At 70.7% G+C, this 55,960-nt stretch carries 51 protein-coding genes, 2 tRNA genes and 2 pseudogenes (2 of these 55 cut by a window edge); 31 read left to right on the top strand and 24 right to left on the bottom strand.

Annotated features, from left to right (window positions below):
- On the top strand, window positions 1-125 hold the end of the coding sequence (locus ACWD3E_RS14325; protein WP_451387842.1) for an FAD-binding oxidoreductase. The gene continues 1,480 nt to the left of window position 1, outside the view; the window shows 125 of its 1,605 coding nt (coding positions 1,481-1,605); its start codon lies beyond the left edge, outside the window; its stop codon occupies window positions 123-125.
- A 445-nt stretch (window positions 126-570) separates the two neighbouring features.
- Window positions 571-2,109 carry an FAD-binding oxidoreductase gene (locus ACWD3E_RS14320; protein ID WP_451387841.1) on the top strand — a complete coding sequence of 513 codons (1,539 nt, stop codon included), beginning with the start codon at window positions 571-573 and terminating at the stop codon, window positions 2,107-2,109.
- A 77-nt stretch (window positions 2,110-2,186) separates the two neighbouring features.
- Here the strand turns inward: ACWD3E_RS14320 and ACWD3E_RS14315 are convergent, their stop codons facing one another.
- The 3 genes from ACWD3E_RS14315 to ACWD3E_RS14305 form a co-directional block, all read right to left on the bottom strand.
- The gene (locus ACWD3E_RS14315; RefSeq protein WP_451387840.1) at window positions 2,187-2,900 is read right to left on the bottom strand and encodes a hypothetical protein; all 714 of its coding nucleotides are present in this window, start codon (window positions 2,898-2,900) and stop codon (window positions 2,187-2,189) included.
- Between the two features lie 61 nt (window positions 2,901-2,961).
- Window positions 2,962-3,471 (bottom strand): SigE family RNA polymerase sigma factor, encoded by a 510-nt coding sequence (locus tag ACWD3E_RS14310; RefSeq protein WP_451387839.1) that lies wholly within the window; start codon window positions 3,469-3,471, stop codon window positions 2,962-2,964.
- Window positions 3,472-3,741: 270 nt separating this feature from the next.
- On the bottom strand, window positions 3,742-4,437 hold the full coding sequence (locus ACWD3E_RS14305) for a type 1 glutamine amidotransferase domain-containing protein (RefSeq protein ID WP_451387838.1): 696 nt from the start codon (window positions 4,435-4,437) through the stop codon (window positions 3,742-3,744).
- Window positions 4,438-4,622: 185 nt separating this feature from the next.
- Here ACWD3E_RS14305 and ACWD3E_RS14300 point away from each other — a divergent pair.
- The 3 genes and pseudogenes from ACWD3E_RS14300 to ACWD3E_RS14290 form a co-directional block, all read left to right on the top strand.
- Window positions 4,623-4,739, top strand: a pseudogene (locus tag ACWD3E_RS14300) (tyrosine-type recombinase/integrase); the annotation flags it as partial.
- A gap of 404 nt (window positions 4,740-5,143) precedes the next feature.
- On the top strand, window positions 5,144-5,650 hold the full coding sequence (locus ACWD3E_RS14295; RefSeq protein WP_451387837.1) for an RICIN domain-containing protein: 507 nt from the start codon (window positions 5,144-5,146) through the stop codon (window positions 5,648-5,650).
- 40 nt (window positions 5,651-5,690) lie between these two features.
- Window positions 5,691-5,930 (top strand): annotated as a pseudogene (locus tag ACWD3E_RS14290) (site-specific integrase); the annotation flags it as partial.
- Between the two features lie 81 nt (window positions 5,931-6,011).
- On the opposite strand, the gene ACWD3E_RS14285 reads toward ACWD3E_RS14290, so the two are convergent.
- Window positions 6,012-6,084: transfer RNA gene (locus ACWD3E_RS14285), tRNA-Arg, on the bottom strand.
- Window positions 6,085-6,243: 159 nt separating this feature from the next.
- Here ACWD3E_RS14285 and ACWD3E_RS14280 point away from each other — a divergent pair.
- Window positions 6,244-7,011, top strand: a complete 768-nt coding sequence (locus ACWD3E_RS14280) for a thioesterase II family protein (protein WP_451387836.1) — start codon at window positions 6,244-6,246, stop codon at window positions 7,009-7,011.
- 27 nt (window positions 7,012-7,038) lie between these two features.
- Here ACWD3E_RS14280 and ACWD3E_RS14275 read toward each other — a convergent pair whose 3' ends face one another.
- Entirely contained in the window at window positions 7,039-8,325 is a 1,287-nt protein-coding gene (locus ACWD3E_RS14275) for a M6 family metalloprotease domain-containing protein (RefSeq protein ID WP_451387835.1), read from the bottom strand.
- 419 nt (window positions 8,326-8,744) lie between these two features.
- On the opposite strand from ACWD3E_RS14275, the gene ACWD3E_RS14270 reads away from it, so the two are divergent.
- Both ACWD3E_RS14270 and ACWD3E_RS14265 read left to right on the top strand, forming a co-directional pair.
- Entirely contained in the window at window positions 8,745-9,389 is a 645-nt protein-coding gene (locus ACWD3E_RS14270; RefSeq protein ID WP_451387834.1) for a TetR/AcrR family transcriptional regulator, read from the top strand.
- Between the two features lie 110 nt (window positions 9,390-9,499).
- On the top strand, window positions 9,500-11,035 hold the full coding sequence (locus tag ACWD3E_RS14265) for an MFS transporter (RefSeq protein ID WP_451387833.1): 1,536 nt from the start codon (window positions 9,500-9,502) through the stop codon (window positions 11,033-11,035).
- 26 nt (window positions 11,036-11,061) lie between these two features.
- Here the strand turns inward: ACWD3E_RS14265 and ACWD3E_RS14260 are convergent, their stop codons facing one another.
- Window positions 11,062-11,577: a MarR family winged helix-turn-helix transcriptional regulator gene (locus ACWD3E_RS14260; protein WP_451387832.1), complete on the bottom strand. Its 516-nt coding sequence runs from the start codon at window positions 11,575-11,577 to the stop codon at window positions 11,062-11,064.
- A 127-nt stretch (window positions 11,578-11,704) separates the two neighbouring features.
- On the opposite strand from ACWD3E_RS14260, the gene ACWD3E_RS14255 reads away from it, so the two are divergent.
- Window positions 11,705-12,496 carry a dioxygenase family protein gene (locus ACWD3E_RS14255; RefSeq protein WP_451350760.1) on the top strand — a complete coding sequence of 264 codons (792 nt, stop codon included), beginning with the start codon at window positions 11,705-11,707 and terminating at the stop codon, window positions 12,494-12,496.
- A 12-nt stretch (window positions 12,497-12,508) separates the two neighbouring features.
- Here ACWD3E_RS14255 and ACWD3E_RS14250 read toward each other — a convergent pair whose 3' ends face one another.
- A complete protein-coding gene (locus tag ACWD3E_RS14250; protein ID WP_451387831.1) occupies window positions 12,509-13,027 on the bottom strand; it encodes an N-acetyltransferase family protein in 519 nt (172 codons plus the stop codon).
- Window positions 13,028-13,228: 201 nt separating this feature from the next.
- Here ACWD3E_RS14250 and ACWD3E_RS14245 point away from each other — a divergent pair, with 201 nt between their 5' ends.
- Together ACWD3E_RS14245 and ACWD3E_RS14240 are read left to right on the top strand one after the other, a co-directional pair.
- Complete coding sequence (locus tag ACWD3E_RS14245; protein ID WP_451387830.1) at window positions 13,229-14,227, top strand: sigma-70 family RNA polymerase sigma factor; 999 nt, start codon at window positions 13,229-13,231, stop codon at window positions 14,225-14,227.
- Window positions 14,228-14,681: 454 nt separating this feature from the next.
- Window positions 14,682-15,374, top strand: a complete 693-nt coding sequence (locus ACWD3E_RS14240; RefSeq protein WP_451388146.1) for a TetR/AcrR family transcriptional regulator — start codon at window positions 14,682-14,684, stop codon at window positions 15,372-15,374.
- Between the two features lie 2 nt (window positions 15,375-15,376).
- Here the strand turns inward: ACWD3E_RS14240 and ACWD3E_RS14235 are convergent, their stop codons facing one another.
- Window positions 15,377-16,342, bottom strand: coding sequence for a helix-turn-helix transcriptional regulator (locus ACWD3E_RS14235; RefSeq protein ID WP_451387829.1), 966 nt, complete (start codon window positions 16,340-16,342; stop codon window positions 15,377-15,379).
- Window positions 16,343-16,404: 62 nt separating this feature from the next.
- Between ACWD3E_RS14235 and ACWD3E_RS14230 the strand changes: the two genes are divergently transcribed.
- From ACWD3E_RS14230 to ACWD3E_RS14215, 4 genes are all read left to right on the top strand, one after another.
- Window positions 16,405-17,934, top strand: a complete 1,530-nt coding sequence (locus tag ACWD3E_RS14230; RefSeq protein WP_451387828.1) for an MFS transporter — start codon at window positions 16,405-16,407, stop codon at window positions 17,932-17,934.
- A gap of 221 nt (window positions 17,935-18,155) precedes the next feature.
- Window positions 18,156-18,917, top strand: a complete 762-nt coding sequence (locus ACWD3E_RS14225; RefSeq protein WP_451387827.1) for a DeoR/GlpR family DNA-binding transcription regulator — start codon at window positions 18,156-18,158, stop codon at window positions 18,915-18,917.
- A complete protein-coding gene (gene pfkB / locus ACWD3E_RS14220; protein ID WP_451387826.1) occupies window positions 18,914-19,861 on the top strand; it encodes a 1-phosphofructokinase in 948 nt (315 codons plus the stop codon). Before ACWD3E_RS14225 ends, pfkB begins: the two co-directional genes overlap by 4 nt.
- Before the next feature lie 139 nt (window positions 19,862-20,000).
- Window positions 20,001-22,106 (top strand): PTS fructose transporter subunit IIABC, encoded by a 2,106-nt coding sequence (locus ACWD3E_RS14215; protein ID WP_451387825.1) that lies wholly within the window; start codon window positions 20,001-20,003, stop codon window positions 22,104-22,106.
- A 14-nt stretch (window positions 22,107-22,120) separates the two neighbouring features.
- On the opposite strand, the gene ACWD3E_RS14210 is transcribed toward ACWD3E_RS14215, so the two are convergent.
- The 4 genes from ACWD3E_RS14210 to ACWD3E_RS14195 form a co-directional block, all read right to left on the bottom strand.
- Window positions 22,121-22,867, bottom strand: a complete 747-nt coding sequence (locus ACWD3E_RS14210) for a DUF6227 family protein (protein ID WP_451387824.1) — start codon at window positions 22,865-22,867, stop codon at window positions 22,121-22,123.
- Window positions 22,868-23,024: 157 nt separating this feature from the next.
- Window positions 23,025-24,242: a L,D-transpeptidase gene (locus tag ACWD3E_RS14205; protein WP_451387823.1), complete on the bottom strand. Its 1,218-nt coding sequence runs from the start codon at window positions 24,240-24,242 to the stop codon at window positions 23,025-23,027.
- A gap of 165 nt (window positions 24,243-24,407) precedes the next feature.
- Window positions 24,408-25,460, bottom strand: coding sequence for a P1 family peptidase (locus tag ACWD3E_RS14200; protein ID WP_451387822.1), 1,053 nt, complete (start codon window positions 25,458-25,460; stop codon window positions 24,408-24,410).
- Window positions 25,461-25,501: 41 nt separating this feature from the next.
- On the bottom strand, window positions 25,502-26,740 hold the full coding sequence (locus ACWD3E_RS14195; RefSeq protein ID WP_451387821.1) for a low temperature requirement protein A: 1,239 nt from the start codon (window positions 26,738-26,740) through the stop codon (window positions 25,502-25,504).
- A 116-nt stretch (window positions 26,741-26,856) separates the two neighbouring features.
- Here ACWD3E_RS14195 and ACWD3E_RS14190 point away from each other — a divergent pair, with 116 nt between their 5' ends.
- A complete protein-coding gene (locus tag ACWD3E_RS14190) occupies window positions 26,857-27,033 on the top strand; it encodes a hypothetical protein (protein ID WP_451387820.1) in 177 nt (58 codons plus the stop codon).
- A 28-nt stretch (window positions 27,034-27,061) separates the two neighbouring features.
- Here the strand turns inward: ACWD3E_RS14190 and mscL are convergent, their stop codons facing one another.
- The 6 genes from mscL to ACWD3E_RS14160 all read right to left on the bottom strand — a co-directional run bounded on the left by mscL (window position 27,062) and on the right by ACWD3E_RS14160 (window position 32,866).
- A complete protein-coding gene (mscL, locus tag ACWD3E_RS14185) occupies window positions 27,062-27,538 on the bottom strand; it encodes a large conductance mechanosensitive channel protein MscL (protein ID WP_451387819.1) in 477 nt (158 codons plus the stop codon).
- Between the two features lie 138 nt (window positions 27,539-27,676).
- Window positions 27,677-28,294, bottom strand: a complete 618-nt coding sequence (locus ACWD3E_RS14180; protein WP_451387818.1) for a hypothetical protein — start codon at window positions 28,292-28,294, stop codon at window positions 27,677-27,679.
- 160 nt (window positions 28,295-28,454) lie between these two features.
- Window positions 28,455-29,288, bottom strand: a complete 834-nt coding sequence (locus tag ACWD3E_RS14175; RefSeq protein WP_451387817.1) for an S-methyl-5'-thioadenosine phosphorylase — start codon at window positions 29,286-29,288, stop codon at window positions 28,455-28,457.
- Window positions 29,289-29,409: 121 nt separating this feature from the next.
- The gene (locus tag ACWD3E_RS14170) at window positions 29,410-29,718 is read right to left on the bottom strand and encodes an FmdB family zinc ribbon protein (RefSeq protein WP_451387816.1); all 309 of its coding nucleotides are present in this window, start codon (window positions 29,716-29,718) and stop codon (window positions 29,410-29,412) included.
- 67 nt (window positions 29,719-29,785) lie between these two features.
- Entirely contained in the window at window positions 29,786-31,081 is a 1,296-nt protein-coding gene (locus tag ACWD3E_RS14165) for an MFS transporter (protein WP_451387815.1), read from the bottom strand.
- Between the two features lie 255 nt (window positions 31,082-31,336).
- Complete coding sequence (locus ACWD3E_RS14160) at window positions 31,337-32,866, bottom strand: potassium/proton antiporter (protein WP_451388145.1); 1,530 nt, start codon at window positions 32,864-32,866, stop codon at window positions 31,337-31,339.
- A gap of 198 nt (window positions 32,867-33,064) precedes the next feature.
- Here ACWD3E_RS14160 and ACWD3E_RS14155 point away from each other — a divergent pair, with 198 nt between their 5' ends.
- Complete coding sequence (locus ACWD3E_RS14155) at window positions 33,065-35,878, top strand: penicillin acylase family protein (RefSeq protein ID WP_451387814.1); 2,814 nt, start codon at window positions 33,065-33,067, stop codon at window positions 35,876-35,878.
- Window positions 35,879-35,961: 83 nt separating this feature from the next.
- Here the strand turns inward: ACWD3E_RS14155 and ACWD3E_RS14150 are convergent, their stop codons facing one another.
- Window positions 35,962-36,543, bottom strand: coding sequence for a 5-formyltetrahydrofolate cyclo-ligase (locus ACWD3E_RS14150; protein ID WP_451388144.1), 582 nt, complete (start codon window positions 36,541-36,543; stop codon window positions 35,962-35,964).
- A gap of 133 nt (window positions 36,544-36,676) precedes the next feature.
- Between ACWD3E_RS14150 and galU the strand changes: the two genes are divergently transcribed.
- The 7 genes from galU (at window position 36,677) to ACWD3E_RS14115 (ending at window position 42,183) form a co-directional block, all read left to right on the top strand.
- The gene (galU, locus tag ACWD3E_RS14145; protein WP_451387813.1) at window positions 36,677-37,579 is read left to right on the top strand and encodes a UTP--glucose-1-phosphate uridylyltransferase GalU; all 903 of its coding nucleotides are present in this window, start codon (window positions 36,677-36,679) and stop codon (window positions 37,577-37,579) included.
- 5 nt (window positions 37,580-37,584) lie between these two features.
- Window positions 37,585-38,907 carry a molybdotransferase-like divisome protein Glp gene (gene glp, locus ACWD3E_RS14140; protein WP_451387812.1) on the top strand — a complete coding sequence of 441 codons (1,323 nt, stop codon included), beginning with the start codon at window positions 37,585-37,587 and terminating at the stop codon, window positions 38,905-38,907.
- A gap of 124 nt (window positions 38,908-39,031) precedes the next feature.
- Entirely contained in the window at window positions 39,032-39,511 is a 480-nt protein-coding gene (gene moaC / locus ACWD3E_RS14135) for a cyclic pyranopterin monophosphate synthase MoaC (RefSeq protein WP_451387811.1), read from the top strand.
- Window positions 39,508-40,008 carry a MogA/MoaB family molybdenum cofactor biosynthesis protein gene (locus tag ACWD3E_RS14130; RefSeq protein ID WP_451387810.1) on the top strand — a complete coding sequence of 167 codons (501 nt, stop codon included), beginning with the start codon at window positions 39,508-39,510 and terminating at the stop codon, window positions 40,006-40,008. Before moaC ends, ACWD3E_RS14130 begins: the two co-directional genes overlap by 4 nt.
- 20 nt (window positions 40,009-40,028) lie before the next feature.
- Window positions 40,029-40,652 carry a GNAT family N-acetyltransferase gene (locus ACWD3E_RS14125; protein WP_451387809.1) on the top strand — a complete coding sequence of 208 codons (624 nt, stop codon included), beginning with the start codon at window positions 40,029-40,031 and terminating at the stop codon, window positions 40,650-40,652.
- Window positions 40,653-40,849: 197 nt separating this feature from the next.
- Window positions 40,850-42,016: a divisome protein SepX/GlpR gene (gene sepX / locus ACWD3E_RS14120; RefSeq protein ID WP_451387808.1), complete on the top strand. Its 1,167-nt coding sequence runs from the start codon at window positions 40,850-40,852 to the stop codon at window positions 42,014-42,016.
- A gap of 93 nt (window positions 42,017-42,109) precedes the next feature.
- Window positions 42,110-42,183 (top strand) — tRNA-Ala (locus tag ACWD3E_RS14115).
- Window positions 42,184-42,232: 49 nt separating this feature from the next.
- Here the strand turns inward: ACWD3E_RS14115 and ACWD3E_RS14110 are convergent.
- Window positions 42,233-42,709: a GNAT family N-acetyltransferase gene (locus ACWD3E_RS14110; RefSeq protein WP_451387807.1), complete on the bottom strand. Its 477-nt coding sequence runs from the start codon at window positions 42,707-42,709 to the stop codon at window positions 42,233-42,235.
- 18 nt (window positions 42,710-42,727) lie between these two features.
- On the opposite strand from ACWD3E_RS14110, the gene ACWD3E_RS14105 reads away from it, so the two are divergent.
- Window positions 42,728-43,579: an exodeoxyribonuclease III gene (locus ACWD3E_RS14105; protein ID WP_451387806.1), complete on the top strand. Its 852-nt coding sequence runs from the start codon at window positions 42,728-42,730 to the stop codon at window positions 43,577-43,579.
- Between the two features lie 20 nt (window positions 43,580-43,599).
- Here ACWD3E_RS14105 and ACWD3E_RS14100 read toward each other — a convergent pair whose 3' ends face one another.
- Window positions 43,600-44,217: a MerR family transcriptional regulator gene (locus tag ACWD3E_RS14100; protein WP_451350820.1), complete on the bottom strand. Its 618-nt coding sequence runs from the start codon at window positions 44,215-44,217 to the stop codon at window positions 43,600-43,602.
- Between the two features lie 177 nt (window positions 44,218-44,394).
- On the opposite strand from ACWD3E_RS14100, the gene ACWD3E_RS14095 reads away from it, so the two are divergent.
- From ACWD3E_RS14095 to ACWD3E_RS14080, 4 genes are all read left to right on the top strand, one after another.
- Entirely contained in the window at window positions 44,395-45,951 is a 1,557-nt protein-coding gene (locus ACWD3E_RS14095) for a flavin-containing monooxygenase (protein WP_451387805.1), read from the top strand.
- Entirely contained in the window at window positions 45,948-46,901 is a 954-nt protein-coding gene (locus ACWD3E_RS14090) for an alpha/beta fold hydrolase (RefSeq protein WP_451387804.1), read from the top strand. Before ACWD3E_RS14095 ends, ACWD3E_RS14090 begins: the two co-directional genes overlap by 4 nt.
- Window positions 46,898-47,782 (top strand): SDR family oxidoreductase, encoded by an 885-nt coding sequence (locus ACWD3E_RS14085; protein WP_451387803.1) that lies wholly within the window; start codon window positions 46,898-46,900, stop codon window positions 47,780-47,782. The genes ACWD3E_RS14090 and ACWD3E_RS14085 overlap by 4 nt, the downstream gene beginning before the upstream one ends.
- A gap of 89 nt (window positions 47,783-47,871) precedes the next feature.
- Window positions 47,872-48,102, top strand: coding sequence for a hypothetical protein (locus tag ACWD3E_RS14080; protein ID WP_451387802.1), 231 nt, complete (start codon window positions 47,872-47,874; stop codon window positions 48,100-48,102).
- Between the two features lie 181 nt (window positions 48,103-48,283).
- Here ACWD3E_RS14080 and ACWD3E_RS14075 read toward each other — a convergent pair whose 3' ends face one another.
- A complete protein-coding gene (locus tag ACWD3E_RS14075) occupies window positions 48,284-51,547 on the bottom strand; it encodes a S41 family peptidase (RefSeq protein WP_451387801.1) in 3,264 nt (1,087 codons plus the stop codon).
- Between the two features lie 208 nt (window positions 51,548-51,755).
- On the opposite strand from ACWD3E_RS14075, the gene ACWD3E_RS14070 reads away from it, so the two are divergent.
- Both ACWD3E_RS14070 and ACWD3E_RS14065 read left to right on the top strand, forming a co-directional pair.
- On the top strand, window positions 51,756-52,355 hold the full coding sequence (locus ACWD3E_RS14070) for a TetR/AcrR family transcriptional regulator (protein ID WP_451387800.1): 600 nt from the start codon (window positions 51,756-51,758) through the stop codon (window positions 52,353-52,355).
- Window positions 52,356-52,485: 130 nt separating this feature from the next.
- Complete coding sequence (locus ACWD3E_RS14065; protein WP_451387799.1) at window positions 52,486-54,699, top strand: MMPL family transporter; 2,214 nt, start codon at window positions 52,486-52,488, stop codon at window positions 54,697-54,699.
- A gap of 129 nt (window positions 54,700-54,828) precedes the next feature.
- On the opposite strand, the gene ACWD3E_RS14060 is transcribed toward ACWD3E_RS14065, so the two are convergent.
- Window positions 54,829-55,311, bottom strand: coding sequence for a hypothetical protein (locus ACWD3E_RS14060; RefSeq protein ID WP_451387798.1), 483 nt, complete (start codon window positions 55,309-55,311; stop codon window positions 54,829-54,831).
- A 5-nt stretch (window positions 55,312-55,316) separates the two neighbouring features.
- Window positions 55,317-55,960, bottom strand: the 3' portion of a protein-coding gene (locus ACWD3E_RS14055) for a hypothetical protein (protein ID WP_451387797.1). The gene runs 496 nt beyond the window's last position; only the last 644 of its 1,140 coding nucleotides appear in the window; its start codon lies off the right edge, out of view; it ends in the stop codon at window positions 55,317-55,319.

Genomic DNA, 55,960 nt, shown 5'->3' with positions numbered 1-55,960 from the left:
TCGGCCGCGACCACCGCCCCGGCTACGACCTCCAGCGCCCGGAGCCCTTCGCACTGGCACTGCGCGCCGCCAAGGACGTCCTGGACCCCCACCGCATCCTCAATCCCGGCGTCCTGCTCGACTGACAAGAGTGCGGCCGGCTCATGAGGTTCGGCGGCTGCAGATCGAGTCTCCCGAGTTGGCGGATGTCGCCGGCCGGCTCATGGAGGCCGCGCATCTACGCGCCGTCGGCGAGGTGGCTGCCGCGAGAGCCTTGCATGGGCTGCCGTAATCGCGGCACATCGAGCCGTTGGCGAGACAGCCGGGTTGTCGGAAGGCGAACGCTTCCGCCTTGTCGCGTCAGTTGGGCGCCGCTTCTTCCCCTGTGCGGCCCGTTCGGCGGTATGCCGGGCACTCTTTGGGGTTGCGGGCCTGTGGGCGGGGCCTGTTGTGCGGCTGTGCCGACCGGCGATCGGTTGACTTCACAGGGAGGCGATCGCCTCTTTGGGGCGATTCTCGTGAGGGGCAGCCACTGTGATCAGCAGGCGGGGCGTAGTGCGGGTAGGCGCACTGGGTGCTTTGGGGACGGGGATGGCGGGTCTGCAGGCACCACCCGCTGCTGCGTCACCCACCGAGGTGGTGGATCGGGTCAGCCCTCGGGACTGGAAGCGGCTGGCCGACGCGCTGTCATCGCGTTCTACCCTCTACCGGCCAAGGGATTCCAACTACTCGCCGCTGGCGCTCCCGTTCAACCACCGCTACGCCGGGATCCACCCCGCTGGAATTGTCGCGTGCGCCACCACCGGGGATGTCCGCGCGGCGGTCCGCTGGGCCCGCGCGGTGGGGCTGCCCGCCGTGCCCCGCTCCGGGCTGGGCCACAACTACGCCGGGTACTCCAGCACCACCGGCCTGCTGCTCTACATGGCCCGCATGAAAAGCATCGCCGTCAACCCGCTGCCGGGCCCCCGCGCCCGGACCCGGACCTACGGGCCGATCAAGGTCACCCATGACGCGGGTACGGTCACCTTGGGAGCCGGGGTCACCAATGGCGACCTGCACCCGCTGCTGGAGGACCGGGGGATCTTCGTGCCGACCGGCCGCTGCCCCACGGTCGGGGTGGCCGGACTGGTGCTCGGCGGCGGTATCGGCTTCAGCGACAAGATGTTCGGTCTGACCTGTGACCGGCTGGTCTCGACGACCGTGGTACTCGCCGACGGCCGCGTGGTGGAGGCCGACCGGGGCTCGCATTCCGACCTGTTCTGGGCCTGCCGCGGCGGGGCGGGAAACAACTTCGGTGTCAACACCTCATTCACGTTCCAGTACGAGCAGTTCCAGGGCAACGTGGGTTTCTACCAGTTGCGCTGGAGCCTGGACTCCGTGCTGTCGGTGATCGCCACCGCGCAGCGGATCGCCGTGAACACCCTGGACAACAAGCGTTTCCACCTTCGCGTCGGCATCGGGACCCACGGGCTTGCCAGGGACCAGATCCGCGCCAACGCCAACGTCAACGCCATCGGCCAGTACTACGGCCCCCTTGACGAGTTGCGCGACATCCTGGCTCCGCTGCTCAGCATCGGCACGGCCGAGGAGCGCGCCCGCAACAGCGCGTCCGTCCGCGAGGTCACTCCCGGTCAGGCGAGCGTGCTGCTGAGCGCCACCACGCCGGTGGAACAGTTCGCCGCCAAGTCGGCGGTTCTCACTTCCCGGACGCTCCTGACCGACAAGCAGGTCGGTGCCGCCGCCGAGAAACTGCTGGACTGGCCGGGCAGCGGCAACGAGGACGGGGCTGGGTTCGCGATGTTCGCCCTCGGCGGCGAGATCAACCAGGTGCCGCCGGATGCGACCGCGTTCGTGCACCGGAACGCCGTGTTCATCTTCGCTGCCGAGACCTCCTGGGCGGACTATGATCCGCGCCGGGTTGAGACCGCGAATCTGCACTGGCTCCGTGAGTTCTACTACGATGTTTTCGGTAACACGCCTCCTGGGCATTCGTATCAGAATTTCCCGGATCCGACTCTGAAGAACTGGCGGCGGGCTTACTACGGTGCGAACTACGACCGGCTGGTAAGGGTGAAGCGGAAATACGATCCGACCGACTTCTTCAGCTATCCACAGGGGATCAACACCTGACGCCCTCTCTTTCCGGGTACAGAGGTCGGTCAACGAGGGTCATACGGGCCGCTGTTCGGGAGTGGCAAAAGGCAGCGTTACCGCCACTGCGAGCTGGTTGCGATGGCCCTCAGTCGGGCCAGTGTCAGGATCGGCGTGGTACGGGTCGCCGGGGCGTTCTGGCTCGGTGCCTGCCACTCCATGAGCGTGACGTAGAGCCCGTCAGGATGCAGTACGTTCACCGCCATGTGCCCGGGGCCCGTTCCGGGTGGTGCCTGCCGGGACTGAATCAGGGTTCCGTCGGCCAGGGGTGTCGTGCCGGCGAAGACGTGGCTGCGGAGCGCGGTGGTGGAGGTCTGCCGGGATACGTGCACCTCGAGCAGCGACTTCCCGTGGCCGTCGTCCACCCACAGCTGCCCGGACTGCCGGCCGCCAGGCGGGCTCGAATGGGCCAGGCCGCTCGGCAGCAGCGCGGTCAGGGTGGCAAGGGCGCGGTCGGCGGGCAGTGTGCCGGTGAAGGTCGGCTTCGGGGTGGCGGATGCCGTGGCCGAGCCGGTTGTGGCCGAGGCCGCCGGACCGGCGAGCGTGTGGTCAGCTGTCCGTCCGTCGGACAACAGTCCGGGAACGACCGCCGCGCCGAGCCCGACGAGCGCGAGTACGGCTGCTCCGCTCACGCCGACGGCCGCGGCGCGACGGCGGCGCCTGCGCCGGCCGTTGCGGACACCGGCCTGCACAAGTGACGGAGCGTTGGGCGGCTCGACGGTCAGGAGGGCGGTGCGGAGGGCTTCGGTGAAGTCTTCTTCGATGGGCATGACGGGTCACCGCGTTTCGGGGGTCGGTGAAGAGGGCGAGGTAGGTGCCGCGGCACCGGGGTCAGGGGCTGACGAGCTCGGACAGGTCGTGGCCCAGAAGGTCCCGGATCCGGGCGAGCGCGCGCATGCTCTGGTTGCGTACCGCGCCCGGCCGGACCTGAAGGATCGCGGCGGTCTGCTCGACACTGCGGTCCTCCCAGTAGCGCAGGAGCAGCACGGCTCGGTCCCGGGCGGAGAGCCGGCCGAGAGCGTCGAGCAACGTGACCCGCAGCGTGGCGTCGTGCTCGATGACGGCACCGGAGTCCGGCAGGGTGCCGGTGGGCTGCTCAGAGCTGCTGCGCCGGCGGCGGTAGGACAGGTAGGTCCGTACGAGGACGGTGTGGGTGTAGGCCGCTGGGTCGTCTATCTGCGCGATCTTGCGCCAGTTGGCATACATCCGGCCCAGCGTGTCCTGCACCAGGTCCTCCGCGAGGTGCACATCACCGCTGGTGAGGACACACGCAGAGCGGAACAGAGGTGCGGATCGCGCAGCGGCAAACGCCATGAATTCCTCTTCGTACCGGCGCTTCATCCGAGATCCTGTTCGTCGTCCACACTCTGAAGACGCTGTGGCCGCAGGGTTACGTCCCACCCCGGAAGTAGAAATCTGGCCAGGTACTTCTCTGTGCCCCCGGCAGGGTTCGAACCTGGGACCCCCGCTTCAGGAGAGAGGCGGGGGCGCGGGGTCGCTGACCTGGGGCTTCGGCACCTGGTGCGGTGCCCGGAAACTCCACTACAGGCTTCCACGCAGGTCCGACGTCAGCACCGCGGGCTGCCCCCGAGCGGGATCAGGTAGATCTTTTTAGGACAGAGCCTTGACGAGTTCCTTGGCGAGGGGACCCGAGGAAGCCGGGTTCTGCCCTGTGAAGAGGTTGCGGTCCGTGACCGTGTAGGGCTCCCAGGCAGGACCCCGCGAATATTCGGTGGGCAGCTTCTTCAGCTCGTCCTCCAGTAGCCACTTGGCCTTGTCGGCGAAACCGACGCCGGCCTCCTCCTCGTTGCAGAAACCCGCCACCCGGTAGTTCGCGAAAGGCGTCTCGCCGTTCGCGTCACGGGTCGCGAGGAAAGCGGCCGGGGCATGGCAGACGACGCCGAGAGGTTTGCCGGAAGCGAGTGCCTTCCGTAGGAGTGCCCCGGAGTCCGGGTCGACCGAAAGGTCTTCCATCGGGCCATGGCCTCCGGGGTAATAGACCGCGTCATAGTTCTCGAGGCGCACCTCCTTGAGGGAGATGGGGTGCCGCAGCTCTTCCGCCTCCTCGATGACGGCCTCCTCCCGGAGGGCGTTCTCCTCGCCGCCCGCCATACTGGGCCTCAGACTCATCGTGTCCACAACGGGCACGACTCCACCCGGAGTTGCCACGGTGACCTCATGCCCGGCGCCGGTGAACACGCTGTAGGGCGCCACGAACTCCTCGGCCCAGTACCCGGTGGGGTGTCGATGCCCGTCCTTCAGGGTCCAGTAGCTTGCGCCGGTCATCACGCACAGGATCTTGGCCATCAGATGCTCCTCTGGAAGACGCCGCCCGGGAAGGGCATGGAACAACCGATTTGAAACCTATGCGGCAAGTGTGAGCAGGCATCGTGGAATCTACAACTTGCGGCCGATCGATGCACGTGCACCAGATATGAGCATCAAGAAGCGGAAATAAAATTCTGGTGCCAAAAAAACAGCAGCTCTGCGACGGCCACTCCCAGATCAGCATCACCACGGACGTCTACACCCACGTCGTCCAAGACGCGCAGCGCGAAGCCATGAGCCATATGGACCGCCTGCTGCGCAGGCGCCCCGGTCGCCAGTGACCGCCCCCGTTGATGTCAGAAGTAGATGTCAGAGGAGATCCTTGAGGCGCAGCGCCAACGCGCCGTTGTTCTGGATCGGTTACGTGGTTGTGGTCTTCGGTGGGGTTTGGTTGTTGATCAAACCGCTGGACTGGTGGAACAGCCTGTAGAGGCCTTCCCGCTAACTCCCCCATAGTGGAACCGAAGTAACTCGGGTGGGGGCCTGGTCAGTTGGGCAGCCCGGGGCGCATTCGGGGGCTCGGCGGGGTGCTGAGCTTCCTGCCCGGCGTCGAATCAAGCCCCGGCCTGTCGCGCCAAGAGCGGCACGCCAGTCGAAGGCCAGGACGCGGAATGATCAACAGCACGTATGATCTGTCATGCGCATGAAAGATGCGCCATTTCAACTCCGGGGGAATCGGGGAACCATGACGAACAAGCAGAGACTGGGCGCCTTGCTCGGTGCGCTCGTGACCGCGACCACCGCGTCCGTGCTCGCCGCGCCGACCGCATCGGCCTCCACGCCCCACCTGTTCACCAAGGACGGGGCCTACTGCCTGGGGACCACGGACGGGCAGCGGAACAGCCTCACGCTCATGTGGAACTGCCATGACAGTGCCGACCAGACGTGGCATTTCACCCGCCGAGGCAGCGACAGCTTCGGCACCTACTACATGATCACCAACGACCTCGGCAACTGCTTGGGCATCTACAAGGGATCGACGGCAGCCGGCGCCGACGCGTCCGCGTGGGAGTGCAACAACAACGAGGATCAGAAGTGGTACTACGACAAGGGCTCTGATGGCTGGGGCGGCCTGATCAACAAGAACTCCGGCATGTGCCTGGGCCGTTACAACGGGTACGACTTCCCCGGCGTGACCAACATCCAGTGGCCTTGCAACGGCAACGGCGACCAGCTCTGGCGACTGGGCTGAGATCCGCGTTGCTCCGGCCCCGCGTCACTCGACGCGGGGCCGGGCCGAGCTGCACTTCCACGACCTTCGGTACACCGGCAATGCGCTCGCCTCCACGGCTGGCGCCAGCACGCGCGAGCTGATGACCCGCATGGGCCACAGCGGCTCGCGCGCCGCGCTGATCTACCAGCACATGACCAGCGACCGGGACCGGGCCATCGCCGAGCGGCTCGGTGCCATGATCCGGGGCGACGGGGGAGTGGCCTCCGAGCCCTCCGAGAAGGACCTTGCGGGCCCGTAGTGGCACGCCTGTGGCACGACCCCTGAAACGCCGAAGGGCCAGCCCGGGAGGAAATCCCTCCTGAGCTGGCCCTTCTGTCTGTGCCCCCGGCAGGATTCGAACCTGCGACACCCGCTTTAGGAGAGCGGTGCTCTATCCCCTGAGCTACGAAGGCGTGCTCGGCCGCGCAGGCCTGGCTGGGGACAGCGTAGCGGATGGCTTCGGTCGTTGCGTGGTTCGCCGGATGGTGGTGCTCTGTGCCCGGGGCCGCCTTGAGTGGCGTCTGCTAGATGTGAGGGTGGTGCGGTGTCCGGTACGGGGGAGGGGTCACGGTATGGAGCTGGTGGGTGAGGGCGCGCGGCGGTGGTTGCGGCGTTTGCGGGCCGGTGAGGGGGACAGCGCTGGCGTGCGGCTGCTCTGTTTTCATCATGCCGGTGGGAGTGCCGCGGGCTTTCGGGAGTGGTCGCGGTTGCTGCCCCCGCACATCGAGCCCATTGCCGTCCAACTGCCGGGGAGGATGGACCGGTTCGCCGAGCAGCCCCACCTCGACATGACGTCGCTCGTGGACGAGCTGGTGGACGCGGTGCAGCCGGTCCTGAAGGAGCCGTACGCCTGCTACGGCGCCAGCATGGGCGGGCGGGTGAGCTGGGCGCTTGCGCATGCTCTGCGGGAGCGGGGGATGCCGCTGCCGAGGAAGCTGTTCATCGCTCACAGTCCGGCACCCGGCGAGCTGCGTGAAGTCCGTGGGTGGGACGGGCCCGATGACGGGCTGGTGCGGTATCTGCGTGAGCTCGGGGGGACGCCGCCCGAGGTCTTTGCCCATCCCGTCATCCTCAAGGGGATCCTGCGCATTCTGCGCGCAGACCTCACCGTGCTCAGCAGTCACACCCTGCGGCCGGCCGTGCCGCTCGACATCCCGATCCGGGCCTTCGCGGGCACCGACGACCCCATGGCCTCGCCGGAGCGGATGACGCCGTGGAGTGCGGAGACGACCGCGGAATTTCGTCTTGATCTTGTCGCCGGAGGGCATTTTCCCGAGCCTTCCGAGCTGCGCCGGATGATCGCGACGATTGTGGAGGATCTTGACTCGGCGGGCCGTTGAGGTCGTCCGAGCCGCCCCCCGGTTCCCTCACGCCTGGCTGCGGGTCACCCTGATGCGGAAGTTGTCGTCGGAGTCCGCCGGAAGTACCTCGACGGTGATGCCGTGGCGGGGGTCCTTGAAGGACTCGCCGGGGGAGAAGGGGGCGTCGGAGAGTTCCGCGTGGACGTTGGGGCTGCTGGTGCAGCCGCCGCTGTTGCGGCGGGAGTCGTAGACGGTGACCGGGCCGCGTCCGGTGTCCACGGCGGCGTCGATCCTGTAGATGAGGATGCCCGGCTTGCACACCGCCTCGTCGTTGCCACCGGGTGCGCGCAGCTCCAGGGCGTACCCGCTGCGGCTGCTGATCGGCACGAACACCAGCTTCTCGCCGCCCGCCTGCGACAGCGGCGTCAGCGTGTACTCGGTGCTGCCCGGCAGCGTCGCGCAGCTGACCTGGTTCGCGTCCAGCCAGCCCAGCTTCCACTTGTGCCAGCCGAGTAGATCGTTGTTGGCGCCCCAGTCCTCGCTCATGATGTCCCAGTGGCCGACCGCGCTCCCGCCCTCCTGGGTGTACAGGTCGGGCAGGCCGAAGGTGTGGCCGTTCTCGTGCGGCAGCACCCGGTAGCCGGTGCGCGCGAAGGTGCCGGAGCCGTCGTCCTGGCGGGAGTAGACGAAGGACGCGTTGGCGATCGGGACCCCGTCGGCGACCGGGGCTTCGCCGTTGCCGGCGAAGGTCACGGACAGCACGGTGTCCAGCGCGGAGGGGCCCGCGTTCGGGGTGATCAGCACGTTCAGCAGGTCGTACGAGCGGAAGTCCACGGTCGGGTCGGCTGCGGCCACGAGGTCCTGCACCAGCTGCCGGTAGCCGGGGTCGAAGGGGGCGCCGCGCTCTATGCCGTACGCCCGGAACGGCTTCGGCATCCGCAGCCAGTTGGTGATGGGCGCCTCGGGGCGGTAGTCGAGGCGGCCGTAGGACGCGGTGCGGAACCACTCCTGGGTCTGCGGGAAGAACTCGTGGAAGCGGTCCATCGCGCTGCCCTTGCCGGGGGCGTCTGAGAAGTCGATCATCAGGGTCAGGGCGTGGACCGTGCCCGTGGAGCGGGAGTAGCCGGACGGGGTGGGGACTCCCTCCGTCATCTCCACGTCGAGGTTGCCGTGGATCATGCAGGGCGCGAGGGCGGAGGAGCGGGCCAGGCCGGCCGGCCCGGCGGTGCTGGGCGCCGTGAGATGTCCGGTCCCGGCCGAGGTGCTGACCGCGAGGGTCAGCACGGTCACCGCGGCGAGGGCGGCCATGCGGCGGGGGCGCGTGCGGGCCGGGCCCATGTGGGCCGGGCCCATGTGGGCCGGGTCTATGTGTGCTCGGTCTATGTGCGCCGGGTCTGCGTGCGCCGGGTCTGCGTGTGCTTGGTCTATGTGCGCCGGGTCTGTGTGGGCCGGGCCTGTGCGGTGCGCGGATGTGCGGTGCGGACGTATGCGGCGGCGGGGCGACTGCGGCTGCATGCATGGCCCTTTCGCTCCACGGCAGCCGCCGGTCTCCGGCTGCACCCTTGCGCTCACCCTGTGTCGGCAGGGTGGCGGGCGCGCGCTGGGAGAGGCCGATCGCGGTAATCCCTGCGGCAGGAAGTGTGAGGCAGGTCACTTAAAGGTTTCGCCGGAGCGGGAAATAACCGGGGAGCTCTTCCCCGTTTAGCTCTGTGTCCGAGCGAAATGGGGACTCCCTCCCCGGATCGCCTCCCTCAGTCCGTAAGGAGTACGCCGTGCAGACCGCAACTCCCGCGCAGCGCAAGGTTCCCCGGCCTCGCGCCGACGCCCTGCGCAACCGGGAGCGGATAGTCACCGCCGCCCGCGAGATGTTCGTCGAGCACGGCCCTGACGTGCCGCTCGACGAGATCGCCCGCCGGGCCGGCGTCGGCAACGCCACGGTGTACCGCAACTTCCCGGACCGCGACGCCCTCGTCCGCGAGGTCGTCTGCTCGGTCCTGGACCGCACGGCCGAAGCGGCCGAGCAGTCCCTTGCCCAGACCGGCGACGCGTTCGCCGCGCTGGAAAGCTTCGCGCACGCCGCCGCCGACGAACGGATCAGCGCGCTGTGCCCGATGGTCGCCGCCACCTTCAACCAGCATCACCCCGACCTGGAAGCCAGCCGGGACCGGGTCGAGCGGCTGGCCGAGGAGATCATGGGCCGCGCCCAGGCGGCCGGGCAGCTCCGGACCGATGTCGGCGTCGGCGACCTGCTGGTCGCCGTGGCCCAGCTCAGCCGGCCCCCGGCCGGCACGGACTGTCCCGCGGGCGACCGCTTCGTCCACCGTCATATCCAGCTGTTCCTGGACGGGTTGCGGGCCCCCGCCCGCTCGACCCTGCCGGGTACGGCCGTGAACCTCAAGGAGCTGCGCCGGTCCTGACCGGCATCCCGCCGACGACATCGACTCCACCGCCAGCCCTCCTCCGTACCTCGATTTAGCTCGATTTCTCATCGCTTTTTCGCCAACGAAGCTCTGAAGTGGGTACCTCCGTGTCCGAAACAGCCCTCAAGGCTCCTGGCCTCGCCCCGTCCGGCGACGCAAACCGCTGGAAAGCGCTCGTCTTCATCGCGCTCGCCCAGCTGATGGTCGTCCTCGACGCCACCATCGTGAACATCGCTCTGCCCTCCGCCCAGACCGACCTGGGCATCTCCGAGGGCAACAAGCAGTGGGTCGTCACGGCCTACGCCCTCGCCTTCGGCGGCCTGCTGCTCTTCGGTGGCCGTATCGCCGACAAGTGGGGCCGCAAGCGCGCGTTCGTCATCGGCCTGATCGGCTTCGCCGCCGCCTCCGCGCTCGGCGGTTCGGCGACCACCGGCGCCATGATGTTCGGCGCCCGCGCCCTCCAGGGTGTCTTCGGTGCCCTGCTCGCCCCTGCCGCGCTCTCCCTGCTCGCCGTGATGTTCACCGACGCCAAGGAGCGCGCCAAGGCGTTCGGCATCTACGGTGCGATCGCCGGTGGCGGCGGCGCCGTCGGCTTCATCCTCGGCGGTGTGCTCACCGAGTACCTGGACTGGCGCTGGACGTTCTTCGTGAACATCCCGTTCGCCGTGATCGCCGCGCTCGGCGCGAACTTCGTCATCCGTGAGCCGGAGGGTGGCCGCAACCGCTCCCCGCTCGACATCCCCGGCGTCGTCCTGTCCACCCTCGGCCTGGTCGCGCTGGTCTACGGCTTCACCCGCGCCGCGTCCGACGGCTGGGGCGACAAGATCACCGTCTCCCTGTTCATCGCGTCGGCCGTCCTCCTGCTGGCCTTCGTCGCCACCGAGGCCAGGGTCAAGGCGCCGCTGCTGCCCCTGCGCGTGGTCGCCGACCGCAACCGCGGCGGCATCTACCTCTCGCTCGGCATCGCGGTCATCGCGATGTTCGGCACCTTCCTCTTCCTGACCTACTACCTCCAGGTCATCAAGGGCTACTCGCCGATCAGCACCGGCTTCGCCTTCCTGCCGATGATCGCGGGCATGATGATCGGCTCCACCCAGATCGGCGCGCGTCTGATGATCCGGGTTCCGGCCCGGCTGCTGATGGGCCCCGGCTTCCTGGTCGCCGCGTCCGGCATGTTCCTGCTGACCCAGCTGGAGATCGGTTCGTCGTACGCCTCGACCGTGCTGCCGGCGATGCTGCTGCTCGGTCTCGGCATGGGTACGGCCTTCATGCCGGCCATGTCCCTGGCCACCCTGGGCGTGGAGCCCCGGGACGCCGGTGTCGCCTCCGCGATGGTCAACACCTCCCAGCAGGTGGGCGGCGCGATCGGCACGGCCCTGCTGAACACGATCGCCGCCTCGGCGACGACGTCGTACGTCAAGGACCACATCGCCACCGCCGCGACCAAGCCGCAGCAGCAGCTGGTCCAGGCCCAGGGCATGGTGCACGGCTACACCAACGCGATCTGGTTCGCCGTCGGCATGCTGGTGCTGGCGTCCGTGATCGTCGTGACCTTCGTCAACGCCGGCAAGCAGGGCGGCCAGCCCGTGACCTCCGGCGAGGGCGTCGAGGACGAGCTCCCGGTGCCGGTGATCGCCCACTGAACCCGTAGAGGCCCGTCCTGGCGCGTCTAGCGCAGCCAGGGCAGGTCGGCACCCGCTTCGTTGGGCTGGAGGCCCTCGGCGACGATCCCCATGATCTCGCCGAGGGCCTTCTGCTGTTCCGGGCTCAGCCGCTCGAACAGTGCCTGCCGTACGGCGGTCACGTGGCCGGGTGCGGTCTGGCGCAGCACCTCGTGGCCCTCGTCGGTCAGCACCGCGAACTGGCCGCGCTTGTCGGAGGGGCAGTTCTCGCGGCGGACCCAGCCGTTCTTCTCCAGGCGCGCGATCGCGTGCGACAGCCGGGAGCGGGTGATCTTCGCGTTCATCGCCAGCTCGGTCATCCGCAGCCGGCCGCGCGGCGCCTCGGCGAGGCCGACGAGCAGGCCGTAGTAGATGTGCGGCATGCCCGCGTCGCGCTGGAGCTGCCGGTCGAGGTGGTCCTCCAGCAGGGTGGTGGCGTGCAGGTAGGCGCGCCAGACGCGCTGTTCCTCGTCGTCGAGCCAGCGGTGCCGTGCGTCGTCGGCGGGGTCCGGTGCCGTAGTCATGTGTCCCACTGTACGAGGCAGCTCCTTGAACTTTGAACAAGTCCGGCCTACTCTCGACGAGAGAGCTTTAGAGTTAAAGCATCTGGATCGAAACAGCCGGGAAAGCTGGGAAACGGGAGCCGTCGAGATGTCCGCCACCGCGCAGGAGCGCATGCCCGCCCTGTACCTCAGTCACGGTGCCCCGCCGCTCGCCGACGACCCCGTCTGGCCCGGCCAGCTCGCCGCCTGGGCCGCCGGCCTGCCCCGCCCCAAGGCGATCCTCATGGTCTCCGCCCACTGGGAGGAGGCCCCGCTCGCCCTCGGCGCCACGCGGACCGTCCCGCTCGTGTACGACTTCTGGGGCTTCCCCGAGCACTACTACCAGGTGCGGTACGCCGCCCCCGGCGCCCCCGAACTGGCAGAGTCGGTGCGGAAGTTGCTGCGCGCGCCCGGCGTACCCGTCCAGGACATCCCGGACCGCGGGCTCGACCACGGCGCGTACGTCCCGCTGGTCGAGATGTACCCCGGCGCCGACATCCCCGTGCTCCAGATCTCCCTGCCGACGCTCGACCCGCGCAGGCTGATGGATCTCGGCCGCAAGCTCGCGCCGCTGCGCGACGAGGGTGTGCTGATCGTCGGCTCCGGCTTCTTCACCCACAACCTGGCCGCCCTGCGGCACGTGGGCGCGGGGGTGCCGGGCTGGTCGGCGGAGTTCGACGACTGGGGCCGGCACGCGCTGGACTCGGGCGACGTCGACGCGCTGCTCGACTTCGCCCACAAGTCCCCGGCCGGGCGGCTCGCCCACCCGCGGACCGAGCACTTCGCGCCCCTCTTCGTGACGATGGGCGCGGCCGACGCGGCCGGTGAGCTGGACACCCGGCGCAGCGTCATCGACGGGTTCTGGATGGGGCTGGCGAAGCGGTCGGTGCAGTTCGGCTGACCCGTCCCAGGGTCACAGCTCCTTCTCGTACCAGGCCACGTCCCAGTACCGCCCGAACTTCCGGCCCACCTCGTGGTACGTGCCCACGTGCCGGAACCCGAAGCGCTCGTGCAGCCGGGCCGACGCCTCGTTCGGCTGGGCGATGCCGGCGTAGGCGCGGTGGACGTCCTCGTCGGCCAGGGCCTTGAAGAGGGCGCCGTAGAGCAGCGTGCCGATCCCGCGCCGCCCGGCGTCCGGGGCGACGTAGACCGAGGTCTCCACGGATGTCAGGTACGCGGGCTTCGGCCGGTGCGGGCTGGAGGTGGCGTACCCCAGAATCTGCCGCGTCGGCCCCTCCGTGGCAACCATCAGGCGGTGGGGGCCGTCTTCCGGGTGGGAGAGCAGCCAAGGGCGGCGCTCTTCCGAAGTGAAGATCGCGGTATCGAAAGTGATGGGCGTCTCGCGTACGTAATGGTTGTAGAGCTCGGTGAGGGCGTCGAGATCTCCCTCGACTCCCGGCCTGACCTGCACCTCTGTACGTCCGGACGACATCCCGCCTCCCCGTGGAGCGGACAGGGTACTGCATGATCAGAAAAATCGGGGGGCGGGTTGGGAATTCTGTCCGGATTCCAGTCGTTGTTTCCGTCGGACGCAGCATTCGGAGGAGTACCGGGCGGAGTCCCACCGGAGCGCCGAGTAGTGCCGAGCGTCCACCAGGACCACCCGCCAGCCCACCATCGCAAGGGAGCACGCATGGCAACCCGTGCCGTCGCCCGTCGTCAGTCCGCCACCGGCGAGACGGCCGACTCGGCAAGCAGTGTTCGCGCCCGAGCCGGCGAGATCGCCGACCGGGATCTGGTCGGCATGTACCTCGACGAGATCGCGCGTACGCCGCTGCTCGACGCGGCCAAGGAAGTCGAGCTGTCCCAGACCATAGAGGCGGGTGTGTTCGCGAGGCAGGTCCTCGACGGCTACGAGGAGAGCGCGTCGGACGCCACCCGTGAGGAACTCGAGGCGCTGGTCGCCGCGGGGGAGCGGGCCAAGGACGTCTTCATCCGCTCCAACCTCCGCCTGGTCGTCGCCGTGGCCCGGCGCTACCCGCGCAGCGGCCTGCCCCTGCTCGACCTGATCCAGGAGGGCAACGCCGGTCTGGTGCGCGCGGTCGAGAAGTTCGACTACCGCAAGGGCTTCAAGTTCTCGACGTACGCCACCTGGTGGATCCGTCAGGCCATCACCCGCTCCATCGCCGACCAGTCCCGCACGATCCGGCTCCCCGTCCACCTGGTGGAGGAGCTGGGCCGCATCCGCCGCGTCCAGCGCGAGTTCAACCGCGAGAACGGCCGCGACCCGGAGCCCGCGGAGATCGCCGCGGAGCTGGGCTCGACGCCGGAGCGCGTCACGGACGTGCTCGACTGGGCCCGCGACCCGGTCTCGCTGAACATGTCGGTGGACGACGAGGGCGAGACCCAGTTCGGTGACCTGCTGGAGGACACCTCGGCGGTGTCGCCGGAGCAGTCGGTGATGTCGCTGCTGCGCAGCGAGGAACTGGACGACCTGATCGGCCGCCTGGACCAGCGCACGGCCTCGATCATCAAGATGCGGTACGGCATCGAGGACGGCCGCGAGCGCACGCTGACCGAGGTGGGCAAGGAACACGGCCTGACCCGTGAGCGCATCCGCCAGATCGAGAAGCACGCGCTGCTCGAACTGAAGAAGCTGGCCCGCGACACCGGCTTCGACGCGGCGGCGTAAGCGGCGTACGCGGTGGCGAAAGACGGCGCAAACATGGCGTAGTACCGCCGCTTCAACTCCGGGGCCCGAGGGAACAACCCTTCAGGGCCCAGGAGTTGGGCCCCTGGGGCCGCACTCCCGAGCCTCGCACGCCCCCCACATCGACTTCCCCTTGACGTGTGAGCCACGTCCCGACGCAATCCCCCCCCGGCGCCGGGACCTCCCAGAGCCGGGCTCCGGCGCCCACCCCCCCCGGGCGCCGGAGCCCGGTCTTTTCGTACGCCTGCCGGGCATGCTGGAAAAGCGGTCCACCCCGTACCTGAACCCCGGGGTGGACCGCCGGATGGCAGATTCTGCCACATGGGCATAGCCTGCCGGTGTGAGCACCCCCAGCACCACCGGCAACGCCTCCCACCAGCTGTTTTCCGCCTCCGCCCCGGCCTCCCTCACCGAGCGCCGCAAGGCCGAGACCCGGATGGAGATCGCCCGCGCGGCGGCGGCCCTCTTCGTCAGCCAGGGCCTGCGGGCCACCCGCGCCGAGGACATCGCCCAGGCGGCGGGCATCGCCCCGCGCACCTTCTACCGGTACTTCGCCACCAAAGAGGAGGCGGTGGCTCCGCTCTACGCGGCCGGTGCCCAGCGCTGGACGGGAGCGGTCCGCGAGGCCCCGCCCGGACTCACCGTCCCCGAGGCCCTGGAACATGCCGTCCGTGGCACCCTCGCCCCCGGCGTCGGCGTCTCCGCCGTGTCCTGGGAGTGGGTCCGCACCCTGATCCACCTGGCCGCCACGAGCACCGCCCTGCGCAAGGTGTGGGCCGAGGTGTGCCAGGCGTCGGAAGGGGCACTGGCGCAGATTCTGGCGGAGCGCACGGCCGTGAGTGAGGCGGGCAAGGGCGACGCCCCGAGCGACGAAGACGCCGCGAGCGACGAGGGATCCGCGGGTGGCGATGAGGCCGCCGGTGACGACGCCGCGGACAGCGTTGCCCATCCGGTGACGGTCACCCCGCGCCACCGCTTCGCCGCCGCCGTGGCCGGCGCCGCGGTCCGGGTGGCCGTGGAGACCTGGGCGGACACGGCGTCCCCGGCGACGGGCCCGGACGGCCCGGGCGCCCTGGCACTGCGCAACCTGGAGGCGCTGCGGGGCTTCGACTGGGGCGAGACCGGCTGACCCTAGGCGCCGCCCCCCGCCCGGCTCAACCGTCCCGCCAACTCCCGTACGCACTCCACCAGTTCCATCGGCGCCCGCACCTCGAACTCGCAGCCCACCATCGCCAGCCGTACCGCCAGCCACTCCACCGGGTCCTCGCTGGTACCGCGCAGCACGCACCCGTCCGCGCCGTCCGCCTCCGGCTCCCCGACCCATGCCGGCACCCGCGTGGACACCGCCTCCACCGGCCCGGCGAAGCGCACCTCGAAGGCGTACGTCTCCCGCCGCCCGATCGACCGCCGCAGGTACTGCGCCGCCCCGCCCTCCGGCAACTCCCGCGGCGCGAACCGCACTCCGGTCGCGAACGGCTCGCTCACCCGGTCCACGCGGAACGTCCGCCAGTCGCCGCGGTCGAGGTCGTACGCGACCAGGTACCAGCGCCGCCCCGTCGACACCAGCCGGTGCGGCTCGGTCAGCCGCCGGGACTCGCCGCCCTGCTTGTCGCGGTAGGCGAACCGCAGCCGCTCGTGCCCGGCCACCGTCGACGCCATCACGGTCAGCGTCTCCGGCGCGATGCTCGCCCCGTCCCCGCTGGTCAGCAGGGTCGTGGCGGCCTGGAGGGTGGAGACTCGGTGGCGCAGCCGGGCCGGCAGCACCTGCTCCAGCTTCGCCAGGGCCCGCACGGACGCCTCGTCCACCCCCTCCACCGCGTGCCCGGCCCCGGCCCGCAGCCCGACCGCGATCGCGACCGCCTCCTCGTCGTCCAGCACCAGCGGCGGCATCGCCTTGCCCGCCACCAGCCGGTACCCGCCTTCGGAGCCCTTCGTGGCCTGCACCGGGTAGCCCAGCTCGCGCAGCCGGTCGATGTCCCGCCGGACGGTGCGCCGGGACACCCCGAGCCGGTCCGCCAGCTCGCCGCCGGGCCACTCGCGCGGGGTCTGGAGCAGCGAGAGAAGCTGCAGGAGCCGGGCCGGTGTGTCCGTCGTCATGTCTATGAGCATCTCGTAGAAATAGGACGCGATCCGACCTAATGGGGCTCTAGCTTGTACGCATGACCTCCGCAGAACAGACCCTCAACGCTCGGCAGGGGCCGAGCAGCGCCGCGCAGGACTCCGGCGACCGCCGCCGCTGGCTGGCCCTCGCGATCGTGATGGCCGCGGCCTTCATGGACCTGGTCGACGTCACGATCGTCAACATCGCCATCCCGTCGATCCAGAAGGACGAAGGCGCTTCCCTCAGCCAGATCCAGTGGATAACCGCGGGTTACGCGCTGGCCTTCGCCGCCTTCCTGATCACCGGCGGGCGGCTCGGCGACATCCACGGGCGCAGGCGGCTGTTCCTCGTCGGCATAGCCGGTTTCACCGTGGCCTCCGCCCTGTGCGGCTTCGCCGCGAACCCGGAGATGCTGGTCGCCTCCCGCATCCTGCAGGGCGGCATGGCGGCGATGATGGTGCCGCAGGTGCTGTCGATCGTGCACGCCACCTTCCCGGCCCACGAACGCGGCAAGGTCTTCGGCCTGTTCGGCGCGGTCGTCGGCCTGGGCGCGGTCTCCGGCCCGCTGCTTGGCGCGCTGCTGACGGAGTGGAACCTGTTCGGTCTCGAGTGGCGGCCGATCTTCCTCATCAACCTGCCGGTCGGCGTCCTCGCCTGGGTGCTCGGCCGCCGGTTCATCACCGAGTCCAAGGCCCCGAAGGCCCTGAAGCTGGACCTCGCCGGTGTCGCCCTGGTGGTGCTCGGCCTGCTGATGCTGCTCTACCCGCTCACCCGCGGCCGTGAGCTGGGCTGGCCGCTGTGGGGGTACGTCTCGATGGCCGGCTCGTTCGTGGTCTTCGCGGTCCTGGTGGCGTACGAGCGGCGCAAGGCGGCCCGGGACGGCTCCCCGCTGATCGAGCTGTCGCTGTTCCGCGTGAAGAGCTTCGCCGGCGGCATCGCCGTACAGACCGTCTTCGGTGTCGTGCTCGGCATCTTCTTCCTGGTCTGGACGCTGTACATGCAGGTCGGCCTCGGCTGGAGCCCGCTGCGCGCCGGGCTGACCGGGGTGCCGTTCTCGATCGCCGTGTCCACGGCGGCCGGGCTGTCGGTGCAGAAGCTGGTCCCGCGCTTCGGGCGCAAGGTGCTCCAGGCGGGCGCGCTGATCATGGCCGCGGGCACCCTGATCTACATCTGGGAGTCGTACCACTACGGCTTCACCATCGCCCCCTGGCAGATGGCTCTCCCGCTGGTCGTGATGGGCCTCGGCATGGGCCTGATCGTCGCCCCGCTGACCGACGCGGTGCTGTCCGAGGTGCCGCGCGAGCACGCCGGCTCCGCGTCCGGCCTGATCAACACCGTGCAGCAGATGGGCAACGCGCTCGGGCTCGGGCTGGTGTCGGTCGTCTTCTTCGGGGTGATCGACGACCGGCTGACCCTCGCCCAGGTGGGCCCCGCGTTCGCGCACGGCTTCCGGTACGCGCTCGGGTGGTGCGCCGCGATCCTGGGCGTGATCTTCCTGCTGATGTTCGCGCTGCCGAAGCGGCCGGCGCAGCACGTGGAGGGGGCGGCGGACGCGGAGGACAGCAAAGCGGCCGAACTCGTGGCGTGAACCCTGACGCCTCGCTCGGCGAAGGGCCCGGTACCTGCTGGTGCCGGGCCCTTCCGCATGCCCGACGACTGCACGGATTCGTAGTGCCTGCGACCCGCACGGAAGTCCGTTCATGCCCGAATAGCGCCCGAACCTGTTTACTTTCCGAAATTCCGGGCGTAGTCTCCAAGCGAAACCACAAGTTCGGGCATCACTGGGACCTGACTCGGAGGCAAACGGACATGTACGCACCGGAGCGACAGCAGGAGATCCTCCGGCTCGCCCGTGACGGCGGCCGGGTGGACGTACTGTCGCTGGCCGAGGAGTTCCAGGTCACCGCGGAGACGATCCGCCGCGACCTGAAGGCCCTCGACCGTGCGGGCCTCGTCCGCCGGGTGCACGGCGGCGCCATCCCGGTCGGACGCCTCGACTTCGAGCCGGACCTCACCGAGCGCGAGGCCACCGCCGCCGGCGAGAAGGACCGCATCGCCAAGGCGGCCCTCGCCGAACTGCCCACCGAGGGCACGCTGATCCTCGACGCCGGTACGACCGTGGCGCGGGTGGCGGCGGCCATCCCGCTGGAATCCTCCCTGACCGTCGTCACGCACAGCCTGCCGATAGCGGCCCGCCTCGCCGACCACCCGGGCATCCAGCTCCACCTGGTCGGGGGGCGCGTACGGCACCGTACGCGCGCCGCCGTGGACGCCTGGGCGCTGCGCGCGTACGGCGAGATCAGGGCGGACGTCCTCTTCGTGGCGGCCAACGGCTTCTCCGCCGAGCACGGTATGACCACCCCCGACCTCGCCGAGGCCGCGGTCAAGCGCGCGGCCGTCGCCGCCGCCCGCCGGGTGGTCCTCCTCGCCGACTCCGCCAAGCACGGCCAGGAGCACTTCGCCCGCTTCGGCGACCTGAGCGACGTGGACCTGCTGATCACCGACAGCGGGCTGAGCCCCGAGGACGCCGCCGTCATAGAGCGCGGCGGCACGGAAGTGATACGCGCATGATCCTCACCGTCACCCCCAACCCCTCCCTGGACCGCACCTACGAGGTCCCCTCCCTGGAGCGCGGCGGGGTCATCCGCGCCGCCGGCGAGCGCATGGACCCCGGCGGCAAGGGTGTGAACGTCTCGCGCGCCGTGGCCGCCGCCGGTCGGCGCACGGTCGCCGTTCTGCCCCTGGGCGGTGCGCCGGGGGCGGCCGTCGCCGACCTGCTCGACGCGCAGGGCATCGAGGTCGCGCCGGTCCCGGTCGCCGGAGCCACCCGCGCGAACATCGCGCTCGCGGAGGCGGACGGGGTGCTGACGAAGATCAACGCGCCGGGCCCGGAGCTGTCGGCGGCCGAGCAGGCCCTGCTCCTGGTCACCGTCCGCGAGCACTCCCGCGACGCCGACTGGATCGCCTGCTGCGGGAGCCTGCCCCGGGGACTCGCGCCCTCCTGGTACGCCGATGTCGTCATGGAGGCGCACGCCGGGGGCGCGCGCATCGCCCTGGACACCTCCGGGCGCGCGCTCCTGGAGGCGCTGCGCGCGCGGCCCGACGTGGTGAAGCCGAACGCCGAGGAGCTGGCGGAAGCCGTCGGGCGGCCCCTCGCGACCGTGGGCGACGCCCTCAAGGCGGCCGAGGAGTTGCGCGCGATGGGCGCGCGCGCCGTGCTCGCGAGCCTGGGCGCCGACGGGCAGCTGCTCGTGGACGACGCGGGCACCTGGTTCGGCAGCGCGCGCGTGGCCGCCGTACGCAGCAACGTCGGCGCCGGCGACGCCTCCCTCGCCGGCTTCCTCGTCGCCGGCGGCACCGGCCCGAAGGCCCTCGCCTGCGCCGTCGCCCACGGCGCCGCCGCCGTCCAGCTCCCCGGCAGCGTGATGCCGAGCCCGGCCGACCTGGACCCGGCGGCGGTGCGGGTCACGGCCGAGATCCCGCTCGACCGCGAACTGACGGAACCGGCGTCATGAACCCCCGCACCGGCTCCCGTACCTGCCCCCGTACCTGCCCCCGTACCTGCCCCGGTACGACCTCCCCCCACGGCAGCACCCCCGTCCCCCCTTCCGCCCACCCCCGTCCCCGGGCGGTACGCGTGCAGAGGAGCCCGCGATGAGCAGCATGATCACCGCGGAACTGGTCGACCTCGACCTGTCCGCCGGTACGAAGGAGGCGGCGGCGCGCAGCCTCGCCGAGCGCATGGTGGCCCTGGGCCGGGTGACCGACCTGGAGGGCTTCCTCGCCGACGTGGCCGCCCGCGAGGCGCAGATGCCCACCGGCCTCGACGGCGGCATCGGCATCCCGCACTGCCGCAGCGCCCACGTCACCGAGCCGACGCTCGCCTTCGGCCGCAGCGCCGCGGGCATCGACTTCGGCGCCGCGGACGGCCCGGCCGACCTCGTCTTCCTCATCGCGGCCCCGGCGGGCGCCGACGACGCGCACCTCACGATCCTCTCCTCGCTGGCGCGTCAGCTGATGAACGCCGAGTTCACCGCCGCGCTGCGGTCGGCGTGCGAGGCGGAGACGGCGGCGGCGCTGATCCGGGGCGAGGAGGTGCCGCCGACTGCGCCGCAGGGGCCTTCGGCGGAGGGCGCGAAGGGTGAGGCGGGCGCCGCCGGTTCCCCCGAAGACTCCGTCGCGGCGCCGGTGGCGGCCTCCGCCGGCGCCGCGGCGGGCAGTACGGCGGGCGCCACACCCTCGGGAGAGCGCCCCTTCCGGATCATCGCCGTGACCTCCTGCCCGACCGGTATCGCCCACACCTACATGGCGGCCGAGTCCCTGGAGAACGCCGGACAGGAGGCGGGCGTCGAGCTGATCGTCGAGACGCAGGGCTCGGCCGGCTTCACCCGGCTGGACCCGGCGGTGATCGCGGCGGCGGACGGCGTGATCTTCGCGCACGACATCCCCGTGCGCGACAAGGACCGCTTCGCCGGCAAGCCCACCGTCGACGTCGGGGTGAAGGCGGCCATCAACCGCGCCGCCGAACTGATCGCCGCGGTACGGGAGAAGGCGGCGCGCGGTGAGGTGACGGCCGCCGCCGGGCCGGGCACCACGCCCGTGGAGCGCACCGGTGACTCCACCGAGGGCTACGGCACCAAGCTCCGCAAGTGGCTGATGTCCGGCGTCAGTTACATGGTGCCGTTCGTCGCCGCGGGCGGCCTCCTCATCGCCCTCGGCTTCGCGATCGGCGGCTACAAGATCAACAAGGCGCCGTCGGTCATGCAGCACTTCGTGTGGACCCAGGCCGACAGCTGGGGCGCGCTGTGCTTCCAGATCGGCGTCGTCGCCTTCGGCTTCCTCGTCCCGGTCCTGGCCGGCTACATCGCCTACGGCATGGCCGACCGCCCCGGCCTCGTCCCCGGCTTCGTCGGCGGCGCGATCGCCCTCACCATCAACGCGGGCTTCCTCGGCGGCCTGGCGGCCGGTCTCATCGCCGGTGGCGTGGTGATGGCGATCCAGCGGGTCGGGATCCCGGCGGCGTTGCGCGGCATCATGCCGGTGGTGGTGATCCCGCTGATCTCCTCGGCGCTCGTCGGATTCCTGATGTTCGTGGTGATCGGCAAGCCCATCGCCACCGCGCAGCGGGGGATGACCGACTGGCTGAACGGCCTCACCGGCACCAACGCCGTCCTGCTGGGCGCCCTGCTGGGCCTGATGATGTGCTTCGACCTGGGCGGGCCGGTCAACAAGGTCGCCTACACCTTCGCCACCGCCGGCATCGCGGTCGCCAGCCCCAGCGACTCCGCGATGAAGATCATGGCCGCGGTGATGGCGGCCGGCATGGTCCCGCCGCTGGCGATGGCCCTGGCCACCACCGTGCGCGGGCGGCTGTTCACGCGGGCCGAGCGCGAGAACGGCAAGGCCGCCTGGGTACTGGGCGCGTCCTTCATCTCCGAGGGTGCGATCCCGTTCGCGGCGGCGGACCCGCTGCGGGTCATCCCGTCCGCCATGGTGGGCGGCGCGCTCACCGGCGCCCTGTCGATGGCCTTCGGCGCCACCCTGCGCGCCCCGCACGGCGGCGTCTTCGTGGTCCCGCTGATCGGCAACCCGTTCCTCTACCTGATCGCCATCGCGGTCGGCGTGTGCGTCACCGCAGCCCTGGTGGTCCTCCTCAAGGGCATGCGCAAGCAGGCTCCCGAGACCACGGAGGCCGATTCCGCCGCCAACCCGCCCACGACGAACGGGACGCCGGGGACGAAGCAGCCGGTGGCCGCCTGACCGCCGCGAGCCGGTCAGCCCTGGGGGGCCGCGCGCCGCTCCATCGCGTCCCGGGCCGCGTCCTCCGAGACGTACACCTCGCACATGTGCCGTCCGTCGGGCGTCGCCGTGTGCTCGACCTCCCACAGGGAGAGCTCCGTGCCGTCCGCGAGGAGGAACGCGTGCTCGTACAGCGCGAAGGTCAGCCCCGCCCGCCCGGTGCGCCCGGGGCGGCCGAAGGCCTGCGTGATCTGGTGCGCGCACGCCGTCGCCAGGAGCGCCGCGGTCTCGGCGTCCGGCCGGTCGGGGTTCTCGGCCCGGCGCAGCAGCCGGCGTGCGTGGTCCGCCGAGTCCTCGGGGGCGTACACGTGCCGGGGTTCGGGGATCGCCCACAGTCGCAGCGGCGTCGGCAGCTCGAACTCCGGTGTGTCCAGCGGCAGTCCGAGCCGGGCCGTGGCGGTATGCAGCTCCTCCGCGTCGACGTACACCTCGTGCTGTGTCTCACCGCCGGGCGCGGTGTTGTGCACCAGCTCCCACAGGGTGACCGCCGAGCCGTCGGCCAGCAGCCAGGTGTGCCGGTACGTCTCCCGGTGCAGCCCGGCGCTGTGGTGCGCGGAGCGCAGCGAACTGTCGTGCGCCAGCGCGCAGTCGAGCTGCCGTATCACCTCGTCGGGCAGCTCGAAGGAGTTCAGGGCACGGCCGAGGAGTCGCGCGAGGTGCTCCTCCGGAGACTCGGGCGACTCGGCTGGTTCGTACGGCGCCGTCTCGTACGGAACGCTCAAGGCATCTCCCGGCGTTGCTGCATGTCACCTGGTGGGTGCATACCGTAGCCCCTCGGTGGGACATCATGTCCGGAAACCGAGAAAACGTACGCAAGGAAAACGTGCGGGCCGCGCGAGAAGTTCCCGCGCGGCCCCGCCTGTAGTGAAAACCTGCCGGTCAGGCGGCACTTCCGGCAGTCCACTCGCCCCAGGACATGTTCCAGCCGTTGAGACCGTTGTCCGGGGCGACGGTGGTGTCGGGGGAGTTCTTCACGATCACGACGTCCCCGACGAGCGAGTTGTCGTAGAACCACTTGGCCGAGGTGTCGCCCTGCGCGCCCTGGACGTCCGCGAGTCCGACGCACCCGTGGCTGGTGCCCTCCCGGCCGAAGGGCGGGTTGCCCTTGTTGTACCAGTAGTTTCCGTGGATGAACGTCCCGCTGGACGTCAGCCGCATCGCGTGCGGCACGTCCGAGATGTCGTACTCCCCGCCGAAGCCGACCGTCGAGCCGTTCATACGGGTCTGCTCGAACTTCTCGGAGATCACCATCTGCCCGTTGTACGTGGTGTGCTGCGCGCTGCCCGAGGAGATCGGCACCGACTTGAGCGTCTTGCCGTCCCGTACCACCGTCATGGTCTGCGTGTTGACGTCGACGGTGGACACCTGCGAGCGCCCGATGGTGAAGGACACCGTCTTCTTCTGCACGCCGTAGACGCCGTTCGTGCCCTCGACCCCGTCCAGGTCGATCTTCATCGTGACCTTGGAGCCGGCCTTCCAGTAGTCCTGCGGCCGGAAGTCCAGCCGCTGGTTGCCGAACCAGTGCCCGGCGACCTGCTGGCCGCTGCTGGAGCTGACCGTGATGTGCGCCTGCACGGCCTTCTTGTCGGTGATGGCCTTGTCGAAGGTGAACGACACCGGCATGCCGACGCCGACCGTGGTCCCGTCGTCCGGCGTGTAGGTGCCGATGAAGCTGTTCGACGAGGAGACGGTGGTGAAGATGGAGTTGGCCGCCGCCGTACGCCCGTTGCCGTCCTTCGCGGTCGCGTCTATCTCGTACTTCGTCCCGCGCTCCAGCTGCTGCTTCGGCTTCCAGCTGCCGCCGTCCGCCGATATCGCCCCCGGCACGGCCTGCCCCGACCCGGCCACGGTCATCTTCACGTCGGTGAGCCTGCCGCCGCTGACCTTCACCCCGGTCGCGTTGATGGACGCGCCCGTCGAACCGTCCTTGGCCGAGATCGCGATCTTCGCCGTGGACGTCTTGGGGGAGCTGCTGCCGTCCTTGCCCTCGTCGGTGGCGTTGGCGCTGCCACCGCAGGCGGTCAGGGTGAAGGCGCCGACCATCAGGGCGGCACAGGCCACCAGTGCGCGCCGCACTGCAATGTCCGGCGTTGTCACGGGCTGCTCCCAGTTCGTGTGATGTGCGTGATCCGTTCCAGTGCGTGGAGAGAGAGGGCACCGGAACCCGCAGAGGTTCCCTCCGTCCCGGAGGAACACGATCACGTGACAGAACCGCGACAAATCAAGCCCTTGGCGCCCCCTGGGCCACCCCTGCGCCCGGCTTCACCGCCCAGGCAGCGCCCCGTACAACTCCTCGTAGGACGGCCACACTCCACCCGGTCCGTCGACCGACTCGGCGGCGCGTACGGCCCGGACGATCGCGCGGGTCACTGCGTCCGCGCCGGCCGCGAGGATGTCGTTGAGCGCCGACGGCGCGGGGTCGAGGGGGCGCGTGCCGGTCGCCAGGGCGAACACCGTGTCGCCGTCGTGCAGCAGGTGCACCGGTCGCACGGCCCGTGCGATCCCGTCGTGCGCCGTGCCCGCCAGCTTCTGCGCCTGCGCCCTGGTGAGGTCCGCGTCGGTCGCGACCACCGCGAGCGTCGTGTTGAGCGGAGGCGGCGCGTTCCGGTCGGCGGTCTCGGCGAGCCGTCGGCGCGCCGCCTCGTGGACGCGCTCCTGCGGATACTCCACCCGCCCCTGGAAGAACTCCCCGTACAGGGCGCCCGTCTCCGGATCCACCACCGCCCCCGCTGCGTTCGCGACCACCAGCGCGGCCACCGTGATCCCCGAGTCGAGCACCGTGCTCGCGGTCCCCACGCCGCCCTTGAGCTGCCCGGCCGTCGCGCCGGTGCCGGCGCCCACGCACCCCTGCGGCACCCGGGCGCCGGGCGCGCTCGCCGCTGCCGCCTCGACGGCCGCGCGCCCCGTCTCCGCGCCCGGCCGGGCGCGGAAGTCGCCGCCTCGCCCCAGGTCGAAGACGCACGCGGCGGGCACCACCGGTACGACCTGCGTCGGCTCCGCCCCCACCCGCACCCCGCGCCCCTGCTCCTCCAGCCAGGCCATCACTCCGGACGCGGCGTCGAGCCCGTACGCGCTGCCTCCGGTCAGCACGACCGCGTCGATCTTCTGCACCACGTTGCGCGGGTCGAGCGCGTCGGTCTCCTTGGTACCGGGCCCACCGCCGCGCACGTCCACGGCGGCGACCACGCCGCCCTCGGGAGCCAGGACGACCGTGGTGCCGGTGAGCCAGCCGTCCCCGCGGCGGGTGGCGTGCCCCACCCGCAGTCCGGCGACGTCTGTCAGTGCGTCAACTGTCAGTCGTGCGTCAACTGTCATGCGGCCCAGTCTGGCCCACCCCGGCGATGCCCCGGAGGTGCTCAGCCGGCCGGTGCGGTGGCGTCCGCCCTGCGTTCGCGGGTGACCATGCGTGCCGTCAGCTTCGTGCCGGTGGCCACCGCGGCGGCGGACACGAGCCCGGCCGCCGGCACCGCCCAGTCGCCGAGGAAGGTGCAGCACACGACCAGCAGGGCCGTGACCGGCAGTACCAGCTGCTGGGAGATGCCGACCTTGAAGTGGCGCGAGTGCACTGCCCACACCGTCAGCAGATACAGCGCCGCCGGCAGGGTCACCGCCGCCGAGGCGGACAGCGTCGAGATGTGCGCCTTGCCCACCGCCTGCTCCACCGCCACCTCCAGGCCCGCACCGATCGCCGCGGCCGAGGCGAAGATCAGGTAGTGGCCGTAGCCCCACAGGAACGCCTGCCCGTTGGAGCGCAGATGGCCGTGGATGGGCACCACGAAGTAGATCCACCACGCGGAGAACACGATCAGCAGGCCGCCGGCCGCGATCGGCAGCAGTTCGCCCAGCGCCTGGTGCTCGTCCACGGCCGACTTCACGGCGACAGTGGCCGCGGCGATCGTCTCGCCGAGCACGATGATCGTGAACAGGCCGTACCGCTCGGCGATGTGGTGCGGATGCCAGGACGTCGCGGAGTTCCGCTCGGCGAACACCGGCACGCTCAGCTCCGCGATCGCCATCACCAGGAACACCCAGGGCCGGGCGGGTTCGGGCAGCAGGACCAGCCCGAGCCAGCCGACCAGGCACAGCAGCACCCCGCACGCGTACCGGAGCACCATGGTCCGTTCCGCACCGGTGGCCGATCGCGCCGCTCGCAGCCACTGCGCGGCCATCGGCAGCCGCATGATCACATAGCCGAGCCAGACGATCAGGAAGTCGTGGTGCTCGAACGCCCGGGAGACACCGGCCGCCAGGACCAGCACGCCGGCGATCTGGACCAGGGTGACGGCCCGGTACAGCGCGTCGTCGTTGTCGTACGCCGAGGCGAACCAGGTGAAGTTCATCCAGGCCCACCAGATGGCGAAGAACAGCATCGCGTAGTTGAGGATCCCGGTCCCCGCGTGCCCCTCGGCCACGGCGTTCACCAGTTGCACGCCCGCCTGCGCGACCGCCACCACGAAACACAGGTCGAAGAAGAGCTCCAGCGGGGAGGAGACCCGGTGCGCCTCGTCGCGCCCTCGCGCGGTGAGCCGTCGCAGGAGGCCCGAGGAGTGCTGCGCGCCCGGAGAGGCGGGCGCCGGAGCGGAACTCGACGTCATGCCCCCAGCACAGCAGAAAATTGGGCCCATATCTTGTGAACGGATTCACAAGTTTCGGAGGGTGTGCGACAGGACTGCACAGCGGACCGCCCGGGGCGGGGCCGTACCCTTGGGGCATGAGCAGCACCCCCGACCCCGAGCCGCGCGACCCCAAGGCCGCGCTGGTCTTCGACGACCCGCTGAACCAGCAGTCCTCGGACGACACCGACGGCGGGTGGGGCGAGCGCACGGACGGCGACAGCGCCGCCGACCTGAAGCGTTTCCTCGACGAGAAGCCGCCCCACCACCTCTGAGCCGCCCGCGCCGTCCGCAGGAGCGCGGTCAGCCCCCGTCGCGCCCCGAACCGCGCTGCGCGACCAGCGTGTCGCGGATCTCCTTCAGGACCTCCAGCTCGGTCACCTCGATGACCTCGTGCGTGCCCTCGCGCGCCTTCTTGCGGGCCTCCTGACGCGCCAGGTACTTCGACATCGGCAGGACCATCAGGAAGTAGACCACCGCCGCGGTGATCACGAAGCTCAGCGTGGCGCCGAGGACGGTGCCCCACAGGATCGGCACACCGCTCTTCACCGAGCCGTCCGCACCCACCTGGCAGGGATCCTTGAGGCACGAGCTGTAGTGGTCCAGGTTCTGCGTGCCGATGGCGCCGACCAGCGGGTTGATGACCCCCTTCACCACCGAGTTCACGATGTTGGTGAAGGCGGCGCCGATGACCACCGCGACCGCCAGATCGACCACGTTTCCGCGCATCAGGAAGGCTTTGAAGCCGTTCCAGACACTCGGTTCCTTCTTTGCGCTCACCTAGGGGACTCTCCTCGCATGCACAGGGTGTGGAACGAAACGCTCCGCAACCTACGGCAAGGCGCGGCCACTGTGTCCAAGTCCGCCCTTCGACCGAGGGACTTGACGGTCGATCGCCACGAAGAAGCACCGGTCGGTTCAGCACAGCGTCACCGCCAGCCGTGCCGTGGCACTCGCACCGACGAGCCGCGCCGCCGTGGCGCGCGGCACCGACAGCACGACCAGTGCCCCGCTCTCGGCGGCGCCCTCCAAGGGCTCCGGCAGCTTCGTCACCCGCACCCCGCGTGCGAGCACCCGGGCACCGCCGCCGGTCTGCGGGTCCTCCGCCGCGATGACGTCGACCCGGTCACCGGGCCGTAGCAGCCGGACGGTGGCGGCGTCGGCGATCCGCACGGGCGCCGTCACCACGTCCGCCGCCGGGTGCCGGCGCGGGGGTTCCGCGGCCGGGCGTCCTCGGGCGCGCTCCGCATGGTGCGGCTCCGCGGCGGTGCGCGGCCCGGCCGCCACGAGCGCGGCGGCGGTCACGGCGAGACCGGCCGCCACGGCCCGCCGGCGCTGCCGCACGAGCCGCTGCAGCTGATACCGCCCGCCGCGTACGCGCACGGGAGCGAACTGCGGGACCTCGCGGGTCGCGGGGGCATCGGTGCCCAGCGGACGCGGGATCCGCAGCGGCGAAGGTGCGGACAGGGACGAGGCAGAGGCCGTGGTCGGGGCCTGGGCCTGGGCCTGGGTCGGATATGACGAGGACACGGACATGGGGATCACCGCCGGCGACGAGGAATTCGGCTTGTGCTGCCACGATGACGCCTTGCGCCGAATCCCGCCGGAGCCGGTGGACTCCTGGCCGTTTGTGGATAACTCGCCCACCCGAACGGGGACTTCCGCAGGTGCCCGGACGACGGAATCCCCCGTCGCGCTACGGCAGTTCGAACCCCGGATCCATCCCGCCGAGCGCGTTCACGCACAGGCAGTCCCGCGCCCCGGTCTCCGGCAGCGCCGCCACCGCGTCGAACAGGACGCCCCGCAGCCGGTCCACGTTGGCCGCGAACACCTGCAGCACCTCCTCGTGCGAGACGCCCTCGCCGGTCTCGGCGCCCGCGTCGAGGTCGGTGACCAGGGTCAGCGAGGTGTAGCAGAGCTCCAGTTCCCGGGCGAGCACCGCCTCGGGGTGGCCGGTCATGCCCACCACCGACCAGCCCTGCGCCTGGTGCCACAGCGATTCGGCGCGGGTGGAGAAGCGCGGTCCCTCGACGACGACCAGCGTGCCGCCGTCCACCGGCTCCCAGTCCCGTCCGCGGGCCGCCTTCAGCGCGGCTGCCCGGGCGACGGGGCAGTAGGGGTCGGCCATGGACACGTGCACGACGTTCGGCACCGTGCCGTCGGGCAGCGGAAGCCCGTCGAAGTAGGTCTGCTGCCGCGCCTTCGTACGGTCCACCAGCTGGTCCGGCACGAGCAGGGTGCCCGGCCCGTACTCGGGGCGCAGCCCGCCCACCGCGCAGGGGCCGAGGATCTGGCGGGCCCCGACCGACCGGAGAGCCCAGAGGTTGGCGCGGTAGTTGATGCGGTGCGGCGGCAGGTGGTGCCCGCGGCCGTGCCGGGGCAGGAAGGCGACGCGTCGGCCGGCGATCTCGCCGAGGAAGAGGGAGTCGCTGGGCGCCCCGTACGGGGTCTCGACCTGGACCTCGGTCACGTCGTCCAGGAACGAGTAGAAGCCCGAGCCACCGATTACGCCGATCTCTGCGTTCGCCATGACGAGCACATTAGCTGGCCGCGGAAAGACGGGGCAGCCGGTTCCGGGGGAGGACGGGGAGGACGGGAAGGACGCCGAAGACCCTGCCGTCGTACGACGGCAGGGTCCAGGGTGAGTGTTGTCAGGCGGCGGAGCTGCCGGCGGAGCTCGACGAGGACGACGAGGACGACGAGGACGACGACTTCGAGTCGGACGACGCAGAGCCGGACGACGAGGAGCTGGACTTCGACGCCGGGGTGCTGCTCGACGTGGAGCCGCGGGAGTCGTTGCGGTAGAAGCCGGAGCCCTTGAAGACGATGCCGACCGCGGAGAACACCTTCTTGAGGCGGCCGTTGCAGCTGGGGCACTCGGTCAGGGCGTCGTCAGTGAACTTCTGGACCGCCTCGAGGCCCTCACCGCACTCGGTGCACTGGTACTGGTAGGTCGGCACTGTCTTCCTCCTGGCACTCTCACTCGATGAGTGCTAACGACGGTCCATAGTGACGTATTCCCGGGGATCAGTCCACCGTCACCGGGACGCGGTGACCGACGCCACGTGCGACGGTACGGTTCCGCGGCGGGGCGGCCAGCCGCGAACGCAGCGCCAGCAGGGTCACCAGCGCGAGCACGGTGCCGGCCATCGGCACCAGGAACCCGGCGCCGTCCCACAGCCGGTCCTCCAGCTGCCCGGCGACGGTGACGGCCGCCGCCTGGCCGAACGCGACCGCACCGGTCAGCCAGGTGAAGGCCTCGGTGCGGGCACCGGCCGGGACCAGGCCCTCGACCAGCGTGTAGCCGGTGATCAGCGCCGGCGCGATGCACATGCCGACCAGCAGGCCGAGAGCTGCCAGCAGCAGTACCGAATGCGCCGTCCACAGGGCGGAAGCGGCCAGCGCGAGCGCCGTGTAGCCGACGACCAGGCGCCGCTGCGGGGCGACCTTCCAGGCGATCGCGCCGCACGCGATGCCGGAGAGCATGTTTCCCGCGGCGAAGACGCCGTACAGGACGCCGTTCAGGCCGGGCTCGCCGATCGACTCCGTGAACGCCGCCAGCGCGACCTGCATTCCGCCGAAGACCGAGCCGATGCCCAGGAAGGTCACGACCAGCACGCGTACGCCCGGCACGCGCAGCGCGGAAGCGTGCTGCACGCGCGCGTGCCCGCTCTCGGCGCTCACCGGCGGCTGTGTGCTCTTCTGCGCGGCGAACAGCAGACCGCCGACGAGGGTCAGCGCGGCCTCCGTCACCAGGCCCGCGGCCGGGGCCACGGTGGTGCACAGCGCGGTCGCCAGCAGGGGACCGAAGACGAAGGTCAGCTCGTCCGTGACGGACTCGAAGGCCGCCGCGGTGGTCATCAGGGGCGAGCCCTGGAGCTTCACGCCCCAGCGGGCGCGCACCATGGGGCCGACCTGCGGCACCGAGGCGCCGGTCGGGACGGCCGCCGCGAACAGCGCCCACAGAGGCGCGTGGGCCAGAGCGAGCGCGGTCAGGGACAGCCCCGAGAGCGTGTGCACGAGGACGCCGGGGATCAGCACGGCGCGCTGGCCGTAACGGTCGGCGAGGCGTCCGCTGTAGGGCGCGAACAGGGCCATGGAGACACCGGTGGCAGCAGCCGCCGCGCCCGCGGCGCCGTACGAGCCGGTGGTGTGCTGCACGAGCAGCACGATGGAGAGGGTGAGCATCGCGAACGGCTGTCGCGCGGCGAAGCCGGGGAGCAGGAACGTCCAGGCGCCGCGGGTGCGCAGCAGTTGTCCGTACCCCGGGCGGGAGGACGCCGGCGGGTTCTCCGCCGACTCGGTGGTGACCGTGGATGCCACGGCCCGTGCCTTTCTGCCGCCTGGTAGCGCCACCCCTGTCGTGGGGCGGGTCGGCCTCACGGGGGCGCCGAGAGCTGTCCTCTTGCGCGGAACTGCGGTAGATACCGGTCCCACGGTGGTGGGCTCCCCGGCCGCCATACGGTCGCGCCAGCTCTGCGTCAGGCAGAGTTGGATCGATCTGAATGCCTTGATACTACAGGGATCAAGGCCTTGTGCTCCTGTGAAAATGAGCACCATAGGGGTGCTCACCTGGCATTAACGCGCGCCTCGTCCGTCCGTGCCCAGCCACCCGGCCAGCTTGCCGCCGCGTGCGACCGCGCGCAGGCGGCGCTCCGCCGCGTCGCGGACGGGGTCGGTGGCGACCACGAGGAGTTCGTCCCCGTGCCGCAGCACCGTCGTGGGGAGCGGAACGAACGATTTCCCCTCCCGCACGACGAGCGTCACGGCGGCCCCGGCCGGCAGCCGCAGCTCGTGGACCTCCACGCCGTGCATCCGCGAGCCCTCCGGGATCGAGACGGACAGCAGATGCCCGCGCAGCCGCTCCAGGGGCGCCGACTCGATGCCGAGGTCGGCCGCCTCGCCCTCCTCGCCGAGCCGCAGCGCGCGCGCCAGCCAGGGCAGTGTCGGCCCCTGGACGAGGGTGTAGACGACGACCAGCACGAAGACGATGTTGAAGATGTGGCGGCTGCCCTCGACGCCGTTCACCATGGGGATCGTCGCCAGGATGATGGGCACGGCGCCGCGCAGTCCCGCCCACGACATCAGGGCCTGTTCCGGCCACGGCACCCGGAACGGCGTCAGGCTGAGCACCACGCTCAGCGGGCGGGCCACCATGGTCAGCGCCATGCCGATGACCAGGGCGGGCCACACGTCGTCGCCCAGGTCGTGCGGGGTGACCAGCAGGCCGAGCAGGACGAACATGCCGATCTGGGCGATCCAGCCCAGCCCCTCCGCGAACCCGCGCGTGGCGGGCCAGTGCGGGAGCTTCGCGTTGCCGAGGACCATCGAGGCGAGGTAGACGGCCAGGAAGCCGCTGCCGTGCCCGAGGGCGCCGGCGGCGTACGCCGTCACGGCGATCGCCAGGACGGCGATCGGGTAGAGGCCGGAGGCGGGCAGTGCCACGTGCTTGAGGCCCCAGGAGCCGAACCAGCCCACCGCGAGGCCTATGGCGGCGCCGAAGGCCAGCTCCAGGGCGATCTTGCCGAGCAGGAGGTACCAGTGCTCGACCGGGCCGGCCTGGGAGAAGGCGACGACCAGGATGACCACCGGGGCGTCGTTGAAACCGGACTCCGCCTCCAGCGTGCCCGTCACGCGCGCGGGGAGGGGAATTCTCCGGAGCACCGAGAAGACCGCCGCGGCGTCCGTGGACGAGACCACCGCGCCGATGATGAGCGCCTGCCGCCACTCCAGACCGACCAGATAGTGCGCGCCCGCCGCCGTGACACCGACGCTGACGGCGACCCCCGCCGTGGCCAGGACCGAGGCGGACGCCAGGGCCGGCCGGATCTCCTTCCACTTCGTGCCGAGGCCGCCTTCCGCGAGGATCACGACCAGGGCCGCGTAGCCGATGACCTGGGTCATCCCGGCGTTGTTGAAGTGGATGTTCCCGACGCCGTCCTGGCCCATGAGGACGCCGATCCCCAGGTAGACGAGCAGGCTGGGGAGCCCGCTGCGTGAGGAGATCCGGACGGCCGCGACGGCGACGAGCAGGACGAGGGAGCAGACGAGCAGGAGCTGGTCGAGGTGATGGACAGTCAGCGGCGGTTCCTCCTCCAGGATCTGCAGGTACTTCGTTACCTTACCTAGTTACCCTACCTAACTCTTGACGATTTCTTGACGCCGCTCGGGCAAGATCGAACGCTCGTGCACGCTGGTTCCCCACTCCGCGTCAAGCGGCGCAGGGCCCTGCGCCTATGGTTGCTCCAGCGCTCATTCAAAGTCACAGCCCGACCTGCCGCTCGCGTTAGGACAGCAAGGACAGCGATGCCCCCGAATACCACCGCCACAACGGGTGACAAGCCCGGTAAGTCCGGCAGGAAAAAGGGGCGCAAAGCCCGCCTGATCGTGCTGGTCCTGGTTCTGGCCGTCATCGGAGGCATCGCCTACGGGGCGTACTGGTCCATCAGCACCGTCCGCGCCTCCTTCCCGCAGACCACGGGTTCGATCACGCTCGACGGCCTGTCGGGTCCCGTCGACGTGAAGCGGGACGGCAACGGCATCCCGCAGATCTACGCGTCCTCCGACGAGGACCTGTTCATGGCGCAGGGCTTCGTCCAGGCGCAGGACCGGTTCTACGAGATGGACGTGCGCCGGCACATGACCTCCGGGCGCCTGTCGGAGATGTTCGGCAAGGACCAGGTCAAGAACGACGAGTTCCTGCGCACGCTCGGCTGGGACCGCGTGGCCAAGCAGGAGTACGACACGAAGCTGTCGAACTCCACGAAGAAGTACCTCGGCGCGTACGCCAAGGGTGTCAACGCCTACCTCCACGGCAAGAGCGGCAAGGGCATCTCCCTGGAGTACGCGGCCCTCGGCCTCACCAACGACTACAAGCCCGAGCAGTGGACCCCGGTCGACTCCGTCTCGTGGCTGAAGGCGATGGCCTGGGACCTGCGCGGCAACATGCAGGACGAGATCGACCGCGCCCTGATGACCAGCCGTCTCGGCCCGCAGCAGATCCAGGACCTCTACCCGGAGTACCCCTACAGCCGTAACAAGCCGATAGTGCAGGACGGTCAGTACGACGAAGTGACCCGGAGCTTCCAGCAGAGCGGCGGCACGGGCGGCACGCAGACCACGACGGGTACGCAGACCACGACGGGTACGACGGGCACGAGCGGCTCTCAGACCACGACGGGCGCGACCGGCTCCTCCACCTCCACGGCCGGCGGTTCGGGCCTCACGGGCCAGCTGGCGGGCCTCAACAAGGTCCTGGACAACGTCCCCGCCGCCGTCGGCGTGAACGGCCAGGGCATCGGCTCCAACTCCTGGGTCGTGTCCGGCAGGTACACCATCACCAACAAGCCGCTGCTCGCCAACGACCCGCACCTGTCGCCTTCACTGCCGGGCGTCTGGTACCAGATGGGCCTGCACTGCCGGACCGTCTCCAGCAAGTGCCAGTACGACGTCACGGGCTACACGTTCGCCGGCATGCCCGGTGTGATCATCGGCCACAACGCGGACATCGCGTGGGGCATGACCAACTCCGAAGTCGACGTCACCGACCTCTACCTGGAGAAGGTGACCGCGAACGGCTATCAGTACGACGGCAAGAACCGGCCCTTCAAGACCCGCGAGGAGACCATCAAGGTCGCCGGCGGTGACTCCAAGACGATCGTCGTCCGCCAGACCCAGGACGGGATGCCGCTGCTGTCCGACCGCGACGACGAACTCGTCCAGGTCGGCAAGAAGGCCACCGTCAACACCGCCGCCCCCGACCGCGGCGACGGCTACGGCATCGCCCTGAGGTGGACCGCGCTCGACCCGGGCACCTCCATGGACGCCGTGTTCGCCCTCGACAGGGCCTCGGACTGGAGCAGCTTCCGCAAGGCAGCCGCCCTGTTCGACGTCCCCTCGCAGAACCTGATCTACGCCGACACCAAGAACAACATCGGCTACACGCTGCCCGGCAAGATCCCCACGCGCTCCTCGGCCGACGACGGCTCCATCCCGGCCCCGGGCTGGGACTCGAAGTACCGCTGGACCGGCTTCATCAAGCAGGACGAGCTGCCCTACGAGTACAACCCCAAGCGCGGCTACATCGTCACCGCCAACCAGGCCGTGGTCGACAAGGACAAGTACCCGTACACGCTGACCACCGACTCGGGCTACGGCACCCGCAGCCAGCGCATCACCGACCTGATCGAGTCCAAGATCAAGGGCAGCGGCCGGATCTCCACCGAGGACATGCGCCAGATGCAGCTGGACAACAGCAGCGAGATCGCCAAGCTTCTGGTGCCCAGGCTGCTGAGGATCAACCTGGCCGACAAGGACGTACGGCAGGCGCAGAAGCTGCTGGACGGCTGGGACTACACCCAGGACGCCGACTCCGCGGCGGCTGCCTACTTCAACGCCGTGTGGCGCAACGTCCTGAAGCTCGCCTTCGGGAACAAGCTCCCCAAGGAGCTGCGCGTCAACGGACAGTGCCTGTGGGTCGACAAGATCGACAGCACCGGCCCGGTGGACGACGACAGCAAGGTGCGCGAGTGCGGCCAGCGCGACGCCGACCAGGCGCAGCCGGACGGCGGCGACCGCTGGTTCGAGGTCGTGCGCACCCTGATGGACAAGCCGGACAGCGAATGGTGGAAGGCGCCCAAGTCGGGCACGCGCCCCGCGGCGAACGACCGGGACGAGCTGTTCGCCCGCGCCATGATCGACGCCCGCTGGGAGCTGACCGCCAAGCTCGGCAAGGACATCGACACCTGGAGCTGGGGCCGGCTGCACCGCCTGTTCCTGAAGAACCAGACCCTCGGCACCGACGGCCCCAAGTTCCTCCAGTACGTGCTCAACCGCGGCCCCTGGAAGCTCAGCGGCGGCGAGGCCACGGTCAACGCGAGCGGCTGGAACGCGGCCGGCGGCTACAACGTCGTCTGGGTGCCCTCCATGCGGATGGTGGTCAACCTCAAGGACTTCGACAAGTCCAAGTGGATCAACCTGACCGGAGCCTCCGGGCACGCCTACAGCGCGCACTACACCGACCAGACGAGCAAGTGGGCCAAGGGCGAGCTGCTGCCCTGGTCGTTCACGGGCAAGGCGGTCGACGACAGCACGAGCGACACGCTCGTCCTCAAGCCGTGACCCGCTGACGGCACGCAGTACACGAAAACGGCCCTCCACACGCACGTGGAGGGCCGTTTTCGTATGGGGGGCCGGTACGGGCGTCAGGCGCGCGGGAAGCGCCGCACACCCGATGGCGTCACCACCGCCTGCACCGGCCGGTCGTGGGCCTCCGCGGGGACCCGTGCGACGACCTCGGTGTCGTACAGGAGCACCACGAGCGCCGAGTGGGCGCCCGCGCGCTCCAGGCGGGCCAGGACGCGGTCGTACGACCCGCCCCCGCGCCCCAGGCGCATCCCGCGCTCGTCCACCGCGAGCCCCGGCAGCAGGACGGCGTCGGCCGACGTCACGGCGTCCGGGCCGAGGCGTTCTCCGGAGGGCTCGAACAGAGCCATCTTCCCGCCGTGCTGGACCCGCGCGAGGGAGTCCGGGCCGGTGTACTCGCCCCAGTCCAGATCGTTGTCGGGCAGGAGCGCGGGGAGCAGCACGCGCACACCCTGCGCGCGCAGCGCGTCCAGCAGGGCGCGTGTGCCCGGCTCGCTGCCCACGGAGACGTACGCCGCCACCGTGCGTGCCCGCGCCAGCTCGGGCAGTTCCAGGGCCCGTACCGCCAGCGTGCCGCCCGCTTCCCGGACGACATCCTCCGTCAACCTGTTCCTCACCGCGAGGAACTCCCGCCGCAACATTCGCTTGTCAGGCTCTGCCGTACGTCCGACGTGTTCCACAGGTCGTTCTCGCATCCTCTCACCTTGTGCTCACACAGCGCTCACTCTCCGGAGCCACGGAATCCCCACAAAGGCACCGGTTAAGGTTGCGGGCATGACTCAGTCGCACCCCAGGATCAGCAAGGCTGTCATCCCTGCAGCAGGCCTCGGCACCCGGTTCCTGCCGGCCACCAAAGCCACTCCCAAGGAGATGCTGCCGGTCGTGGACAAGCCTGCGATCCAGTACGTGGTCGAGGAGGCCGTGTCGGCGGGGCTCGACGACGTACTCATGATCACCGGACGCAACAAGCGCCCGCTCGAGGACCACTTCGACCGCAACTACGAGCTGGAATCGGCGCTCGAGAAGAAGGGCGACGCCGAACGCCTCGCGAAGGTGCAGGAGTCCAGCGACCTGGCCACCATGCACTACGTGCGCCAGGGCGACCCCAGGGGCCTCGGCCACGCCGTGCTCTGTGCCGCCCCGCACGTCGGCCGCGAGCCCTTCGCCGTCCTCCTCGGTGACGACCTGATCGACCCGCGCGACCCGCTGCTCCAGCGCATGATCGAGATCCAGGAGCGCAGCGGCGGCAGCGTGATCGCCCTCATGGAGGTCTCCCCCGAGCAGGTCCACCTCTACGGCTGCGCGGCCGTGGAGGCGACCGCCGAGGGCGACGTCGTCAAGGTGACCGGTCTGGTCGAGAAGCCGGACCCGGCGGACGCCCCGTCGAACTACGCGGTCATCGGCCGTTATGTCCTCGACCCCCACATCTTCGACATACTGCGCACCACCGAGCCGGGCCGCGGCGGCGAGATCCAGCTCACCGACGCCCTCCAGCAGCTCGCCCAGGACGAGAAGGTCGGCGGCCCGGTGCACGGCGTCGTCTTCAAGGGCCGCCGCTATGACACCGGTGACCGTGGCGACTATCTGCGTGCCATTGTCAGACTCGCATGCGAACGTGAAGACCTGGGCCCGGACTTCCGGACCTGGCTTCGCAGTTACGTAGCCGAGGAGATGTAGCAACGTTGAGCAGCGCCGCGACCCGCCCCGCCGGCCCGGACCACCTGTGGTCGGTGGACGAGCACCTGGAGGACATCCTCGCCACCGTCCGCCCCCTCGAACCCATCGAGCTGCAACTGCTCGACGCCCAGGGCTGTGTCCTGGTCGACGACGTCACGGTGCCGGTATCCCTGCCGCCGTTCGACAACAGCTCGATGGACGGGTACGCGGTGCGGGTCGCGGACGTCGCCGGCGCCGGCGAGGAGTTCCCGGCCGTCCTGGAGGTCGTCGGGGACGTCGCGGCGGGCGCGGCCGGCCTGGTCCGGGTCGGCCCCGGCCAGGCGGCCCGGATCATGACCGGCGCCCCGCTGCCGCCCGGCGCCGAGACCGTCGTTCCCGTCGAGTGGACCGACGGCGGGCTCGGCGAGGGCCCGGTCAGCGGCATGCGGGCGCGCAGCCTCGCCCCCGAGGGCGCCACGGGGCAGGTGCGGGTGCACCGCCCCGCCGAGGCACGCGCGCACGTGCGCGCGAAGGGCAGCGACGTGAAGGCCGGAGACCTCGCCCTGGAGGCCGGGACGGTCCTCGGGCCGCCGCAGATCGCGCTGCTCGCGGCGATCGGCCGCGGCGCGGTACGCGTGCGCCCGCGCCCGCGCGTGGTCGTCCTGTCCACCGGCAGCGAACTCGTCCAGCCCGGCGAACGACTGGCGGACGGCCAGATCTACGACTCCAACAGCTTCGCGCTCACCGCCGCCGCCCGGGACGCGGGCGCCATCGCCTACCGGGTGGGTGCCGTCGCGGACGACGCCGAGACCCTGCGCTCCACCATCGAGGACCAGCTGATCCGCGCCGACCTCCTGGTGACCACGGGCGGGGTCAGCGTCGGGGCGTACGACGTCGTCAAGGAGGCGCTGTCGTACGTCGGCGACGAGGACGAGGCGGGCAGCGGCATCGAGTTCCGCAAGCTCGCCATGCAGCCCGGCAAGCCCCAGGGCTTCGGCTCCATCGGCCCCGACCACACGCCCCTGCTGGCCCTGCCCGGCAACCCCGTGTCGTCGTACGTCTCCTTCGAGCTGTTCGTCCGCCCCGCGATCCGCGCCCTGATGGGCCTGGAGGACGTCCACCGGCCCCGCACGCGTGCCACGCTCAGGGCCGACGAGGCGCTCGGCTCGCCCCGGGGGCGGCGCCAGTTCCTGCGCGGGGCGTACGCCGACGGCGAGGTGACTCCCGTGGGCGGCGCCGGTTCCCACCTGATCGCGGCGCTCGCGCACGCCAACGCCCTGATCGTCGTCCCCGAAGACCTGGCCTCCGTCGAGCCCGGCACGGAGGTGGAGGTCGTACTGCTCGGCTGACGCGCGCGTTCCCTGTCCGCAGGAGGATCCTGATCCGCTGCGTGCGCCGGCCCCGCGGTACCGTGTCGCGCACAACAGGCCTGCGCACCGCACTGCGCCGGGCCCGGACCGGGAGTCCCACCACATGAGTTCGCAGGAACGGCTGACGCACATCGACGACGCGGGCGCGGCCCGCATGGTCGACGTATCCGGGAAGGACGTGACCGCGCGCACCGCCCGCGCCAGCGGCCGGGTCCTCGTCTCACCACGCGTGGTCGAGCTGTTGCGCGGCGAGGGCGTCCCCAAGGGCGACGCCCTGGCCACCGCCCGCATCGCGGGCATCATGGGCGCCAAGCGCACCCCCGACCTGATCCCGCTCTGTCACCCGCTGTCGGTGTCCGGTGTGAAACTGGACCTGTCGGTCGCGGACGACGCCGTGGAGATCCAGGCCACCGTGAAGACGACGGACCGCACGGGCGTCGAGATGGAGGCCCTCACCGCCGTGACGGTCGCCGCGCTCACCGTGATCGACATGGTCAAGGCGGTCGACAAGGGAGCGGTCATCACGGACGTACGGGTGGAGGAGAAGACGGGCGGCAAGTCGGGCGACTGGAGCCGGGCATGACCTACCGCGCTCTTGTGGTCACCGCCTCCAACAGGGCTGCCGCCGGGGTCTACGAGGACCGGGGCGGCCCGATGGTCGCCGACGGCCTGGAGCGCTTCGGGTTCGCCGTGGCGGGGCCCGAGGTCGTTCCCGACGGCGACCCCGTGGAGGCGGCCCTGCGCGCCGCCGTGGACGCCGGGTACGACGTCGTCGTCACCACCGGCGGCACCGGCATCTCGCCCACCGACCGCACGCCCGAGGCGACCCGCAAGGTGATCGACTACGAGGTGCCGGGCATAGCCGAGGCCATCCGCGCGTTCGGCCGGGAGAAGGTGCCGAGCGCCGCCCTCTCCCGGGGCCTCGCCGGAGTCGCGGGAGGGACGCTGATCGTCAACCTGCCCGGGTCCAGCGGCGGGGTGAAGGACGGGCTGGCCGTCCTGGAGCCGCTGCTGGCCCACGCCGTCGACCAGATCCGCGGCGGCGACCACCCCAGACCGAGCAGCGGGGGTGCGAGCTGAACAGCTCTTCCTGGCCCGTCGTGCTGGCGGACGGAGATGTCGTCCTCCGGCCGATAAGGGTGCGCGACCAGCGGGCCTGGCGCGAGGTGAACCGGCGCAACCGGGACTGGCTGCGCCCCTGGGAGGCGACCATTCCGCCGCCCACGCCGAGCGGGCCGGTCACCCACCGGCCGACCTACCGCCAGATGGTCCGGCACCTGCGCTCCGAGGCCGGCGCGGGCCGGATGCTGCCGTTCGTCATCGAGTACCAGGGACAGCTCGTCGGGCAGTTGACGGTCGCCGGGATCACCTGGGGGTCGATGTGCTCGGGGCACGTCGGCTACTGGGTGGACCAAGCGGTAGCCGGGCGCGGGGTGATGCCGACGGCCGTCGCCCTCGCGGTGGACCACTGCTTCCGCTCCGTCGGGCTGCACCGCATCGAGGTCTGCATTCGCCCGGAGAACCGGCCCAGCCGGCGGGTCGTGGAGAAACTCGGATTCCGCGAGGAGGGGCTCCGGCCGCGTTATCTGCACATCGACGGCGCCTGGCGCGACCACCTCGTCTTCGCGCTCACCGCGGAAGAGGTGCCCGAGGGGTTGCTCGCGCGCTGGCAGCGGGCACGCTCTCGGCGGAATCCGCAGAGCACCACCGGGAATGCCGGCTAGCCCAGAAATTGAATACATGTTCGAAATGTGTGTTCGAAATTGATCGGCCGCTGACCGCCTCCGGGCATTGAATTCGCGGTTCCGGCGGTCCACTGATCGCATCCGTCGCAAAAAAAGCTGGAAATATCAGCCAGATCGTGCGACACACCGGCCGAATTGGCAGATGGCCTCACGCAAACCCCTCTACCGTGTGAGACGTGAGCAGCAGCGGCCTCATCTACGCAGTCATTGTCGGGGCCTGGGCCGCCTACTTGGTGCCGATGTGGCTCCGTAGGCAGGACGAGCTGAACGAGGCCCGTCCAACGGAACGCTTCAGCACCGCCATCCGGCTGCTGTCCGGACGGGCGGGGATGGAGCGCCGATACGCCAAGGACCTGCGCGCGCGCTCCGCCCAGGAGGGGGAGCCGAACGCCAGTGATCCGGACGCCGTCACCGACTCGGTGGACGTCCGGGCCTTCGCCATGCCTCCGACCCGCCGTCAGGTCCTTACGGAGGCCGAGCCGGAGGCACCCGCCCAGAAGCCGGAGGCACCCGCGCACAAGCCGGAGGCACCCGCGCACAAGCGCGAGCCGGCCGTGCAGCGGACGCCGTCGGCGCAGTCGGCCGCCGCACGCGCCCGGCGCTCGAAGGTGCTCGCGCGCCGACGGCGGACCACCGTGATGCTCTTCCTCGCCTTCACACTCGGCGCGATCGTCGCCGCCGTCGGGGGACTCGCCTTCCTCTGGGCGCCCGCCGCGCCCGCCGTGCTGCTCAGCGGGTACATCGCATACCTGCGCTCGCAGGAGCGGCGCCGCTTCGCGTACCAGATGGACCGCCGCCGCGCCGAGGCCGCCGCCCGGCACCTGCGCGAGCGCCAGCCGCGCCGGCGCGCGTCCCTCGACGCGGGTGCCGGCGCGGACGAACCGGACGAGGGACCAGAACCCAAGACCGACCCCGCCCTCTCCGCGGCGCTCGCCGCGGACCGCCGCGCCCTCGTCGAGCAGACCGACCACGCCGAGTGGGTCGACCAGCAGCGCGAGCGGCAGCGGCGCCCCGGCCACGGGGACAGCTGGGACCCGGTGCCCGTGCCGCTGCCGACGTACGTGACCGCGCCGGTCGCCCCGCGGGCCACCTCCGACGTGGACCTGGGGGCACCCGGCACCTGGAGTTCGGCACGGTCCAGTTCGGTCGCGCCGGATCACGAGGCGGAGCACGCGCCCCAGGCCGAGGCGGACGAGCCGGAGCCCGCGTCCGACGACAAGCCGGCGGACGGCCGCAGCGGCGCACGACGCGCGGCCTCCGCACGCCGGGCACGCGGACGCGGACGCACGCCGCTCTTCGACCAGTACGAGGACGGCGACCGCCCCCGCGCGGCCAACGAGTGACGGCCGTCACTCAACCGGAAGCCCGCCTCTGACCAGTCAGGGAACGGATTTCCAAGCACCCCGATGGGGATGCTAGAGTTTCACTCGTTGCAAGGGCCTGTGGCGCAGTCCGGTAGCGCACCTCGTTCGCATCGAGGGGGCCAGGGGTTCAAATCCCCTCAGGTCCACGCAGCATGAAGCCCCGGTCGACTTCCGTCGACCGGGGCTTCATCGTGTCTACAGCTGCTTCGCGAAGCAGCGGCTCTCCGAGTGGTGCCGGTAGTAGCCGAACGGGGTGCACGGCTCGTAACCGCACGAGGTGTACAGGGCGATGGCCTCCGGCTGCTTGGTGCCGGTCTCCAGGACCATGCGGACGCGGCCGGCCTCGCGGGCGTCCTCCTCCAGAGCCGCGAGGATGCGGCGGGCCAGACCCCGGCCGCGCATCTCCGTTATGACGAACATGCGCTTCAGCTCCGCGTCGCCGTCCTCGTTGCCCTCCTCGTTACGGTCCTGGCTGCGCCAGCCGCCGGTGGCGACGGGGCGGTCGGACTCGTCGTACGCGATCAGGTAGAGCCCGTTCGGCGGGTCGAAGTCCGTCGCCCCGAGGACGGTGGCGTCGCCCTCGTCGCCGTAGCGCTCGGCGTACTCGGCCTGGACCTCGTCGTTGAGCTTCGTGGCGTCGGGGTGGTCGAAACGGACGCGGCGAATGTTCATGCTGGTGATCGAACCTCTATGCGATGGGTTGGCGGACTCGGTCCAGTGTGCCGGTATCGTGCCCTGGTGCTGACTGTGACCTCGGTGAACGTGAACGGGCTGCGGGCCGCCGCCAAGAAGGGCTTCGTGGAGTGGCTCGCCCAGACCTCCGCGGACGTCGTGTGCCTGCAGGAGGTACGCGCCGAGCCGCACCAGCTGCCCGAGGAGGTGCGGCAGCCCGACGGCTGGCACGTCGTGCACGCCCCGGCCGCCGCCAAGGGCCGCGCGGGCGTCTCCCTCTACACGCGGCGCGAGCCCGACCGGGTGCGGGTCGGCTTCGGCTCGGCCGAGTTCGACGGCAGCGGACGCTATGTGGAGGCCGACCTGCCCGGGGTCACCGTCGCCTCCCTCTACCTGCCCTCCGGCGAGGTCGGCACCGAACGCCAGGACGAGAAGATCCGCTTCATGGGCGAGTTCCTCGCCCACCTCAAGCAGCTGCGCGAGCGGGCCGCCGCCGAGGGGCGCGAGGTGGTCGTCTGCGGCGACTGGAACATCGCCCACCAGCAGGCCGACCTGAAGAACTGGCGCGGCAACACCAAGAACTCGGGCTTCCTGCCCGAGGAGCGGGAGTGGCTCAGCCAGGTGTTCGACGCGCAGGACGGCGGCTACGTCGACGTCGTACGCGCTCTGCACCCGGACGTGGAGGGGCCTTACAGCTGGTGGTCGTACCGGGGCCGGGCCTTCGACAACGACTCGGGATGGCGCATCGACTACCACGTGGCCACGCCCGGCCTCGCGGCCAGGGCGGTCAAGGGCTTCGTCGAGCGCGCGGCCACGCACGCCGAGCGGTGGTCCGACCATGCGCCGGTGACCGTGGTGTACGGCCGGTAGGGCCTCTACGGCGGCGGGGCTCAGCTCCGCTTGTTCATGCGCCGGTCCAGGGCCAGGGACAGCTCCGCCTCCACCACGCTGCGGGCCAGCGGGCGCAGGCGCTGCAGGTCTTCCTCGGGGGCGTGGCGCAGGATCACGTCGGCGAAGAGTTCGGCCAGGGCGTCGGCGTGCTCGCGGACGCGGGCGCCCGCCGCGAGGACCTCGGCGAGCGGGATGCCCTCGCGGACCAGCGCGGCCGAGACGTCCAGCAGGCGGCGGCTGATGTGGACGATCTCGTCGCCGTCGGTGCCGAGGTAGCCCAGGTTCATGGCGGCGGCCAGATTCTCCGGGGTGACCTCGCCCTCGAAGCGGGCGGCGAGTTCCTCGGGGGTGAGGCGGACCGGCTCCTCCTCGGTGGGAGTGACGCCCAGGAGGTCGGCGACGTCGCGGCCGTGGTCGAGGGCCTCCGCGAGTTCCGCTATGCCGTTGAGGGTGTGGCCGCGCTCCAGCAGCGCCGAGATCGTGCGCAGCCGGGCCAGGTGGTGGTCGTCGTACCAGGCGATACGGCCCTCGCGGCGCGGTGGCGGGATCAGCTTGCGCTCGCGGTAGAAGCGCAGCGTGCGCACGGTGATGCCGGCCAGGCGCGCCAGTTCCTCCATGCGGTACTCGCGCCGTTCCCCCAGGTGTGCTGCTTCGTCTGCCACGTCCGCAGCCTATGTTGTACCGCCGGTAACTTTCCTTCTTCGACCCCTACCGCTCGGTACGCAGCTGCTCTACAGTCCAATTGCGCCAGTGTTCACTGGCAGAGTTCCTAGGTGATGCGTGGAGGCTTCGGGATGGCCCAGCACGAGCATGTACGGGTGGCGGTGATCGGGTCCGGCTTCGGCGGACTGGGGGCCGCCGTGCGGCTGCGCCGCGAGGGGATCACCGATTTCGTCGTCCTGGAGCGGGCCGACAGCGTCGGCGGCACCTGGCGGGACAACAGTTACCCCGGGTGCGCCTGTGACGTGCCCTCGCACCTGTACTCCTTCTCCTTCGCGCCCAATCCCGACTGGCCGCGGACCTTCTCCGGGCAGCAGCACATCCGCGCCTACCTGGAGCACGTCACCGACGTCTTCGGGCTGCGCCCGCACATCCGCTTCGACTCAGAGGTGAAGCTGATGAGCTGGGACGCCGAGAACCTGCGGTGGAACATCGAGACCACGCGCGGTTCGCTCTCGGCCGACGTCGTCGTCTCCGCCACCGGCCCGCTGTCCGACCCGAAGACGCCCGAGATCCCGGGCCTCGAGTCCTTCCCGGGCAAGGTGTTCCACTCCGCCCGCTGGGACCACGACTACGACCTGCGCGGCAAGCGCGTCGCCATGGTCGGCACCGGCGCCTCCGCCATCCAGATCGTGCCCGCCATCCAGCGCGAGGTCGGCCGGCTCACCCTCTTCCAGCGGACCCCGCCGTGGGTGATGCCCCGCATGGACCGTGCCATCAGTGGCGTCGAGCGCCGGCTGCACCGGGCGCTGCCCTTCACCACCCAGCTCCGGCGCGGGCTGCTGTGGGGCATCCGGGAGCTCCAGGTGCAGGCGTTCACCAAGCGACCCGACGAGCTGGGCCTGGTCGAGCGGCTGGCCAGGCAGAACATGGCCCGCGCCATCAAGGACCCGGTCCTGCGCGCCAAGCTCACCCCCGACTACCGCATCGGCTGCAAGCGGATCCTGCTGTCCAGCGAGTACTACCCGGCGCTCGCCCGGCCCAACGTGGACGTCGTCGCCAGCGGGCTCAGCGAGATCCGCGGCTCCACGGTCGTCGCCGCCGACGGAACCGAGGCCGAGGTCGACGCGATCATCTTCGGTACGGGCTTCCACGTCACGGACATGCCCATCGCCGAGCGTGTGGTCGGCGCGGCCGGCCACACCCTCGCGGAGTCCTGGAAGGGCGGTATGCAGGCGCTGCGCGGCGCCTCGGCCGCCGGGTTCCCGAACTGGATGACGATCATCGGGCCCAACACCGGCCTCGGGAACTCCTCCATGATCCTCATGATCGAGTCCCAGCTGAACTACATGGCCGACTATCTGCGGCAACTGGACGTCCTCGGCAGCCGTACGGCCCTCGATGCCCGGCCGGCGGCCGTCGGGGACTGGAACCACATGGTCCAGGAGCGCATGAAGCGGACTGTGTGGAACACCGGCGGCTGCACCAGCTGGTACCTGGACGCGAGCGGCCGCAACACCACCGTCTGGCCCGGTACGACGACCGAGTTCCGGCGTGCGACCCGTCAGGTGGACCTCGCGGAGTACGAGGTCATCCGCAAGCCGGAGCCGGCCGGGCCCGAGGCGAAGAAGACGCGTACGGCCAAGAAGAAGGCCGCGGTCGCCGGGGAGCCGAGCGGGGCCGCCGCATGAGCCGCCTCGCCTCCGTCACCAGCGGGCCCTACGCCCCGCCCGCCCCTGCCCGGGAACTCACCGTCGTGTCCGCCGACGGCGCGCGGCTGCACGTCGAGGTGCACGGGCCCGAGAACGCGCCGCCGGTCGTCCTCTCCCACGGCTGGACCTGCTCCACCGCCTTCTGGGCGGCGCAGATCCGGGACCTGGCGGCCGACCACCGGGTGATCGCGTACGACCAGCGGGGGCACGGGCGTAGTCCCGCGAGCCCCGCGTGCACCACCGACGCGCTGGCGGACGACCTGGAGGCGGTGCTCACGGAGACCCTCGCGCGCGACGAGAAGGCCCTGATCGTCGGGCACTCCATGGGCGGCATGACGGTCATGGCCGCCGCCATGCGCCCGCGCCTGCGGGAGCACGCCGCCGCCGTCCTGCTGTGCAGCACGGGCAGTTCGCGGCTGGTTGCGGAGTCGCGCGTGGTGCCATTGCGCGCCGGGGGCGTCCGAGACCGGCTCACGGCGGGCATCCTCACCTCGCGCGCTCCCCTCGGACCGGTCACGCCGGTCGCCAGGAGCGTCCTCAAGTACGCCACCATGGGTGCCGGTTCCGCCCCGCACATGGTCGAGGCGTGCGCACGGATCGTGCACGCCTGCCCGCGCGTCGTGCGCCAGGCGTGGGGACGTACGCTCGGCAAGCTCGATCTCGACCACGGCGTACGGGAGTTGCACGCGCCCACCGAGATCGTGCACGGCGCGTCCGACAGGCTCACGCCTCCCGTGCACGCCCGCGCGCTGGCCGCCGCGCTGCCTCGGTGCATAGGCCTCACCGAGCTGACCGGCGTCGGGCACATGAGCCCGGTCGAGGCCCCCGAAGCGGTGACCGGCAAGATACGGGAACTTGTCACCACGTACGTCACCACGAACCCGTCCACCCCCCAGTCCACCCCCGTGCAGAGCGAGGAGAGCGCATGAGCAGGGTCAGCCTCGAAGGGCAGGTCGCCGTCGTGACCGGAGCGGCGCGCGGCGTCGGCGAGCTGCTGGCGCGCAAGCTCTCCGCGCGCGGCGCGAAGGTCGCGCTGGTCGGCCTGGAGGAGGAGGCGCTCAAGGAGGTCTCCGGGCGGCTGCACAACGACAGCGCCTACTGGTACGCGGACGTCACCGACCACGAGGCGATGGGCCGGGTCGCGCAGGAGGTGAAGGCGCGGTTCGGGAAGGTCGACATCGTGGTCGCCAACGCCGGGGTGGCGAGCGGCGGTCCGTTCATCGACTCCGATCCGCAGGCCTGGCGGCGGGTGATCGAGGTGAACCTGATCGGCTCGGCCGTGACCGCACGCGCGTTCCTGCCGGTGCTGGTCGAGAGCCGCGGCTATCTGCTCCAGATAGCCTCGCTCGCCGCGATCACCCCGGCGCCGATGATGACGGCGTACTGCGCGTCCAAGTCGGGCGTGGAGGCGTACGCGCACAGCCTGCGCGCCGAGGTCGGCTACCAGGGCGTGCGCGTCGGCGTCGGGTACCTGTCCTGGACCGACACCGACATGGTGCGCGGCGCCGACCAGGACGACGTCCTGCGGGAGTTGCGCCAGCGGCTGCCGTGGCCGTCGAACAAGACTTACCCGCTGGGACCCGCGGTGGACCGGATCGTCGCCGGGATCGAGCGGCGCTCGGCGCACGTGTACGGGCAGTGGTGGCTGCGCGGGATGCAGGGCGTGCGCGGGTACCTGCCGGCGCTCATCGGCGTCGTAGGCCAGCGCGAGGTGCAGCGGTTCGCGCCGCGGCTGAAGGGGATGAGTGCCGGGCTCGTCGGCGCAGGTGGGGCCGCGGATGAAGCGGAGCGCGCTACGCACCGTAACTGATCCAGATGCGCGGTGTGTTCCCCCGTGTGAATCTGGTCGAGGCCCCACTACGGGGCCAATCCCCTCACCCACCACGGGAGTGAACCCACATGGGTATGCAGGACAAGAGCAGCAAGATGCGCGAACAGGGCAAGCAGAAGGCCGGTCAGGCCCGCGAGAAGGCCGGGCAGCCGCAGCGTGGCCAGCAGCAGCCGCAGCGTGGTCAGCAGCCGCAGCAGCCGCAGCGCGGTCAGCAGCAGCCCGGTCGCGAGAACCTGCGCGACGCCGAGGACACCGAGCAGGAGATGCGGGAGCGCTTCGACCGCGACTACGACGCGTAGCCGCTGCGCTCGGCTTCGGCCGGATTCGTGGGGCGCCCTTCTTTTGAGGAGGGCGCCCTGCGGTGTTGTTCGGGGTGGTTGTGGTGCGTTTTCGGGTGCGGGGCTGTGGGGGCTTGTCGCGCAGTTCCCCGCGCCCCTATTGATGCGAGCCCTTGCTTTGAAGCGCAGCCCCCCCTGCCGTCTAGGCCGGCCTCGGCGGGAGCTTTGGGCGGGCTCTGTTCGGGACGTCGCTGTAGTCCGGTGGGACTGCTGCCGGGTTGGATTCCAGGAGGTCCAGGGCCAGTTGGACCGCGTCGTCCATCTGGGCGTGGCGGCCCTCCGCCCAGTCCAGGGGGGTGCGGAGGATCTCCAGGTCGGGGGTGACGCCGTGGTTCTCCACGGACCAGCCATAGGCGTCGAACCAGGCCGCGTTCATCGGCACCGTGATCACCGTGCCGTCGCCGAGGCGGTGGCGGCCGGTCATGCCGACGACGCCGCCCCAGGTGCGCGAGCCGACCACGGGGCCCAGCTTGAGCAGCTTGAAGGCCGCCGTGATCATGTCGCCGTCGGAGGAGGTCGCCTCGTCGGCGAGGGCGACGATCGGGCCCCGGGGGGCGTTGGAGGTGTAGGACACCGGTTGCGCGTCCCTCGTCAGGTCCCAGCCCAGGATCGTCCGGGTCAGCTTCTCGACGACCAGCTCGCTGATGTGGCCGCCCGCGTTGCCGCGGACGTCGACGATCAGCGCCGGGCGGGACACCTCCATGCGCACGTCGCGGTTGAACTGGGCCCAGCCGGAGCCGCCCAGGTCGGGGATGTGCAGGTAGCCGCACCTGCCGCCGCTCAACTCCCGTACCACGGCCCGGCGTTTGGCCACCCAGTCCTGGTAGCGCAGCGGGCGTTCGTCGATGAGCGGGACGACCGCGACGCGTCGCGCATGCCCCGCCTCGCCCTCCGCCGGGGTGAAGGTCAGCTCGACGGTCGTGCCGCCCGAGCCGGCCAGCAGGGGATAGGGGCCGGTCACCGGGTCGACCGGGCGGCCGTCGACGTGGGTGAGGACGGCGCCCTCGCGGATCCCCGTCCCGGCCAGCGGTGAGCGCGCCTTGGAGTCGGAGGAGTCGCCGGGCAGGATGCGTTTGACGGTCCAGCCGTCGTCCCGGCGCACGAGGTTGGCGCCGAGCAGCCCCTGCCGGCGCTGGTAGTGCGGCGGGCCCTCGTTGCGGCGGGCGGCGGTGACGTAGGCGTGCGAGGTGCCCAGCTCGCCCAGGACTTCGCGCAGCAGGTCGGCGAACTCGTCGGGGGAGGCGACCTGTTCGACCAGGGGCCGGTACTGGTCGAGCACCGCGTCCCAGTCGATGCCGCTCATGCCCGGGTCCCAGAAGTAGGCGCGGATCAGTCGGCCGGCCTCGGCGTACGACTGGCGCCACTCGGCGGCCGGGTCGACCTCGTGCAGGATGCGGCGCAGGTCGATCCAGACGGTCGAGTCGCTGTCGCCGGGCTCGGTCGAGGGCACCGCCCGCAGCTCGTCCTCGTCGACGACGACGAGCCGGGTGCCGTCGCCGCTCAGCGCGAACCAGTCCAGGTGGCCGACCAGTTCGGACTTCTTCGCCTTGGCGATGTTGAAGTACTCCAGGGTCGGCCGCCCGCTGATGTCGGCGGGGTTGGCGAAGGTCTCGCCGAGCGCGCCGGAGATCGGCCAGCGCATCCAGACCAGTCCGCCGCCCGCGACCGGCTGCAGTGCCGAGTACTTGGAGGCGATGACCGGGAACGGCGTGACCCTGCTCTCCAGGCCCTCCACCTCGACCGTCACCGTGCCGTTCTCGCCGGTCTCCTCGTCCTCGACGGGGTCGAGCCCGCCGGCGGCCGGCCGGCCCTCGGGGTTCAGGGCGAACGGGGACGGCGTCGCCGAGGACAGCGGGACCAGGTAGGGGCGGCAGCCGAGCGGGAAGGACAGGTCGCCGGTGTGGACGTCGTACACCGGGTCGAAGCCGCGCCAGGACAGGAAGGCGAGGTAACGGCCGTCGCGCGTGAAGACGGGGTTCTCGTCCTCGAAGCGGCCGTTGGTGACGTCCACGATCAGCCGGTCCTTGATGCGGGCCAGCTTGATCTGCCGCAGGGAGCGCCCGATGCCCGGCTGGGACCAGGCGAGCCAGGCGCCGTCCGGGGAGAAGGCGAGGTCGCGGACGGGCCCGTTGACGGACCGGATCAGCTCGGTGACCTCGCCGCCCGCGTCCTCGGTGCCCGCGGCGGCAGCCGCCTCGTCGGATGCGGTGAGGAGGAGCAGGCGTCCGTCGTGCGAGGCGATGGCCAGGCGTTCGCCGGGCGGGTCGGAGACCAGCTCCAGGACCCGGCCCAGCTCACCGGAGGCCAGCCGGCGCGGGGCACGGCCGCCGCTGGCCCGGGGCAGCTGGGCGATCTCGACGGCGTCCTCGCCCTCGGCGTCCGTCACGTACGCCACCTGCCCGGTGGAGCCCAGCATCTCCGGCAGCCGTACCCGTACGCCGGGTGTGTCGGTGATCGTACGGGCGGGGCCGTCGCGGTGGGTGAGCCAGGACAGGCCGCCGCGTACGACGACGGCGCTGGCCCGGCCGGTCTCGTCCACCGAGATGCCGTCGACGTTCTGGGCGGCGGGCACCAGGTAGGGGCGCCGCCCCGCGCGCGGGCCGCTCAGCCGCACGTCCAGTTCGCGCGGGGCCGAGTCCGGGGACAGGTCGTCGACGATCCACAGGCCGCCCGCGCACTGGTAGACCACACGGGTGCCGTCGGTGGCGGCGGCGCGGGCGTAGAAGGCGTCGTGGTCGGTGTGGCGGCGCAGGTCGGAGCCGTCGTAGGCGCACGAGTACAGGTTGCCGACGCCCTCGTGGTCGGAGAGGAAGGCGATCCGGCCCCCGACGAACATGGGGGACTCCAGGTGGCCGCCGATGCCTTCCAGCAGGCGCCGGCCGTGCAGCCACAGCCTGCCCATGGCGCCGCCCCGGTACCGCTTCCAGGAGGCCGGTTCGTGCGGCGGGGTGCCGGTGAGGAGGAGGGTGCAGTGCCCGTCCTCGATGTCGGCGACCTGGATGTCGGAGACCGGGCCCCAGGGCAGCTTGCGGCCCGGGTCGCCGTGGGTGGACACCTTGTAGGCCGAGGTGAAGTACGAGAAGGGCTCGCTCTGCGAGGTGACGGCGAGGATGTCGCCGTCCGGGGTCCAGCCGCAGACCCGGGTGTCGGTGCTGCCCCAGTACGTCAGCTGCCGCGCGGGTCCGCCGTCGACGGCGGCGAGATGGATCTCCGGGACGAGGTTGCGCCAGCTCGTGTACGCGATGTGCCGCCCGTCGGGCGAGAAGCGCGGGGGGCCGGCCTTCGCGCGGTCCACGGTGAGCCGCCAGGCGCGGCCCGGGGCGTCGAGGGGGGCCAGCCAGAGGTCGTCCTCGGTCACGAAGCACAGCAGGTCGCCGAAAAGGTGGGGAAGACGCAGATAGCTCACCTCCCCATGCTTTTCCGCCGGATGGAGCCCAGCAACTTGTGCGGCCCCGACTCCGGGAACTTTTGCGGGCCGCCGTTCGTGAACCCGTCGAGTGGGCTCTCTCTGTCCGTGACCGAGGACACGTACGAAACGGTTTCGTTTCGTAAGGGGGTGGGGTACATTCAGTCCTGTACGAAACCGTGTCGTTCGGAACAGGAGGGTGAGCGGGATGATCGAGTCCGCGACGTCCCGTCGCAGTCGCATCACCCCCGAGCGCGAGGCCGAGCTGTACGAGGCCGTGCTCGACCTGCTCCGGGAAGTCGGCTACGACGCCCTCACCATGGACGCCGTGGCTGCCCGCACCCGGTCCAGCAAGGCCACGCTCTACCGCCAGTGGGGCGGCAAGGCGCAGCTGGTCGTCCGGGCGCTGCGGCACAGCAAGCGAGGCCACGCCGGTGACATCGACACCGGATCCCTCCGCGGCGACCTGCACGCCCTCGTGGCGCTGGAGGACGACTGCACCATGGAGCGGAACTCCGCGCTCATGCGGGGCGTGGCCATGGCCATGCACCACAACGACGATCTGCGCGAGGCCTTCCGGGCGCAGCTCGTGGACCCCGAGATGGCCGGGTTCCGGCAGGTGTTGCAGCGCGCGATCGACCGGGGTGAGGTCCGCCCCGACTGCCCGGCGCTCGACTTCACGCTGCACATGATGGTCGGCGGCTTCGTCACCCGGGCGATGCTCGACGACCAGCCACCCACCCAGGCCTTCCTCGCCTCGTACATCGACGCCGTGGTTCTCCCCGCCCTCTGCGCCGGTACCGACTGACAACCCCCCGCTTCCCCAGCGCCACAAGCTCGACGAGTTCCACCAGCTTCACCTGACGTCACCGCTCTCGTCGTCGGGCTGATCGCCCCTGCCCTGATGAACCCAACGACCTGACCGGGAGTACGCCTCCGTGGCCACCTTCCTATACAAACTCGGCCGGCTCGCCTTCCGGCGACGGCACTTCGTCGCACTCATATGGGTCGCGCTGCTCACCCTCGCCGGGGTGGGCGCTGCCACCGCGCCGACCCCCGGCGACTCCTCCTTCTCGATTCCCGGCACCGAAGCGCAGAAGGCCTTCGACCTGCTGGAACAGCGCTTCCCCGGCATGAGCGCCGACGGCGCGACCGGACGTGTCGTCTTCAAGGCCCCCAGCGGCGAGAAGATGACCGACGCGAGCAACAAGGCCACCGTCCAGAAGGCGGTCAAGGAGCTGCAGAGCGGCTCCGAGGTGGCCTCCGTCGCCGACCCCTACGCCGGGCACGCCGTCAGCAAGGACGGCACGGTCGCCTACGCCTCGGTGAAGTACAAGGTCTCCGGCATGGAGCTGAAGGACTCCTCGCGCGACGCCCTGAAGAAGGCGGCGCAGGAAGCGCGGGACACCGGGCTGACCGTCGAGGTCGGCGGTGACGCGCTCCAGGCCAAGCCCGAGACCGGCAACAGCGAGGTCATCGGCATCGCGGTCGCCGCCGTGGTCCTCGTCATCACCTTCGGCTCGCTGCTCGCGGCCGGACTCCCGCTGCTGACCGCGATCATCGGCGTCGGCATCGGCGTCTCCACGGTCACCGCGCTCGCAAGCACCCTGGACCTGGGCACCACCACCTCCACCCTGGCCTCGATGATCGGCCTCGCCGTCGGCATCGACTACGCCCTGTTCATCGTCTCCCGCTACCGCGCCGAACTGGCCGCGGGCCGCGAACGCGAGGAGGCGGCCGGACACGCCGTCGGCACGGCGGGCTCGGCGGTGGTCTTCGCCGGCCTCACCGTGGTCATCGCGCTGGTCGGCCTGTCCGTCGTCAACATCCCGATGCTGACCAAGATGGGCGTCGCGGCGGCCGGCACGGTCGCCATCGCGGTCCTGATCGCGCTCACGCTCATCCCCGCGCTGCTCGGCTACGTGGGCCGCAGGGTCAAGCCGGTCGGCGAGAAGAGCAAGCTGCTCGGCGGCGGCCGTAAGCCCAAGCAGGCGGACCGCCCGAACATGGGCACGCGCTGGGCGAGCTTCGTCGTGCGCCGCCCGGTCGCCGTCCTCCTCCTCGGCATCGTCGGCCTCGGCGCGGCGGCGGTCCCGGCCGCCTCCCTCGAACTGGGCCTGCCCGACGACGGCTCCCAGCCGGTCTCCACCACCCAGCGCCGCGCCTACGACCTGCTGTCCGAGGGCTTCGGACCGGGCTTCAACGGCCCGCTGATGGTCGTCGTCGACGCCAAGGGCAGCGCCCACCCCAAGGCCGACTTCACCAAGGTCGGCGACGAGATCAAGGGCCTCAAGGACGTCGTCACGGTCACCCCGGCCGCGCCCAACAAGGCCGGCGACACCGCCACGATCACCGTCGTCCCGAAGTCCAAGCCGTCCTCGAAGACCACCGAGGACCTGGTGCACGCCATCCGTGACAAGGCCAAGGAGATCGCCCGCGACACGGACTCCGAGGTCCTGGTCACCGGTACGACGGCGATGAACATCGACGTCTCGCAGAGGCTGAACGACGCGCTGCTGCCCTACCTCGGCCTGGTGGTCGGCCTCGCCTTCCTGCTGCTGATCGTGGTGTTCCGCTCGATCCTCGTCCCGCTGAAGGCGGCCCTCGGCTTCCTGCTCAGCGTGCTGGCGGCCCTCGGCGCCGTGGTCGCGGTCTTCCAGTGGGGCTGGCTGTCCGGCCTGATGAACGTCGAGCAGACCGGCCCGGTCATGTCGATGATGCCGATCTTCATGGTCGGTGTGGTCTTCGGTCTCGCCATGGACTACGAGGTCTTCCTCGTGACCCGCATGCGCGAGGCGTACGTCCACGGCGAGAAGCCGACCCAGGCCGTGGTGACGGGCTTCCGGTACGGCGCGCGGGTCGTGACCGCCGCGGCCATCATCATGATCGCCGTCTTCTCCGGCTTCATGGGCTCCAGCGAGGCCATGATCAAGATGATCGGCTTCGGCCTCGCGATCGCCGTCTTCTTCGACGCGTTCATCGTCCGCATGGCGATTGTCCCGGCGGTGCTCGCGCTGCTCGGCAAGCGGGCCTGGTGGCTGCCGAAGTGGCTCGACCGGGTGCTGCCCAACGTCGACGTCGAGGGCGAGGGCCTGCGCTCGCAGGAGCAGCGCAGGGGCAGCGACGACGAGCGGGAGCTGGTACGCGCCTGACGTACCGCTTCTGAAAGAGACCAGCCGGTGAGGGATCCGTGGGGACGGGGCACCCTCACCGGCTTCCTTTTGTCCCGGACCCCGACCGGAACCGACCGGAACCGTCCGGACCCGGTCCGGAGCCCTCGCTCAGCTGCGCATCCGCAGCCGGAACGTCGGGCAGGTGTCCGGGTCGTCGTCCTGGTAGAGGTAGGTCTTCTTGCCGTCCCTGGCGATCGACAGGGTGTCGATGGTGTCGTCGGGCAGGAAGAAGTCCGGCGCGGTGAAGCTGAGCCCGACCTGCGGATGCCCGCCCGTCGAGGCGCCCTCCTGCACCTCCCAGGTGCCGGAACCGTCGAACGTGGCGCCGAGCTTGTCCTTGTGCCAGTTGCCGCTCGGCCAGTGGCGCACGGTCACCCTGCCGCCGGGCTTGCCGTCCGTCGAGGTGAGGGTGATCGTCGCGCCCTTCGCCTTGTCCTCTCCCGCGTATGTCCCGGTCAGGTCCACGGAGCTGACGGAGGTCGCCTGCTTCCCCATGCAGGCCTCGACGGCGGTGGACGCGGAGGAGCAGGCCGCGAGGGGAGACAGCAGTGCCAGCGCGGCCGCGGCGGTCACCACGTGGTGTCGGGACACGGGGGCTACTTTCCCTTCGGCGGAATGCGTTCGGTCCAGGTGATCTCCTGGTCCACGGACGAGAAGACGCCCTCGTCGCGGTTGAACTTCTTGAGCCAGTCGTAATAGCCGACGTAGTGCAGGAACGACTCGTTGCTCGTGTTGTTGTGGAGCTTGTACTCGACGACCAGCGAGCCGTCGGGGTCCTGGCCCTTGACCGTGTAGTTCAGGTTGTAAGAGCCGGTGAACGCCTCGCCGAGGTGGTCCTCGTCCCCGGTGACGATCGCGGGCAGGTCCGTGGTGACGAGCTTCTTCAGCGCGCCCAGCTTGCCGCTGTCCGAGATCGAGTACGACACGCTGCCCTCGGGCTGCCCCGTGGACTGCCACTGCTCCAGCGTGTCCAGCCGCAGCTGCTTCATGCTCTCGCTGGACCGGATCAGCTCGGTCATCCTGTCGCCGCTGAAGTACTCGCGGCTGCGGGAGCCGTCGCCGGTCACCCAGTCCCAGCCGAGCGAGTACGGGTCGTCCGAACTCAGGCCCGGGTACGGGTTCTTGTTCTGCATGGCGAGGTCGAGCGCGTTGTACTCGTCCTCCCCGATCCCGCCGGTGTGATCGATGTCCTTGAACCGCGGGTGGTCGTTGAACCACTGGCCGAGACCCAGGTCCGACA

The sequence above is a fragment of the Streptomyces sp. NPDC002676 genome, from assembly GCF_053592455.1.
This window is presented reverse-complemented; position numbering and strand designations above follow the sequence as displayed.

Coding starts and splice junctions, on each gene's coding strand:
- ACWD3E_RS14320 (WP_451387841.1), top strand. CDS start 571: ATGGCGGGTCTGCAGGCACCACCCGCTGCTGCGTCACCCACCGAGGTG.
- ACWD3E_RS14315 (WP_451387840.1), bottom strand. CDS start 2,900: ATGCCCATCGAAGAAGACTTCACCGAAGCCCTCCGCACCGCCCTCCTG.
- ACWD3E_RS14310 (WP_451387839.1), bottom strand. CDS start 3,471: ATGAAGCGCCGGTACGAAGAGGAATTCATGGCGTTTGCCGCTGCGCGA.
- ACWD3E_RS14305 (WP_451387838.1), bottom strand. CDS start 4,437: ATGGCCAAGATCCTGTGCGTGATGACCGGCGCAAGCTACTGGACCCTG.
- ACWD3E_RS14295 (WP_451387837.1), top strand. CDS start 5,144: ATGACGAACAAGCAGAGACTGGGCGCCTTGCTCGGTGCGCTCGTGACC.
- ACWD3E_RS14280 (WP_451387836.1), top strand. CDS start 6,244: ATGGAGCTGGTGGGTGAGGGCGCGCGGCGGTGGTTGCGGCGTTTGCGG.
- ACWD3E_RS14275 (WP_451387835.1), bottom strand. CDS start 8,325: ATGGGCCCGGCCCACATGGGCCCGGCCCGCACGCGCCCCCGCCGCATG.
- ACWD3E_RS14260 (WP_451387832.1), bottom strand. CDS start 11,577: ATGACTACGGCACCGGACCCCGCCGACGACGCACGGCACCGCTGGCTC.
- ACWD3E_RS14255 (WP_451350760.1), top strand. CDS start 11,705: ATGTCCGCCACCGCGCAGGAGCGCATGCCCGCCCTGTACCTCAGTCAC.
- ACWD3E_RS14250 (WP_451387831.1), bottom strand. CDS start 13,027: ATGTCGTCCGGACGTACAGAGGTGCAGGTCAGGCCGGGAGTCGAGGGA.
- ACWD3E_RS14245 (WP_451387830.1), top strand. CDS start 13,229: ATGGCAACCCGTGCCGTCGCCCGTCGTCAGTCCGCCACCGGCGAGACG.
- ACWD3E_RS14240 (WP_451388146.1), top strand. CDS start 14,682: ATGGAGATCGCCCGCGCGGCGGCGGCCCTCTTCGTCAGCCAGGGCCTG.
- ACWD3E_RS14235 (WP_451387829.1), bottom strand. CDS start 16,342: ATGACGACGGACACACCGGCCCGGCTCCTGCAGCTTCTCTCGCTGCTC.
- ACWD3E_RS14230 (WP_451387828.1), top strand. CDS start 16,405: ATGACCTCCGCAGAACAGACCCTCAACGCTCGGCAGGGGCCGAGCAGC.
- ACWD3E_RS14225 (WP_451387827.1), top strand. CDS start 18,156: ATGTACGCACCGGAGCGACAGCAGGAGATCCTCCGGCTCGCCCGTGAC.
- pfkB (WP_451387826.1), top strand. CDS start 18,914: ATGATCCTCACCGTCACCCCCAACCCCTCCCTGGACCGCACCTACGAG.
- ACWD3E_RS14215 (WP_451387825.1), top strand. CDS start 20,001: ATGAGCAGCATGATCACCGCGGAACTGGTCGACCTCGACCTGTCCGCC.
- ACWD3E_RS14200 (WP_451387822.1), bottom strand. CDS start 25,460: ATGACAGTTGACGCACGACTGACAGTTGACGCACTGACAGACGTCGCC.
- ACWD3E_RS14195 (WP_451387821.1), bottom strand. CDS start 26,740: ATGACGTCGAGTTCCGCTCCGGCGCCCGCCTCTCCGGGCGCGCAGCAC.
- ACWD3E_RS14190 (WP_451387820.1), top strand. CDS start 26,857: ATGAGCAGCACCCCCGACCCCGAGCCGCGCGACCCCAAGGCCGCGCTG.
- ACWD3E_RS14180 (WP_451387818.1), bottom strand. CDS start 28,294: ATGTCCGTGTCCTCGTCATATCCGACCCAGGCCCAGGCCCAGGCCCCG.
- ACWD3E_RS14175 (WP_451387817.1), bottom strand. CDS start 29,288: ATGGCGAACGCAGAGATCGGCGTAATCGGTGGCTCGGGCTTCTACTCG.
- ACWD3E_RS14155 (WP_451387814.1), top strand. CDS start 33,065: ATGCCCCCGAATACCACCGCCACAACGGGTGACAAGCCCGGTAAGTCC.
- ACWD3E_RS14150 (WP_451388144.1), bottom strand. CDS start 36,543: ATGTTGCGGCGGGAGTTCCTCGCGGTGAGGAACAGGTTGACGGAGGAT.
- galU (WP_451387813.1), top strand. CDS start 36,677: ATGACTCAGTCGCACCCCAGGATCAGCAAGGCTGTCATCCCTGCAGCA.
- moaC (WP_451387811.1), top strand. CDS start 39,032: ATGAGTTCGCAGGAACGGCTGACGCACATCGACGACGCGGGCGCGGCC.
- ACWD3E_RS14130 (WP_451387810.1), top strand. CDS start 39,508: ATGACCTACCGCGCTCTTGTGGTCACCGCCTCCAACAGGGCTGCCGCC.
- ACWD3E_RS14110 (WP_451387807.1), bottom strand. CDS start 42,709: ATGAACATTCGCCGCGTCCGTTTCGACCACCCCGACGCCACGAAGCTC.
- ACWD3E_RS14105 (WP_451387806.1), top strand. CDS start 42,728: ATGCGATGGGTTGGCGGACTCGGTCCAGTGTGCCGGTATCGTGCCCTG.
- ACWD3E_RS14100 (WP_451350820.1), bottom strand. CDS start 44,217: ATGGAGGAACTGGCGCGCCTGGCCGGCATCACCGTGCGCACGCTGCGC.
- ACWD3E_RS14095 (WP_451387805.1), top strand. CDS start 44,395: ATGGCCCAGCACGAGCATGTACGGGTGGCGGTGATCGGGTCCGGCTTC.
- ACWD3E_RS14090 (WP_451387804.1), top strand. CDS start 45,948: ATGAGCCGCCTCGCCTCCGTCACCAGCGGGCCCTACGCCCCGCCCGCC.
- ACWD3E_RS14085 (WP_451387803.1), top strand. CDS start 46,898: ATGAGCAGGGTCAGCCTCGAAGGGCAGGTCGCCGTCGTGACCGGAGCG.
- ACWD3E_RS14080 (WP_451387802.1), top strand. CDS start 47,872: ATGGGTATGCAGGACAAGAGCAGCAAGATGCGCGAACAGGGCAAGCAG.
- ACWD3E_RS14070 (WP_451387800.1), top strand. CDS start 51,756: ATGATCGAGTCCGCGACGTCCCGTCGCAGTCGCATCACCCCCGAGCGC.